The organism is Phyllobacterium sp. GQ127, assembly GCF_059758635.1.
The window spans coordinates 908,286-965,956 of the sequence record NZ_JCAXDZ010000001.1 but is presented as its reverse complement, the minus strand read 5'-3'; the positions used below and the strand labels follow the sequence as shown (position 1 = coordinate 965,956).

Here is a 57,671-nt window from a genome sequence, read left to right as displayed (position 1 = left end):
GAGAACTCATTATAGTTCTTGCCGAGTAGCGGCAGATCGAGCAGCCATTCGCCGGGGTAATCGACAATATCGACAGAAAGCTTGCCGCCGGAAAACATGCGTCCCCATGCGGATGCGGATTCATACTCGATTGTCAGGCGCAATTCGGAGATCGCCCGGGTTGAATCCGGCCAGATGCGGTCCTCGATCAATGCTTTCAGGTGGTCTTCATATTGAAATCGTGGAACGGCATCATCCGGTTGCTGCTCCAGATAGGCTTTGGCAATCCGGCCGGATTTCTGCGCTTCAAACAGCGGCAAGCGCCCGCCATGGATCAGATTGTGCACGAGCGCGGTGATGAAGACTGTTTTGCCTGCGCGGGAAAGCCCTGTCACGCCGATGCGGACGGAGGGGGAGGCTAAGGAAGTTGTGCGCTCGGTCAGCGTATCCAGCGCAATTCTTGCCTCGTCGGCCCAACTCGTCAGTCCTGTGGTGAATGTTCCCAATCGACAATCCTATTGCGGCGTTCTTCTGCGACCCATTTGGGGGCTGCTTGTGTCAAACTCAAGGTACGTTGTTTTGCAGGATTGTTGTGCGAACCACGCACAAAGTGTGTGCAATCCGAATCTCACAAATGCTCCGAGGGTGAAAAGAACTCTCGCAGCGTTCCTTTGCCAGGACGAATTTCCGCCAAGGGTTCCTCAAACTCGATCACCGCGAGACCGGCTGTGGGAAATCCGGAGACAAATGTCGGGTGCGTAGGGGGATCGCCACGACCAGACAGTGCCATGGCCACTTCCTCCATCATGGGGTTATGGCCCACCAGCATGACCGATTGGCTGCCCTCATGCTCCAGACCGGCCATACGAATGGCCATCAGATAGGTGTCTGGACCGCCGGAATATAGTTTTTCGAGTTCCTGTAATATAAAGGGTGGCTCCAACCCTACATATTCCAGCGTCTGGCGGGCGCGGATTGCAGTTGAACACAGCACGACATCCGGTTTCAGTTGTGCTCGCTTCATCTCAAGCCCGAGGATTTGGGCCGCTTCCGTGCCATCCTTGTCCAGCGTACGGTCAAAATCCTTCTGACTCGGTGTTGGCCAGACCGCCTTGGCATGACGGAGAAGGTAGACGAGACTCATTTACTTATCTCCGTTCTGGAACAGGCTGGAAAGGTGCCATGCTTCACTCTTTGACGCAAATATCCGCTTTGGATCATGCGGCAAATGCACCATTTCTCAAATAAGTGTGCAAAACCTGCCTGCGAATATTCTGTGCGAGGTGCAATTTTGCGAGGCAAAGCGCAACCGCAAGTAGAGCTCTGAGGGTGAGAAATGCCAAGTTTTGGCCTTGTTTCCCTGCTCTGACGTCGCGAAAATTCCATTTATCCGGCTTAAATGCCACTATTTTAAGCGATTTCGCCCTGCTTCTTTATTGATTTGCTATGTCTTTTTGTAGTTGTGCGCTCATCGGACACGACCTATATAGGCCTCCTCGCGTCTAAAAGGTGCAGGGTGATTCAATGATGAATAAACTTATCGATCTTGACTATAAGCCCACGGATGACGAGCCCTTCATGAGTGATCGGCAGAAATCCTACTTTCGTGAAAAACTGATTGACTGGAAGAACGACATTTTGCGGGAAGCCCGTGAAACGCTCGAAATCCTACAGCAGGAAAATGCAAATCTGCCGGACATTGCTGATCGTGCTTCTTCAGAAACAGACCGCTCCATCGAGCTTCGGGCTCGTGATCGTCAGCGCAAGCTGATTTCAAAGATTGATGCAGCCTTGCAGCGCATCGATGATGGAACATATGGCTTCTGCGAAGAAACAGGCGATCCCATCAGCCTCAAACGGCTTGATGCACGCCCAATCGCAACATTGTCCATCGAAGCTCAGGAACGTCACGAGCGACGCGAGAAAGTCTACCGCGACGATTGAGCTTAAGTTTTAAAAAAGAAGCCCGGGAAACCGGGCTTTTTTTATTTTTGCGGATTTATTTCTGCGTGGTTCGAACCACGCAGATGCTCTTATGCAATCGGACCGTACTCCTCTAACGATCCGGCCGCGACAGATCGCCGAGCAGGCGTTCCATCTCATCCTCGATATCGTCAGCCTTTTTCGGTTGCTCTTCCCTGTCGATCTCTTCACCGGGGGCGATATTGAGTTCGCTCGCCAATTCCGGATCGAAAGCGTCCGAAAAATCAGCGTCGCTTAGCGTTATCTCCGGCTCGGAAGTCTCCTCAGGCTCGATATTGTCGAGTGAAGGCTCACGGTAGACCGCTTCATTGCGTGCGGCAAACGGGAATGCCGCGGCTGTGCTGGCTCTTTGTTCGCCGGAAAACTGCCTGACGGGTTCCGGCGCATCGATTGGCGGCTCCGGTGCATCCACCACGGGCTCAGCCTTGCTTTCGCTGCCAAAAGACGGCGAAGCGGTGCGTTCCCAGCCATTGCTGGCGTCACGCACTGGCACTGTAATGGTGGGAGCCGCTTCTGCTGCAATTGCTGCTGCCGCAGCGACCGTCGGAGGCATATAGGGCAGTGGCCGTGCAGGCTCAGGCGTTGCTGTAATGGGCGGAATGGGTGCCATTGGCGGGATAGGAGGCAAAGGCGCCGTCGCTGGCTGCTGGCGCGGCTCAGGTGGCCTGACATCGCGAGGCGGCGTCGGCTGTGGCGCTGGCGTTGGCGTGCGCAGCGGTACTTGCGGCGCCTGTTGCAAGGGTGGTGCCGGCCGTGTCACTGGCGCGGTTGCCTGTGGTGCCGGAGAAACCGGCTCGGCGCGCGGCGGCTCAACGGGTTTGCGCTCTGTTTTTGGCTCAGGCTCGGGGGAAGTGGTTGCCGCAGGTTCGATACGCGAGGACTGTTTGGCAAATTGCCGGATGTTCTGCTCGATGACGATATCGCTGGGCCCACCGATGAGGATCAGATGCTCGACATCATCGCGCCGCACGAGCACAAGCCGCCGGCGGTTGTCGACAGCAGCGGCATCGGTCACCGAGAGCCGAACCTGCCGGTTGCGCCCACCCGCCACGAATGTGCCGCCTGTTACCCGCCGCAACACGGCAAACACAAGCAAGAGCAGCGCAATGACCAGGGCAAACAGAAGAATGAATCCCACAATGGGGGCGGCAGTATCGCCGACGATAGTGGCAAGCCATGCATTCATGACAAACTCTCCTCTATAATATTCCACCAAGCCCGAAAACTTGTTCCCCGACACGGGCTTCGCAGCATAATTTCGCGTGACACTACAGAGTGGACTTCACAGTCGCAACCCTGATGATTTTAAAACAGTTTTACCCTATAAGGCGTGGAATAAAGCTTATCCGATAAAGGATAGGGTTTAACGCCGGTGAAAGATATGATCCAACCGATTCGAGAAGTATGACACAAGCAGCAGGCCAAACGGCAGCATGCTGGTTGGGCGATGAAAAAGGGGCCTGAGACATATGTCTCAAGAAGCGAATAGTAGACATATGTCTCGAGAAACGAATAGCGATCTTTATCCGGAACCGATCATCGCCAACACGAAATCGAACAGGGCAGGCTTGCGCCTGATCCTGCTGGGTATCGTGCTGGTCGGGATTTCCGTCCTCTATTTCATCTATCGCGACCAGCTCGGCCAGCAATTCCTGCTTGGCCTGCTTGGTTTGCTTGCCATGACCGGCGTTTTCTACCTGTTTGGCTCGGCCATTAATGTCATTCAGTTTACGCCACGCGGCACGAGTGATGAGCTGACCCGCGCCTTTGTCGATACTTACCCGGAAGGTACGGTCGTCTGCGACCAGAAGGGGCGCATTGTTTATGCCAATCGTGCCTATGCCGAGATGACGGGCGTAACGAGTTCGGATGATGTGCGCCCGATCGAACATATTCTTTCCGGTGAGCCAGCTGCATCCGATCCGATTTACCGCCTTGCCAATGGCTTGCGTGATGGAATTTCCGGACAGGAAGAGATTCGCCTGTCGCGCCCGCTTGATCCATCGCGTGAACCGGTGCCGACCTGGTACCGCGTCAAGGCGCGCGCCGTTGCCGGCATTCCCGATCAGACCGCCCCTGTCTATGCCTGGCAGATTTCCGATATTTCCGCCGAGCGCGCCGAGCAGGAGCGCTATTTTCAAGATATTCAGGAGGCCATTGATCACCTCGATCATGCGCCCGCCGGTTTCTTTTCCGCCGATCCCGATGGCCGCATTATCTATATCAATGCGACGTTGGCCGAGTGGTTGGGCATTGATCTGACACGCTTCACACCCGGCTCCATGACCGTGCGCGAGATCGTAGCCGGCAATGGAATGGCGCTGATAAATGCAGTCAAGACGGAAGCGGGAACAAGCCGCAATACCGTTATCGATCTTGATCTGGAAAAGGCCAATGGCCAGAGTCTTGCCGTTCGCTTCTACCACCGGGTTCAGGCACAGCGCGACGGCAAGCGTGGTCCGACGCGCACAATAGTCCTTGATCGGGCCGAGGGCGAAGATACCTCGGCGGCGCTGCGTGCTGCGGAAGTAAGGTTCACGCGCTTTTTCAATTCCGCCTCTATGGCTATTGCCGCTGTCGATTCAACCGGCAAGATATTGCGCACCAATGCGCGTTTCCTTGGCCTTTTTGCTCCCGTGGTCGACCGGGATGATATTGACCGGCGCATCCCGCTGGAAACCGTTGTGCATGAACGTGACCGCGAGGCGTTTGATCGTGCATTGGCCTCAGCCTTTGCCGGAAAAGCAGAAATTTCTCCAGTCGATACGGTTATTCCGGGCAATGAGGACCGGCATTTGCGGTTCTACATCAGCCCCGTTTTCGATGCCGGTGGAGAGGATGGAGCTGAAGAGGCTGCCATTGTCTCCGTGGTTGAAACCACCGAGCAGAAGGCGCTTGAAGCCACCATGGCGCAAAGCCAGAAGATGCAGGCTGTCGGGCAGCTTGCAGGCGGCATTGCGCATGATTTCAACAATGTACTGACGGCAATCATCATGTCGTCCGATCTGCTTTTGACCAATCATCGCGCATCGGACCCGTCCTTTGCCGACATTATGAATATCAAGCAGAATGCAAACCGGGCGGCATCTCTGGTGCGACAGCTTCTGGCATTCTCGCGCCGCCAGACATTGCGTCCCGAAGTTCTCAACCTCACGGACGTCATTGCCGATGTGCGGATGCTCTTGACGCGTCTTGCCGGCACGCAGGTCAACCTCAAGATCGAGCATGGCCGCGATCTTTGGCAGGTCAAGGCCGATCTTGGCCAGTTTGAGCAGGTCGTGGTTAATCTGACCGTTAATGCGCGTGATGCCATGCCGGAAGGCGGCGATTTGATCATCCGCACTCGCAATATGGGTGAGGCGGAAACGGCCCGCCTTAATTACCGCGATGTCGTGCCCGGCGATTATGTGGTGGTCGAGGTTGTCGATAGCGGCACAGGCATGACGCCTGAAACCATTGCCAAGATCTTCGAGCCCTTCTTCACCACCAAGGAAGTGGGCAAGGGCACAGGCCTTGGCCTTTCCATGGTCTATGGCATCATCAAGCAGACTGGCGGCTCCATCCATGCCGAATCCGAGCTTGGCAAGGGATCAACATTCCGCATCCTGCTGCCACGCTTCGTGGAAGGTGCCGAGCCGCAAATATTGAATGCCGAAGGCGAAGTCATTCAGATCGAAGCGCCGAAGAAAGAAAAGAAGCCCGAAAAGGCAACCGACCTTTCCGGCACTGCAACCGTGCTTCTGGTTGAAGATGAAGACGCCGTGCGGATGGGCGGCCTGCGCGCGCTTCAATCCCGTGGCTACACGGTGCATGAAGCGTCAAGCGGCGTTGAGGCGCTGGAGGTCATGAAAGAGCTGGATGGGAAGGTCGACATTGTTGTGTCTGACGTTGTCATGCCGGAGATGGATGGTCCGACCTTGTTGCGTGAACTGCGCAAGGATTACGGAGATATCAAGTTCATCTTCGTTTCCGGCTATGCGGAAGATGCCTTTGCCAAGAACCTGCCGGAAGATGCGAAATTCGGCTTCCTGCCGAAACCGTTCTCGCTGAAGCAACTGGCAACAGCGGTCAAGGAAATGCTGGAGAGCGAATAGCGTTTATTGCGATCCGCTCTCCGGGTTCGTTTATTTCGTGAACAGACCAACGCCCGGTGCCAGCGGAAGCCCGACTTCAATCCAGAAAACTAGGAAGGCTGTCCAGGCAACCAGGAATCCGATGGATATGGGCAGCGTCATCGCGGCCAATGTCCCGATGCCAGCATCTTTCTGGTAGCGCTGCAGGAAGGCAAGGCAGACCGCAAAATACGGGCTCATGGGCGAAATTACGTTGGTAGCGGAATCCGATATTCTGAAAGCCGCTTGCACCAGCGCTGGTTCCAGCCCCACCAGCATCATCATCGGCACGAATATTGGTGCCATCAGCGACCATTGAGCAGAACCTGAGGTGATGAAAACGCTCATGACGGTCGCCAGCATGATGAAGGCAAGCACAAGGGGGGTACCGGCAAAACCGCTGGCATCAAGCACGTGCGAGCCGCTGATCGCGATCCATTCGCCAAGATTCGTCCATTTGAACCACGCAAGAAACTGCGAGATTGCGAAGAACAGCACTAATGTCGGCGCAAGGTCCTTCAACGCTTCTGACATCAGGGAAACCGCATCACGGGCATTCTTTATCTTGCCGACGGCTTTGCCGTATATCCAGCCGACAAGCAGGAAGAAGACGGCCAGCAGCGCGACAATGGCTTCAAGCAGCGGCGAGGGTACCAACCCCCCTGTCTCATTGCGCAGAGGCGAGGCGGCAGGCAAGGTAATGGCAACCACGACAATAACGAAAGCCAGTGCTGCCCAGCCTGCCAGCTTCAGGCCGCGCATCTCAGTTGCACCAATAGGTTCCAGATTGAGAACCACATCGCCGTGATATTTGCCAGCCAGCGGCTCGACAATCCGCTCAATGACGAATGTACCCACAAGCGAAAGCAGCAGGGCCGAACAGGCGATGAAGTAGTAATTGTCAAGCGGCGAGACATAGGCCTGCGGATTGATCGTATGAGCGGCGCTTGTCGTTATTCCTGAAAGTATCACGTCAACCGGCGTAATCAGCAAGCTTGCATCGTAGCCAGCGCCCACTGCAACATAGCCCGTTACAGCGCCGACGAGCGGGTTGCGCCCCACAGCCTGAAAGATCATCGCTGACAGCGGGATCAATACGATATAGGCAGCATCGGAAGCGACATGGCTACACATGCCGACGAGGAAAATGACGAATGTCGTCAACTGCCGGGGTGCTTTCATGACACTAATCTGCATCAGGCTGGCGATCAGTCCGGCACGGTCGGCAACGCCGATTGCCAGCATGATGACGAGGATCACGCCGAGCGGCGGGAACATGACATAGTTCTTGGCGATGGTGGTGAGGGCGAATACGAGGCCTTCACCGGAAATGAGGCTTTGTACGAAAACCTCCTTGCCTGTTTTGGGATTGATGCCGCTCGCACCACCCATAGCCATCAGCCAGGATACTATGGCGACAACAACGCAGAGAATGAGAAAGAGAATGAATGGATGGGGCAAGCGATTGCCGGCCCGTTCAATAATGCTGAGAAATCGCTGCATGCGAATATCCTTCAATCAGAATGGAAGAAATAAATCAGCGCGGCGCAAGGCGTCGGGCTGCTATGGCCGTAAACATTCCCGCCGCCACGGGAAGTATTTCATCGCGGTAGTCGTAAAGCGGGTGGTGCAGATAGGCGCCGTCCTCGCCATTGCCGACGAAGAAGAAGCAGCCGCGTATGCGTTCCAGATAGAATGCAAAGTCTTCCGCGCCCATGGTTGGAAGCGTATCGATCCTGCCAGCCTTATCAGCGCCTACGGTATCTATGGCGGTTGCAATCACAAATTCGGTCTCCTCCGCATTGTTCACAACAGCGGGGATACGCATTTGCTGGCTAATCATGGCTGTCGCATTATGCGCTTCGCAGATCTGCGCTACGACCAGCCGCAGTTCCTTGTCGATCACCGCATAGGCGGCGGGCGATCCGTCGCGTGTGTTGATGATCAGCGAGGCGCTGACGGGGATAATGTTGTGGCTGTTTCCACCGTGAAATTGTGTGACGGTGACCACGCCGGATTCGAGCGGCGATAGGCGACGTGAGATCACGCTTTGTAGGCCCTGTACCACAGCGGTTCCCACGAAGATCGGATCGACAGCAAGATCGGGTCGCGACGCGTGTCCGCCTTTGCCGGAAATTGATATTTCATAGAGCGAACTGCCGCCCATGGTTGGGCCGGATTTGGCAAAGACACGGCCAAGTTGATATCCCGGGCGGTTATGATAGCCATAAATGGCTTCCACGCCCGTCAATGCACCCGCTTCAATCATTCGGGCTGCCCCAAGCCCGCCTTCTTCAGCTGGCTGGAAAATGAGCTTTAGCTGGCCTGTAAACCGGTCAGCTGATTCCGCCAGTCCTTCGGCGGCCAGAAGCAGCGAGGCCGTGTGCCCGTCATGGCCGCAGGCATGCATCTTCCCATGGATTTTCGAGGCGTAGGGTAGTCCTGTTTCCTCGATGATGGGTAATGCGTCCATATCCGCGCGGAACGCGATTGTTGGGCCGGGACGACCAGTATCCAGAGTGGCGACAACACCCGTCTCGGCAAGGCCTGTAACAACATCATAACCCAACCTGCGAAGTCGGCTTGCCACCAGATCGGCAGTGCCATGCTCCTCATATTTCAGTTCAGGATTTGTATGAATGTAGTGCCGGGTTTCCGTTGCATATTTGATGGCTTCGATAGAAAACGCGTTCATCGAGACTCCCAATTTAATGTTCCACACACGGCCTGATTGACCTTTTTGACGTTGATATCAGCGTCACAAACATGCCACAATCGCTTTAATTCGTATAAACCATTGCCAAAATGGCAACGCAGGAACGCCATGCAAAGCACGTCACTTCGTTACTTTCTCGAGGTCGTAAAGTCGGGTTCAATTGCCGATGCATCCTACCGGCTTAATGTTGCAAGCTCTGCAATCAGCAGGCAAATTGCCAAGCTGGAGCGGGAATTGGGTGTCGAATTGTTCGAGAGACGGCCGCGCGGCATGGTTCCGAGCGCGGCGGGCGAGGTTCTGTCTGCTCATGCACGGCGAACCATGCTTGATGCTGAACGCGTCACCGCCGAGATCAAAGCATTGCAGGTGCCGGATCGGGGATTTGTGCGTCTGGCCAGCTATGAAGGCTTTGCCGTCGATATTCTTTCCGAAGCCATTGCCGAATTCCGCAAGCGCTTTCCCGGCGTAACCTTTCATCTGTGGGTTGGAAACTCGGTGGAAGTGGCGCAACTCATTCAAGACGGCGAGGCCGATATAGGTACGACCTTTAATCTGGCGCCGCCTCGCGGCGTAAAAATCGAGCAGGTTGTCCGCCGTCCGATGCACGCGTTGATTCCAAAACATCTCCCGCTTGCGAGCCTCGAATCCGTGACCATGACACAGACGCTGAACTATCCTGTTGCCTTGCCGGACAAGGGGCGAACACAGCGCCATCTGATCGATGCAGCTTTTGCCATGCAAGGGCTTGTCGTGGAGCCTGTCATGTCCACCAACTGCATTTCAGCCTTGCGACGCTTTTCTGACGCTGCCGACTGCATACACTTTACCAGTGCAATCCGTACGCCCGGGCGTACGGACATGGGGGACTTTATCGCTGTTCCAGTTGATGACGAGGTCATGACTGACAGCGTATTGCATATACTGACAATGGAAGATCGCACTTTGCCTGTCGCGGTCCGCGCTTTTCTCGACATGCTGTTGGATAATTTGCATCCCTCTGAGCGCGGAGAGACAGACAAGTTTGCCTGATGAGGGCGATTGAAAATTCTTGAATACTTATGGGCTTGCCCGCGAGCGGTGTTGAATGACGTGTTCGTTGTTGGGCTGGACGGCACCTTGCAGATTGGGTAGCTTGGGCCCATGGCGCTCAAACGGATGGACAATGTAGGAATCGTCGTCGAGGACCTCGAAGAGACGATCGAATTCTTTACGGAGCTTGGCCTTGAGTTTGAAGGTCGGGCCACGATCGAAGGAGAATGGGCAGGGCGTGTGACAGGGCTCGGCGATCAGCACGTCGAGATTGCCATGATGCGTACGCCTGACGGGCACAGCCGGCTCGAATTATCCCGCTTCCTCGCACCCGCTGTTGTCGCGGACCACCGCAATGCTCCGGTAAACGCCTTGGGCTACCTTCGCGCCATGTTCACCGTGGATGACATCGATGAGACGCTTGAACGGCTCTATAAACGCGGCGCGCAGCTCGTAGGTGAAGTCGTGCAATATAAAGAGATATACCGGCTCTGCTACATACGCGGTCCTGAAGGACTTCTCATCGGACTAGCGCAAGAACTCAACTGAGCGCGCCTTTAAAGACCTTAATGAAAGCCATGCGAGTATCCCGCACGGCTTCACGAATAGCTGTCATAACTCGCATTATCCGTGTCCATCAGGCGGCGGACGATTGAAAACCCTTGGGTCAGTTCCTCACGGGTTGCAGGCACTGTTATCCCAAGCCGCACGCGATGAAAGGTCTTTTCCGTACGGCCGGGCTTGAATTCATCCTCGTCATCAATCAGCACGCCTTCATTGAGGGCGGCATTCTTGAATGTCGCAGAAAGCCAGGGATCGGGAAGTTTTACCCAGAGGAATGTTGCAAGCGGCTGAGAGTTGAAATCCAATCCCGCAAATATGCTGCGCGCAATTGCTTCACGAGCTTGGATCTCTTCGCAAACCTTGTTGCGGATTATATCCGCTTCACCTGAATTGACCAATTGTGCGCCAAGTTCCGCCATAGTGAACGGCATTCCGCCGGTAAGCATTTTATGGGCGGTGTAAACGCGGGTCGCCAGGTTTGGCGGGCAGGCCACCCAGCCGCCGCGCACGCCAGCTGCGACCGATTTAGACAGACCGCCAATGTAAAATGTGCGCTCGGGCGCCAGACGCGCGATAGCTGTAAATTCACGCTTCATTACCGAACCATATAAATCATCTTCAATGATCCAGACATTATAGCGGCGGGCGATATCGGCAAATGCGTGGCGATAGTCCTCAGGCATGGTTGTCGCTGTGGGATTATGCAGTGACGGCATGAGGAAGACGAGTTTCGGATGTTGTTGCGCACAAAGCCGCTCAAAATCGTCTGGTGTCGCATATCCGGCCTGTGTGTGCATGATGATGCTGCGTCGCCCCATGAGATTGACGCTGCGCGCGGCAGAACAATAGGTCAGATCCTCAAAAGCGATTTTGTCACCGGGGGCAGTGACCGCTGCAATGATCGCAAGAATTGCCGAATGGGCACCAAGTGTTGGCACGATTGATGCGGGCTCTGGCGCCCAATCTGCGGTTGAGAGCCATTTGCTTCCAGCCTCAAGCCAGCCTTGGGGCAGGGTGCGGGAATAGCTGGTTACCTCGCGGGGGTATTGTCGTACAATGTTTTGCAGCAACCGTTCTATCGACTCAGATTGGCCGACATCAATGGCAGCGGTCGAGTCGAGGCGGATATTACCCGGCTCAATAATTGCGCCGCGCGTTCCGCCAAAGGGTGTGGACTGATTTGAACGCTCCACCAGTGGAACATCCTTGTGGCTGGTGACATAGGTGCCACGCCCGACTTCTCCCGTGACCAATCCTCGTTCGCGAATGAGATTATAAGCGCGGCCCACCGTGCCGATCGTCACGCCAATATCGAAGGCGAGATTGCGTTGCGGCGGCAGCTTGGTGCCGGGCGGAAGAACCCCTTGCGCTATGTCGGATTCAATCCGGTTTGCCAGCCGCATATAGAGCGGGCCGCGGCGTTGTTGGGGTTCAATGTCAGTTTCGAGGTTCGGAAGCCAATTTGTCATGGTGACAATGAATATATTGCGATTCAAACGGAGTCAATTCATTAGAGTATCGAACAATGTTCGAGTCAATTTCGACTTGAAAGGTGATAAAAATGAGTACAATTGACACAATTGATGCCTGTTGCAAGACAAACGAGTTCGTTGAGCCGCGCCATAGCCTATTCCATCGGGTTTCGGCAGCGCTCAACTGGTTCAGCTTGGCTATGATGAAGCGGAGAACCCGCATTCATCTCAGTGAACTGACTGATGATCAACTTCGGGATATCGGCATTTCAAAACGCGAAGCTCGCCGCGAAGTTGAACGGTCCTTTTGGGATTGAAGGCCGTGATGGTTGAGCGCTCGTCTTGTCCAATTCTTGGCTTGAATGAAAAAGAGGAATTGAACGATCGTTCAATTCCTCTTTTTTGTTATTTTCAGTATTTATGCCGTTTTTGCTAGCCAAAAGGCCTTTTTCCACCAGTCAAATTGAAATTCTTCCAGGATATTGCGCGAGATTTCTGAAATCTTGCTGAAGAATGGGCAAATTTTGCTGCATTTTTTCAATCGGAAGCTTCAATTTAGTTGTTGTTGGTTGAGCCAAACACCCGGTTAAAAATCGTATCGACATGTTTCGTATGATAGCCGAGGTCAAACTTCTCGCGAATGACTTCCTCCGGAAGAGAAGCTCGAACATCAGCATCGGCCAGCAGTTCTTCAAGGAAATCTGCGCCGTGTTCCCACACTTTCATCGCATTGCGTTGGACGAGGCGATAGGAGTCTTCACGCGAAACGCCGGCCTGCGTCAGTGCAAGCAATACGCGCTGAGAATGAATCAGGCCACGGAATTTATTCATGTTTTTCAACATGTTATCTGGATAGACCAGCAGCTTTTCGATCACGCCAACCATTCGCGCCAAGGCGAAATCAAGGGTGATGGTCGCATCTGGACCAATCATTCGTTCAACCGATGAGTGTGAAATATCGCGTTCATGCCAAAGCGCGACATTTTCCATTGCCGGAAGTGCGAAAGCGCGAACCATGCGGGCGAGGCCGGTCATGTTCTCGGTTAGAACCGGGTTCCGCTTGTGCGGCATGGCCGAAGAGCCTTTTTGTCCGGGTGAAAAATACTCTTCCGCTTCCAATACTTCCGTGCGTTGCAAATGGCGTATTTCGACCGACAAACGCTCAACCGAAGAAGCAATTACACCCAAGGTTGCAAAATACATGGCGTGACGGTCGCGCGGAATAACCTGCGTGGAAACTGGTTCTGCCTGCATTCCCAATGCTTTAGCCACGTGTTCTTCGACGCGTGGGTCGATATTGGCGAAAGTTCCGACAGCGCCGGAAATGGCGCAGGTTGCAATCTCCTCACGGGCAGCCACCAGTCTGTTGCGGCATCTTTCGAATTCCGCATAGGCCTGAGCCAGCTTTACGCCGAAGGTTGTCGGTTCGGCGTGAATGCCGTGGCTGCGACCGATCGTGACTGTATCCTTGTGCTCGAAAGCGCGAACTTTCAAGGCTGCCAATAGCCGATCCAGGTCATCCAGAAGGATATCGCTGGCACGCATGAGTTGCACATTGAAGCAGGTGTCGAGAACGTCAGATGAGGTCATTCCTTGGTGCACGAAACGCGCATCCGGTCCGACGATTTCGGACAAATGTGTAAGGAAAGCAATGACATCGTGCTTTGTCTCCCGCTCGATTTCATCGATGCGATCAATGTCGAATGTCGCCGCGCCGCCTTTTTCCCAGATCGTTTTTGCAGCTTCTTTCGGGATCACGCCCAGCTCGGCAAGTGCGTCGCAGGCGTGTGCCTCGATTTCAAACCAGATACGGAATTTTGTCTCGGGAGACCAGATTGCGACCATCTCGGGCCGCGAATAGCGCGGGATCATATGTTTTCCTGTCGGCGGGTGTGTCTTGGATTTCTGTGCGGTCTATCAGACCGGGGCGCATCACTCAATGCCAGTTTGCGGCTGGCATCGGTTGGTGTGGATTATCGCTGTTTCGTCACCGCCAGCCATCGGTAGTCAGGGCCCTCAAAACCAACGCCGCGAACCGAAATCATGACAGCGACAACGGGCTTGCCATTGTCTGGATAAAAGGTCTGGACAGCGCCGATACTATAGCCGAGAGGGCAATCGCGACTGGTGGGAATAGCTTGGTCTTCATGCAATAATTCGGGCTTGGCATCAGGCTTATCCTCAGCAAGCGTAAGCCGGAACCCTTTGATTTCACCCATTTTATTGCATGTTTCACTGGCGGGGGCAGGGATCTCCTGAAGTGTAATTGTCAGGCTGGCATCAAGTGCCGGAAAGACCGGCCTTGGGTTGACGATCACCTTGAATGGATCGGACGAAAGCTCTGTTACGGGATTGAATGCAACCGTATGACCAGCGTTTTTGCGTAGCTCGGTATCAGGCAAAGATGTCAGATTTTGACCGTCCTGTTCCGCCTTGCTGCGAGCCTTTTCGACGGACGAATTCTCGTCGTCCAGCCTTATGCGTACCGGCGTTTTTGCAAGAAATTTGTCAGTGGCTGTGTCGATATAGAACCGGTTTGCATATGGAAAGCCCGAGCCATCCTGTATGCCATATTCTTCAAAGGCGAAAATGCCGCCATCTTTGGAAAAACCAATAATATCAAGCTTTGCTGCATCGCCAGCCTGAGCCATGTTTGGCATCGCAACCATTACGGCCAACAGGCTCAATCTCGATAATTGGCGGTATGGCATTACGATCCCTTTTTAATCGAGCTCCGTATCAGGTCGATATTAGCTTTATAATGCGCTTCTGTCCCGCCTTTATAAACTGCTGAACCTGCAACAAGCGCATTGGCTCCGGCGGCGACCGCCAATGGCGCTGTTTCTGCCGTAATACCGCCATCGACTTCGATATCGATAGGCCGGCCGCCTATCATCGTTTTGATTTTCCTCAATTTATCCTGCATTTCAGCGATAAATTTCTGTCCGCCAAAGCCCGGATTGACAGTCATCACCAGGATTAGATCAACATTATCGAGAACATATTCGATTGCGGATTCGGGCGTAGCGGGGTTGATCGCAACGCCAGCTTTTTTCCCAAAGGTGCGAATGGCTTGTAAGGAACGATGCAAATGTGGTCCTGCTTCCGCGTGAACCGTAATGATATCTGAACCCGCCTTGGCAAAGGCTTCAATATATGGGTCGCATGGCGCGATCATCAAATGCGTGTCAAACACCGCATCGGTCAGAGGACGGATCGCTTTCACAACATCCGGGCCGAAGGTGATATTGGGCACGAAATGTCCGTCCATGACATCAATATGTATCCAGTCTGCACCAGCGTTCAGCACGGAGGTTATCTCTGAGCCAAGCTTGGAAAAATCCGATGCCAGAATGGACGGGGCGATAACGAGCGGACGGCTCATGGTAGTCTCCGGATAGGGAAATGGTTGGCGCGGACCTATCATGTGCAGCTTTACCGCACAAGCTTAGCTCAGAGAACGCCAGACAGGGTGGGGATCATTATCGGCCGGGGTGGCGGCATAGACACCGCGTGCCACAGCCCTCGCCATTGTGGAGGCAGCGGTTGCACAAAGTTCAATGAACTCCCCAATTTCCGGTGTCCTTCCGGCTGTTCCTGTGGCAAGCGCAAAGATCAGGTCGCCGTCGAAAGGCGTGTGGGAAGGCCATATAGCCCGGGAAAAGCCGTCATGGGCTGCGATTGCCAAACGTTTGGCCTGCGCCTTGGTAAGAATAAGGTCGGTAGCAATCACGCCGATAGTGGTATTGCCGCCGCGCTGTGCATCGCTGAACTTGGTTCGCACATCAGCAGCCTCGCCGGGTAGAGGGTGGGGCAGGCCAAGTCCGCCAAATTCATCAGCAATTTCAAAGGGAGAAGCCCAGAAGTGTCGCGTATTTCCGACGGTAACCATGCCAAGCGCATTGACAGCCACCAGAGCGCCGATTGTTGTTCCGTTGTCCAGAACCGCTGAGGCGGACCCCAATCCGCCTTTCAAGCCGGCCACTGTTGCGCCTGTTCCGGCACCAATCGTGCCAAGGGTAAAATTCCGCGATGCTGAGTGAACCGCGTCATATCCCATCTCACGATAGGGCGGGTATCGGCCCCAATTCTTGTCGCCGCCATTGAGCATATCGAAAAGGATTGCTCCAGGAACAATGGGAATCCTTTGAGTGCCGACTTCAAAACCCACTTCCATTTCGCGCAACGCCGCTTGAACACCCGATGCGGCATCAAGTCCGAAAGCCGAGCCGCCAGACAAAACAAGTGCGTTAATGGCTTCAACCGTATTATGCGGCTCCAGCAAATCCGTTTCACGCGTGCCAGGCGCTCCGCCAAGTATTTGGACTGCTGCTGTTGCCGGTGTGTCGCAAAGTATGACGGTGCAGCCGGACTTCACATGTTCGCTTGAAGCATTGCCAACCTTAAGGCCGCCAACATCGGTAATGAGATTGAGAGCTCCGGCCCGCAGTGCCATTAATTGGTCTCCGGAACAAATTGTTTTCCATCGTATTTTTGCAAGCGATAAGTGTCGGCAATACGTTCGCCCGCAGCATCGAACTGCACAGGCCCGAGCGCTGTTTCAAAAGTAGTTTTGCGGAGCAGCTCGTTGATTGAACCCGCCTGGGACTTTGCGGCTTGCAGCACGCCCAAAGCAACTTCTCCGGCGGCATAGGCAGCGATCGTATAGCCCTCTGGAACTTTGCCTGCGAGCTCAATGGCGTTCTTGGCGGCGCGCGCGCTCTCCAATGTTTGCGGTGCACGGGGCGCGATCATGAGCGTACCCACTGCAAGGTCATTTTCATGGCCTAAGGCGTTTAGCGCCTCACTTCCGATAATCGTCAAGGGGTAATCCAATATCGCGGCGCTACGACCAATTGCTGCGACATCATCACGTTCCCCACCAACGAACACCTGAGTGGCACCAGCGCGTTTGAGGCGTCCGACGAGGGCATTCTGGTTGTCGAGGCCCGGCCTGTACGTATCTGAAAATACCGGCTTTAGGCCTTTCTCTTCAAGCCGCGCACGAATACCGGAGGTTAGCTCACGCCCGAAGATTGTTCCGTCATCAATTATGGCAAAGGGCGTGGAACGCCAACGGTCAGAAAGTATGGCGCTGGTTTCGTTCACTTCATTCCGGTTTGAAGGAGCAAGCCTGAAAACAGGATAGCGTTGGTCGGTTCGTAGCTCCGTCAGCGTTTGCGAACGTATAGCTGGCGTGATGATTGCGATACCTTTTTGACCAAGAATGGGCAAAGCGGCCTCAAGCGCTTCTGTACATAGAAATCCCACGACAATCAGCACATCCGATTGAAGCAGTTGTTTCGCAGCCTCAGCGCCGCCCGTTGCCGTACAAGTGTCGTCAGCGGTTACTATTGATGCCCCTTGCCCGCTTTTGTCTGATGCGATTGCTATTGCAGCGCCGTCCACCAACTGATTGCCCAAGCGCGAAAACGTGCCCGAGATTGGCGCGACAACACCAATTTTGTCTTCGGCATATGCGGTAGTGCAGAAAACCAAGCCAAGGGCGAAGGTTGTCGCGCGGATCAGTAAAGTCATCGAAAAAGTGCCGTTTCCTCGTATCTGTAACCAATAGCCTGTTTTCGGTAACTGTTTCCTTCACTTAGTGCAATCCGGCCCTATATAAATGATACATCTTGCGGTAGTGATGCGAGGACAAATGGAAAAAGTACTGTGTTTATCGCCAAAGACCAGAAGATAGAGCCCCTCGCATTTCGCAATGCGATGAGCCATTTTGCTGAAGCCGTCCATATCCTGACCACTGATGGCCCAGCCGGGCGTCGCGGCGTAACAATATCGGCTGTCTGTTCGGTATCTGACGATCCTGCGACCATGCTCGTTTGCCTAAACCGCAAGCATGAGTTCAATCATCTCTTTATCGAAAATCAGGTCTTCGCCTTGAATACGCTGTCTTATAGGCAGCAAGCGCTGTCGGAAGCGTTTTCCGGCAAGGGTGATCTCTCACAGGCTGACAGATTCGCACTTGGAAACTGGCATACGGCGCAAACTGGCGCCCCCGTATTGGTAGATGCGCTTGCAAGTTTCGATTGTCGGATTATCGATACCCATGAAGTCGCCACCCACTACGTAATTTATGGCAAAGTGACCGCTATCAATATGGGCGATTATGAAAACTCGCTGGTCTACCTCAACCGTGGCTATCATCGCGTTGGAGAATAGGCCGTGGTTCTACAACAACCGCCAGATCCGCTAATCATTGCCGAACGCTGGATGCTGGAAGGCCGGGATGTTGCAATAGCCACGGTCATAGAGACATGGGGATCGTCACCGCGCCAGGCAGGAAGTCAGTTGGTTATTGATAATTCGGGGAATTTTGAAGGTTCCGTGTCCGGAGGATGCGTTGAAGCTGCCGTGATCGCAGAAGCTGCCGATGTGATCCGCCACGGTAAACCGGCTATGCTTGAATTTGGAGTTGCCGATGAAACCGCTTGGAAAGTGGGACTGTCGTGTGGTGGACGGATCAAAGTTTACGTTGAGCGCCTGGGCTAACTATGGATCCCTTTTGCCTGAAGAAACTCAATAAAGAGCGGCTTGAACGTCGCGCCGCAATTCTCTTGACTGACCTCACAGATGGGCGCGATCGGGTAGTAAAAGAAACGGACCCTGTAGCTGGTAAATTGGGCGAGGCCATCAGGAAAGCATTTTTGACAGGGCAATCTGGCGTTATCGAGATCGACGGCAGCTCTTTTTTTCTGAACGTCTATCTGCCGTCACCGCGCCTCGTTGTCATAGGTGCCGTTCATATCAGCGAAGCACTTGCTCCAATGGCAAAGGCCGCTGGTTACGAGATGGAGATCATCGACCCCCGATCCGCATTCGCGACACCAGAGCGCTTTCCAGATGTGGCGGTCTATGCCGACTGGCCGCATGACGTGCTGCTCGAACGCCCTCTTGATAGCTATTGCGCCATGGCGGTTTTATCACATGATCCAAAGATTGATGATCCGGCATTGGAAATGGCCCTGAAAGCCGGGTGTTTTTACATCGGAGCCCTTGGTAGCCGCACCACTCATGCAAAACGCATTGAACGATTGAAATCGCTGGGATTTAATGACGATCATATAAGCTCGATCAATGCCCCGATCGGTCTGGATATCGGTGCTGTTGGCCCGCAGGAGATTGCAGTTGCGATCATCGGGGGTGTAATCAAGGCGTTTCGCGCTCGCGACAATCTAGGCAAGGATGGAAATTGAACAAGCTCGGTTTTTTGGCGGCATTGATCATTATATTTTTTTGCGGCCCAGCGTCAGCAGCTCAAATCGCTCCATATAAGGATAGTTTATTTGCCTATCCGGAAATTTTGAAAACAGGTGACAACGGCGATTATGTCGTCATCAATTACAATGAAATGCGCGATATTAACGGGCGCGACCAAATCCCGGAGCGGCGTGTCAAGCAGACCTATCTGTCAATGCAGCCCAAACGTACGCAGAAGGATCTGACGGTTACCACAGATGCCGGTGCGATGAAGGTTATGACGGTTGGCAAAGCTACCGGCGGTGCCTCATTTATAGTGATTTATCTCCATGGTCAGGGCGGCAACCGTCAACAAGGGATGAACGACTACACTTTTGGGGGTAATTTCAATCGCCTCAAGAACCTGCTGAACGAGAATGACGGGCTGTATCTTTCTCCCGATTTTAGCGATTTCGGGGAAAAGGGCGCGAACGAAATTTCAAGTCTCATCAGCTATTTTAAAGCTCAATCACCCAGAGCGAAGCTGATCGTCGCCTGCGGTTCGATGGGAGGGCAGTTGTGTTGGCGTTTGGCAAACGACACTGCGGCTTCCAAAAACATATCTGGTTTGATCTTGCTCGGTTCGTTATGGGACGACGAGTTTTTTAGTTCTGCGGCTTTTAAACGCCGAATTCCCGTATTTTTCGGCCACGGGAGTCGTGATCCTGTGTTTTCGATCAGCAATCAAGAGGCATTCTATCGGAAAATTCGAGCGCAGGTGTCCGCGTATCCGGTGAAATTTCACAGATTTGAGAGTGGTAATCACGGGACACCTATTCGCATGACCGATTGGCGACTGGTGTTGAATTGGATGCTATCCATTCCCTCCTGAATGAATGTTGCAATAAAGTCCCATTGTGGCAGTTGTGCCACTCGACAATTGTTAAAAAGCGAATAGTTTCCGCCTTATACAACACCCTTCGAGACGACTTTTGCGGAGAGAGCAATGCGCCTGCCCAACAACATCCTATGCCGGATTGCCCCATTGGCGATTCTTATCCCTTTGGCAGCGTGTTCCACGACGAGCGAACCGAATATGCGGCCTACAATCATGCCGACCTTTGCCCCTGTTCGGCCACCTGTTGATGCAGCGCTGGCTGATCCATGCATATCTGCTGCGGCGTCGAAATATTTTCTAACGGAAAATCATATAACTGCTGTGGATGCTGAACCAATTGGCGGCGGCGTAAATCAGGTGCGCCTGAGGGCGGATATTCGCGATGCCATGTGTACCGTTACCGATAAAGGCAAGGTGCGTTCGATAGTCGATACCATGCCGAAAAGTGCAGATCAGGTTGCTGCTGAAGAAGCCGCAGCTGCGAAGAAAACTGCGGTCCAGGCAGCACCTGTGCAAAAGTCAAAGAAGAAGAGCTAACTCAGCATCATTTCAGAGAGGCGGGGCGGCGTCAGTCGCCCTGTCTTGTTCCTGATCTGGTCTTAGCGGGACCAGCACTTTCAGCTGGCCTGCATGTATCTTAATTTCCACGTCTTTGGGCAACGCTATCAGTTCTCCATCGATCGTTGCCTTGGCGCTTCTTCTCTTGTGCGGGAAGTGAAGTTGTACTTCTTTCGCCAATACTTCCTCGACATCTGCATTCCGGCGCCACGAGCCCGTAATAACCGACAAAGTCAGCTTCATAAGTGTCCCAGACGTGAGGCTGCCCGCGATATAGACTCCCAGCTCACCCTTATTTACGTCATCTGGAACGGGCAGCATGGTCTGACCGTATGGATTATTGGATACTGAAATCGCCGATACCGTTCTTTCGGTGGGAAATCCGTCGATGGTCATTCTAACGGAAAAGCGTGGTGGTTTGGCCATCGCTTTGAGAAAAGCGCGAAAACTCGCCAATCGCTTACCCCAACGGGAGTGATATGTGAGCGTATTGCGAAATTTGATCATCTGCGGTTGAAAACCGATGGATATCTGGTGCACGAAGCTTTCATCGTTGGCAGTAGAGATATCCACTGCTTCGATCTGCCCGCTCGCAAGACTTTCGAGAGCGGCATTGAGCTCCAATGGAATTTTTAATGCCCGTGCGAACAGGTTCATCGTGCCGGCAGGCAGCACTGCAAGTGGCACTTTTGCCTTCCAGGCGATGTCGGCCGCCGCGGAAATTGTGCCGTCACCGCCGCCAGCCATGAGTACATGTGCACCAGCCTCAGTTGCCACACGTTTCAAGGCTTTTACAACATCCTTCCCCGCAACGACTTCGCTTTGAAAACTGTGCCCGTGCTTTTCGAAAATGTCCTTTGCGGTCTGTGTAAACAGATCCATGTCCATCGTGCGGAATGTGCCGCCATCGCGGTTGAAAACGGCGTGAACTTTCATTACCGGCCCCTGGATTGAATTGAACTTAATTGAAAACTGGTTGGTTATATGAACTGACGCAATGGCTCAGCGGTGATTTGGTTCCCCGGATTTTCCATATGCGGGCTTTGAAAACCCAGTTTCAGCAATGCGTGCTTTATCTCCGGAGCGCTCATGAACAGCTTCCAAAGCAGGCCGCTCCGATGATTTTCTATCATGGCGATAATGGGCCCCTGATCGATTGCAAGATAAGTCCGTGCATACCATTCAGTAGCAGGCGAGAATGCGTCAACGAACCCGAACCGACCTGTCATCTTGCCGTTGGGCAAGCTGAGAAAATGGCGAAGTGCCTGCATGGATTCTCTGGGTGTGTAGGGCATGCTGCTTAAAGCAGCCGTCGGTGCGATCACCCCGAAATCGGATGCCGGTGAACTGGCTAGATACCCTTTTGGTCCGTGGCTCGATGTCAGCCCCCAGCAATTGGCGCCATAACCCTTATAACCATGTGGGTTATGGACACTATGCAGATAGTTGATCCGACTGTGATTTTGATTTTGCTCCCAATAATCCGCATATTGATCGGACAGTCCTCGCGGATCCAATCCACAAAATGAATAATGTGCAAAGAATAGAGGGCCGCCATAGTCGGCTCCTAGAGGTAATTTTACACCATAGTAGTCACGTCCGTTGAGAAATACTCCGTTGCGTGCAAATCCATCATGATAAGTATCGGATTGAATGCCGTATTCTTCAGAGCAGGCTGCCAGAACATAGGTGACCAGTGCTTCGTTCCATCCCTGAATTGGCACATTCCGGGCGAAGCGATATTTCGGACTATGATGCCAGTATAAAACGTTACGACCTGGTTTTACGTGGCTGTTCCACTGCACATCTCTCCAGATGCGATTAATACGCTCTCGTATCGCCAGATCTTCGGCGCTGGCAGAATTGAAATATTGCCTTACACAAACCAGCCCTTGAATGAGAAATGAAGTCTCAACAAGGTCGCTTCCATCATCCAGTCTTGAAAAGGGAACGGTAGAGCCATCGTTGCCATTGATGAAATGGGGAAAAACACCTCGATATCTTTGTGTGTGTTCCAATGCAGACAGCATGATATTAACGCGCTCGCGGGCTTGCTGGTGCGAAATCCAGTCGCGCTCCACAGCAACCAGAATCGCCATAAATGCAAAACCCGATCCGCCAATCGCTACGAGGTCATTGGCTGGATCAGCCGTTCGGCCAGATCTGTCCCGCGCCAAGCCGCTCTTCGGGTGTGAGCCGTGCCAAAAATAGGCGAAGCTTGCGTGCTGGACCTGTTCGAGCAGAATGTCGTCGTCAGCTTGGGCAATTTCTGCTGGATACGCCGGATCAAATTTCAGATGCATGAAAGACGCAAGTCCCCGCTGCGACGTGGCATTGGCTTGATGAACGTTTTCTGGTCTTGATAGCATGTAGTAGGAATGATCTAGTCCAGAAAGAGCCCAGCGATCAATAAGCGGTGAAAACAATCATGCACGATGAGTATATTTTTGAACCTGTCCCACAACCAGGACTGGAGATTTCCGGCACGGACAAACTTTTCCCTGTACATCGAATATATTGCGTTGGGCGCAATTATGCCGACCATGCAATCGAAATGGGTCATGATCCGAATCGTGACCCCCCTTTTTTCTTTCAGAAGAATCCAGACTCGCTCGTAAGACAGGGCCAGGATTTTCCTTATCCACCGGCGACGAGCGATGTTCATTTCGAAATGGAACTCGTGATTGCTATCGGGAAGGATGGGATCGACATTGCCAATGATGCAGCCCTTGATCACGTATTCGGCTATGCTGTTGGGCTGGATATGACGCGTCGTGACTTGCAAGGAGAAGCGAAAAAACTCGGTCGTCCATGGGAGGTCGGTAAAGCGTTCGAATCATCTGCACCATGTTCACCAATTGTACCAGCTTCAGTAATCGGCCACCCCGAAAAAGGCGCGATATGGCTCAACGTAAATGGGGTTGAACGTCAACGCGGTGATCTCAGTCAGATGATTTGGAAAGTGCCCGAAACTGTTGCTTATCTCTCGACATTGTTCAGCCTTAAAGCCGGAGATCTCATCTTTACAGGAACGCCGGCTGGCGTTGGAGCAATACAACGCGGGGATAAAATGGTCGGTGGAGTGGACGGGATTTCGGAAATTGAAGTGGGCGTTGTTTGATGCAATCTAAATTTTGCCAACAAAGATGATTGTTTTTGCTGCAAACAAGCTGGCTGTTTGGAAATATTTTTTTCGGTCGAAATGCCAGTAAGGGTTGTAGAAAAGCGTTTAAAATCGACCTGGAGTGAAGTATTTGCCGGCTAACTAAATTCGCAGGGGGATTTGATTGAAAATTCGTGTGTTGTCTTTGAAAATAAATGCTTTATCTAATAAGTGACGACACCCGAATTGGCTCGAAAGTTGGCGCTTGATGAACTACCAAATACTGTTTGGCTCATATCCCATCCCACGTTTTGCCGGGATAGCCAGCCATAATTTTGTTGTGATGTGCGATGAAACCGGCAGGCCGATTTTCGAGATAAATGGTGGTGCCTCCAATTCAGATGGCAGTTTTAATTATTGCGCCATTCGAGGGCCTTTGACGGCCGTCGTTACCGATTATGCTCATCGTGATCTGCGATACTTTCCAGAGTTCTATTTGCGGCCAACGTCGATAACGTCACTTCTTTTAGAAGGCAGTTATAGTTCGGTCGCAGCTCGCTGGCGCGCCGCAGTTGATCTAGCAGAGCGCATCCGCCAATCTGGCCTCCGTTATTCCTTTTGGCTCCAAAACAGCAATTCTGTGGCGAGCGCGGTAACCGAGGCGATGAAATTGACGCCGCCTTCAGCCGCCGTTGGTAGGGTAAAGGCTCCTGGAAGTTATCGGCGCCTCATACTTGATGCGGCGTAAAACAGAGCCCCGCCTAGAAGATGTTGAGCGCCATCCGTTTCAGCGCATCGTTTTTTTAAATTTTGGCGCAATCCCGCCATTATTGGATTGCTAGTGACGCTACCCCAATTTCATGGTGAACTTGGCAGTATTTAGAAACCGTTTTTAAGCCGGTACCTGCAATGACGCCAATTGTTGATAGTGAAAAGCAAATCCGCAAAATAGAAGCACGAACGGAATCCAGTAACCCCTGGAGCGTTAAAGCCCGGTCTGCTCTGTTTGCATTTCTCGGTATCGCCGTCGCCGGGATAAGCTTGCTCGTCCTCAGTCATTTATCGAGCGATATCTATCTTCATGACGTTCGCCAATCGCTACGCGAAATACCGAGAAATCTGGTTTTTCTGGCTTTTGCCTTCACTATTTTGAGCTTCGCAGCCGTTGCCATTTATGATGTCGTTGCTGTTGAGACAATTGCTCCGGGACGAATACCTTACCGAATTTCCGCGATGGCTGGAGGTGCTGGTTACGCTATCTCCAATGCACTTGGTTTCTCTCTGCTCACAGGTGGCGCATTACGCTACAGAATCTATGCTGCCGAGGGGATAGATACAGCCGATATTGGCCGGATCATTGGTACATCCTGGATGGCCATATGGTTTGCATTCATCATTCTTATTGCTGTTGCACTTGTTATTGATCCTTCGCGAATTCCATGGGTTGTTTCGTTCGGACCCATTGTGGACCAAATTATCGGGGCTGGGGTACTCGCTTGCGTAGCGTTGCTACTGTATTGGCTTTCTAGACGTGAGCGGACTCTGCGGTTGGGCAAAATGTCAGTCAAGCTCCCTTCGACGCAGGGAGCGCTGCTGCAGATCATTTCCGGTTTGGTTGACGTCGCTGCTGCTGCGGCAACGCTTTACGTCCTGCTTCCTGCCGGATCGGTTAGCAGTATTCCTGCCTTTGCTCTTGTCTATGTCGTCGCCGTAGCACTCGGCATTGTGAGCCATGCGCCGGGTGGAATTGGTGCTTTTGAGGCCACCATCATCGCTGGTCTCGGGCTTGGGCAAAATCCCGATGCAATTGCTGCACTGGTGGCTTACCGCGCCATCTACACCCTATTTCCCTTTTTGATTGCCGTTGCCGGCTTTGCCTTGTCTGAAATCCTGCGGAAACGGCACGTGCTCACTGCATCAACCCAGACTGCCGTGAGGATGTTTGAGCCGCTCATCCCTCCGTTGTCGGCAGGAATAGCCTTTCTAGGCGGGATTGTGCTTCTAATTTCGACGGTGATTCCCGGCACGCATTATCGGCTAGAAGCGCTGTCGGGTATTGTTCCGATGCCCTTTCTCGAAATGTCGCACTTGGGTGCGAGCTTTGTTGGGCTAGCTCTTCTGATCGTGGCAAGAGGATTGGCGCGTCGCCTTTGGCGCGCTTGGCTTGTTGCGCTCGGACTGTTCAGCGCGGGTGCTGTATTCGCTTTGATCAAAGGTCTTGCATGGGAAGAGGCGCTGCTGCTCACATTGATGGCGGGTATTCTGCTGCTCTTTCGTGAATCCTTCTATCGTAAGCCACTTGGCGAGAGTTTTGCCTTGTCGTGGGGATGGCTGGCCAGCGTTGGAACGACAGCCTTTGCTATCATCTGGTTGGGGTTCTTTGCCTATCGCCATGTTGAATATGCCAATGAGCTTTGGTGGGAATTTGCATGGGATGCTCAGGCATCGCGGTTTCTGCGCGCTCTGGTTCTGGTTTTAACTTGTCTTGCTGCCATAACAATCAACACGATCATAAATGGGGTAGGGCGTATCAAGCTACGTGCCCAGCCGATACCAGATGAAGTGCCCGCATTGGTTGCTCAATCGGCACGTGCATCAGATGCATTGGCTTTGCTCGGTGACAAGCGCTTTTTGATGGATGATGCCGGGCATGGTTTTGTCATGTATGCCCGTTCAGGCGGAAGCTTGGTTTCCATGGGTGAACCAGTTGGTACTGATGATAAAACTGTCTCTGATCTTGCTTGGGCTTTTCGCGGGCTGGCTGATCGGACGGGAACCAGAACGGTATTCTACGGCGTCGGACCAGAGCGCTTGCCACTATTTCTTGATATGGGATTAACTGCGTTAAAGCTCGGTGAGGTTGCACGGGTTGATCTCACCGAATTTTCGCTTGAGGGATCGAAGCGCCAACCGCTGCGTTATGCGGCGCGGCGTTTGGAGAAAGAGGGAGTGACTTTTGAAATACTCCCACGAGAGCGAACTAGTGAAGTCATGCAGGAGTTGCGTGCGATTTCGGATGCCTGGCTGGCCATGAAGTCCGGATCGGAGAAAAGATTCTCGCTGGGTTCGTTTGAAAATGCCTATCTTGCCCATTTCGACATCGCAATCTTGCGAAAAGAAGGAGCAATTGTTGCTTTCGCAAACCTTTGGCGCGGTGCAGGGCAAGGGGAAGTCGCTGTGGATCTCATGCGACATTTACCCGATGCCTCAAGTGTCGTTATGGATGGGTTGTTTGCGAATCTGCTGGTTGCCGCCAAAAATGAGGGATACCGTTGGTTTAACCTCGGGGCCGCGCCGCTTTCGGGGCTTTCCGATAGCCATCTCGCATCACGTTGGAATCGCATCGGTTCATTCATTTACCGGCGCGGAGCTGAGTTTTACCGATTTGATGGACTTCGGGCTTTCAAGGATAAATTCGGTCCAAAATGGACTCCATACTACCTAATCTGCCCCCCGGGGCTTGCAACACCCCGCTCGCTTATTGATGCGACCAATCTTGTGAGCGGAAGCCCCTTCGAGGTTTTCAAACGATGAAGTTTTTACGCAACCGCTACACATTGATCGTCGCGGCTCTTCTGGCTGTCAGTATTGTTTTGGTTGCCGGGTTGCACTTTGCACCACAGCTGGGTTTCCGCTCATCGGGCAGACCTGTGCTGGTTTCATCGGAACGTCTTACTGACGTGCCGCTTCTACAACCTTCGGGCAAACCAAAGGCACTGGCGATTCTTGTTTCGCAGAGGGGTGGTCTTGCCGCTGGTGATACGAAGTTGGCGCAGCTACTTCTCGATCGAGGTTTTCTTGTTCTTACGGTTGATCTGGAAAAATGGCGCAAGGTGCTCAACGAGGATACGGGCGATTGCACCTATTTCGTGTCGGACTTTGAGGGAATTGCCAAGGAGGCGCAGAGAATGATCGCTGTTGATGTTTACATGCATCCCGTGATTGTTGGGATAGGTGAGGGTGGTGTATTGGCCTATGCGTCGGTTGCAGATACGCCTGCGGCAACAATTGCCGGCGCAGTAATTGTTGATCCATCGCCTGCCCTCAATACGAAGCTGCCGTCGTGTGAAGGCGCAGATTATGAAGCAGTTGCAGGGCAGGGCTTCAGTTATTCTTACGATGCAGACCTGCCAAATCCGGCGACTATAATACGCGAGAAATCTGACACTGAGCCGAAAGGGCCGCCTAGCGCCGGATTCTTTTTAGCGCAGGAAAAAATAGGCTCGTCGATAGCAGAACGGCTGGAGTTGGCGGCGGACGCTGCCGTGGATATAGCGAAAGAAGATGCTTCCGCGGAAGCACTACCAGTGATCGATATTCCTTCAGCCAATGGCCCGGCAAAATATGTGGCTCTATTCTTTTCCGGTGACGGCGGATGGCGAGATATCGACAAATCGGTTGGCGATATAATTTCAAAAGAGTCCACCCATGTGGTTGGCATCGATTCACTGCGTTACTATTGGTCGCTTCGCAAGCCGGAAGGCATTGCGAAAGACATACAAAGAATGGTTGCCAAGGCCGATCCTAGCGGGAAATTACCTGTATTATTGCTGGGATATTCCTTCGGAGCCAATACGGTGCCTTTTGCGTGGCCCTATCTTCCCAAAGAGCTTCAAGACCGTATCAGCCTTGTCGGGTTAATCGGTACGGAAAAGACGACTCCTTTTCAGGTCTCTGTTGGCGCTTGGCTGGGATTGGGCGGCGACAATGAGGTTGCGCCAGCAATCACTAAAGTACCGACTGCCAAGGTGCTTTGCGTCTATGGATCAGAGGAAGACGACACGGCATGTACCGATCCGTCGCTAAGTGCCGTGGAAAAAATCGAGCTTCCGGGCGATCATCACTATGATGAGAAATACGAACTTCTTGCCGCAAAGCTGATGGAGGCAGTGGCAGCTCGTCAACTCAAATAGCGTTAGACGCTTTGAACAGTTTGTTGGCGTAGCGTTGGGCGATGACGGCGCAGGCCATCAATTGAATCTGATGGAATAGCATCAATGGCAGCATGATGCTGCCTATGCTCTGCCCTGCAAAAACTATCGTTGCGATGGGAACGCCGCTCGCCAAACTTTTCTTGGAGCCGCAAAAGGTAATCGCGATTTCATCTTCTCGCGAGAAACCGGCCCACCGGCTGCCAAACATCGTGGCGGTGAGCACAATCGCCAGCAAAATGATATCGATGGCGATGAGCATGACGAGATCACTGATCGAGATCGTCCGCCACAGGCCTTCAGTAACAGATTCGCTGAAAGCAAGATAAACGACCATCAGGATTGATCCTCGATCAATCGGCATCAAAATTGTTTTCTTGCTGCGAAGGAAGTTACCAATCCACGGCTGAAGTATCTGCCCCAGAATGAATGGTGCCAGCAGTTGAAGAAGTATCGACCGGAGTGCTTCCAGCGAAAAGTCTGCATGACCTTGGGCTGATAATAGTATGCCCGCGAGAACCGGTGTTAAAAACATGCCGAAGATATTTGATGCTGTTGCCGCGCAAATTGCTGCGGGTACATTGCCGCCGGCAATTGAAGTAAACGCAATCGACGACTGAACCGTAGATGGCAAGACGCAAAGGAAGAGGACACCTGCGTAGAAGGTCGGCGAAAGAACAGCCGGTACCAAGGCGCCAATTCCCAACCCAAGCAGAGGAAACAGCACAAAGGTTGACGCAAGAATGGTCAAATGCAGCTTCCAATGAAGAAAGCCGGCAATGACCACATCGCGAGAAAGACGCGCGCCGTGGAGAAAAAATAAAAGACCAATCGCAATCTTGGTGGCGTATCCGAAATATTCTGCGGTCGTTCCGCTGACCGGAGCAAAAGAAGCAATGATCACTGTGAGGACAAGCAGCACGGTGAAGGTATCAGGTAGGAAACGTGACATGATTTTTCCAAGACGAGACAGCCTAATACGCTGCATGAACCGCACCGCCCAGTGCCAATAACGTCGCAGCAAAACAAGCACCGTTTGCCACTTATCGGCCCGATCTATTGTAGGGAATAAATAGGAGTGTCGGCCTAATCGGCGATAAGCGTTGCCGTAGAAAAGTCACGCATCGCATCAGCAGCGAGCAGCGCGTCGCCTGGCAAAATCGTCTCACCTGTCAGGACGTTCTGAAACACTGCCGATGATATCGTTTCCGGCACATGGATGGTGGTGTCTCCCCAAGCGGGAATGGGCATGAACGGCTCCTGAAATTTCGAGACCGCCTCAAATGGCAAGCGGGGAACCGCGACAATACATGAACTGGATTCGTTGCGGCGCAAGAAGGCCAAAAGGTGGTCTGAATAGATACCGCCGATCTGTAGAGGAATGTAATCTCCCCGCAAAAACAATTCCGGATATTGCTGTCTTAGTCGAAGGTGAATTGTGATAATACGTTGCTTCAAAGCGCCCGAATGCCAATCCGCCAATAAATTGGTGAACGGAGATTGTTCGGCATAGTTTAGTTGCGCACTCAGTTTTTCAAAGCCAGCATCGTCAGGCGCACCTGTCTGAGAAAGCGAAAAATCCCAGGTTTCAGAACCAGTTTGTATGACCGGCATGCCAGGCGTTGTCATTTTAAGGACGGTTTGTGAAAGGCTGTTGACTGCTCCCGCAACCCAATACGGCCTCATTCTATCTGCGAACTCCATCAGAAATGTACGATCGAGGAAGACGCTGCCAATATAGTCGGCGACTGCCATTTCATAGGGGCGGTTGACCTCCGTCCAAAAGGCGTCCTTCCTCATTTCCCGGATAGCTCTGATTACAAAGCCTGTTAATTCATCTTGAACAGCCAAGAGCGACTTTTGATCATCGAGATGGAGTTGGGGAGGCCAAATTGCAGCCATGGTCTGATAAATCAGCCATTCTGTTTCTGGATGTGGAACCAGGGCCCCCTCAATCATCTTGACGTTTTGAGCGAAGCGTATTCGCCAGTCCGACACGCATTGTATCCAGTTCGCCGGAGATTCTGTGAGCGCCAAAAGACGCATGCGGGCATCTTCACCAAATTTAGTAGCGTAGGAAAAGCTGGTGGCATTCATGCCCAAAGGCATCATTGCAGCCTTTTGGGCCATGTGTGTGTGAAACGCCTCAACCGGTCGTTTCGCATCGGCAGAGAAGACCGTAATTTCATCGACCGAAATCGGGCCACGGTCATAACGATAGGATTCTTCGACCGCTTGAGCCATAACTGCAGCCGATAGCTGTTGGTAGCGAGTATCAAATTCGTCATATATTTTTGGCGGCAGGGTCGATCTTGTTATCCCTGCGGTTTGCAAAATCATTGTGTAGTGATCCTGTCGATCACTCGGGTAAGTTCGAAACACTGGTAGTTCCGTAATAGTTTCGGAAATTGCGCGCCTTATTTCAAGTTCATCAATGTCTCCGGGCGAGAACTGCAAAAGAAAACGCGCCAACGCGTTCAATTCCGGCGCGAGTTTCTTGTGAAGAATGGCGTGCTTCGCATCCCGGTAATGGTTCTCCCGAGACCGTTCAACTCCCGCTACTGTCGCATGGGCTTGTTCTAGAGTTGGAAGCCGTGCGTGATTCACCAGGACATTTGATGCGACGGCAATAAACTCATAGCCGGCCGTTCCATCCACATCCCACTCTTCTGACTGCACCTCTCCATTCAGAAAAATTTTGTCGGTGACAATGTAAGCATTGCTGCCGGTGGCGTGACGCAATTGTTTCAAATATCCAGCAGGATCTGCAAGACCATCTATTTGATTCACTCGAAATCCGCTTACTGCGCTTAGTTTGATTAGTTCCAATGCTGTTTTATGAAAGTCATTGAAAACATCGGGGTCCTCCACATTTGCCCCCACAGAATAAAGGGAGTCGTATGAGTGTCGGTAAGTTAAGTGTTTGCGGGCGTCAGCGATGGTCATTAAAATCCAATGCTGCTCTGTCAGAACTTTCTTTAAGGATGAGATGTCAACGGTTAGCCTGTTGAGGTGATCAGCCAGAGCAAGACGATTGGAAACGCTGCTCCGTCCGTATATTACCCGCAAGTTTTCATGAAACTGGTCGGGATGGGATGGCTGAGCTTTGGCTGCTGCTTCACGAAATTGGTTGGCCAGTTCGCTATCGAGTCCTTGCAAGACTGTCGCATAAGATGGCGGTGACAAGGGATATAGATTTTGCGCGTGTGATATTCCCAGCACATTCGCCGCAGTATCAAATACCAAGCTGATCGCACTATTATCGAGTTCTTCGACAAGTGGGCGCTCCAGCACCGGCAGGCTTAGCCGACTGCTCCAGTCGACGTCAAAATACTTGGCGTATTTGGCATCCTTACCCCACTCAAGCAGCGATCTCCACCACGGGTTTTCGTAAGAAGCAGGAATTTGATTAGGATTGATATCGATCAAAAGACTGATACCGGCGTTTTCCAATGCGCGGATAAGTCTTGCAAAGCCCTGTTCGCCGCCCGATTTCCGATCCAGCGTAGTTGGGTCAAAAGATCGACGCCCGTTTCCAGCATCGCTTGTATCGAAAACAGATGAAACGCTGACGCAGTCTATCCCCAGTCGTTTCAGATAAGGCACTCTCGACGCCAAATGATTGAAAGTAACACCATTCTTCAAAAGCAAGCGATAGGCTGATGTCGGTACGTCATTCCGTTTTGGCATTCTGATTCACTACTCCTGATCACGCTCAGTTAAGTTGTCAGGTGGATGGGCGAGTGTTTTGTGAACTGATGTATGAGCTGAGGTCGTTCAGTTTTGCCGAGAAGCGCATCAAGGTATTCGCGCTGCCACCATTGAGCATCATGCTCTGTGACGCGTTTTAAAAGCTTGCGGTGCCGCAATTGCCGTTCGGCGAGTGGCATAGTCGCAGCTTTTTGAATAGCTTGTGCCACGTCATTGATATCGTAGGGATTTACGATCAGAGCTTCGCTCAACTCCTCGGCGGCTCCAGCAAACTTGGACAGTATGAGAATCCCGGGATCTGCATCGTCCTGCGCAGCGACATATTCTTTCGCGACAAGGTTCATTCCATCGCGGAGTGGCGTAATCAAGCCTATCAAACTTGATTTGAACAGTGGGGCAAGTTTAGAGCGCGCAATGCTGCGGTTGATATATTGGATCGGCGCCCAGTTGAAATCGGCAAACTTGCCGTTGACTGCGCCAGCGAGTTGTTCAAGTTCTGATTTTATGTCGCCGTAAGCTGTTACGTCTTCACGTGAAGGAGACGCAATTTGTAGGTATTCAGCATGCCCCTGGTACTCAGGATAAAGGTCAAGAAACTTTCGAAATGCTTTTATGCGATGTGGCAAGCCCTTGGAGTAATCGAGACGGTCAGCAGATATGATCTGGAACCGTTTTAACATTTTCCGGCGGATGCGTTCGAGTTCCACCGTGTCATCCGGTTTGCTGGATGTCTGGGCAAATTGCTTCACATCGATCCCGATTGGAAAATGCCCGATATGAATTGTACGACCGTCAACCCGCACTAATTCCGGCGAAATTATATCTGCGTCGGAATGTTCTTTAAGATAACGATGAAAATTCTGAACGTCGTTTACCGTTTGAAACCCTATGAGATCATATTGGAGTAGACATGATCGCAGCCATTCATGTCTTGGAACGGCCGAAAATACGTCAATGGAAGGAAAGGGGATGTGCAGGAAAAAGCCGATCTTATTGCCACAACCTTTCTGGCGCAGTTTCGCTGCCATAGGGATCATGTGATAATCATGAACCCAGATCACATCATCCTGCTTAAGCTGGGGGGCAAGCGTGGCCGCAAAACGCTCATTGACTGAAGCGTAGCAATCAGCAAACTCGGTGCGATAGTCCATTAAATCCAGCCGATAGTGAAAGGCTGGCCAAAGCACCTTGTTTGAAAATCCGAGATAATATTTCTCGTGCTCTTCTGGGGTAAGGGATGTCGTCAGCGTTGTTACGTTGTCGTACTTTTCCTGTTTTGGGGCTGAAATATCTTCCGAAATACGTCCATCCCAACCCATCCACAGGCCGTCTTGGCTTTTCAAAGCATCGACAATTCCGACTGTTAATCCCCCTGCCTGTGATTTTTTAGTGAGGTTCGCCGTTCGGTTTGAAACAACAACCAACCGTCCCATAGATTAAGTCCCTTGCATTCGAGTTGAATAAACCCAATCCGCTCGGGCGCAGATGGTTCCCATTTTTTTCGAATTAGTAATGAACCATTTGTGTCGCGTGGAGTTTAAACAGCACCACCCTAGCTCCACCAACACGGCGAAATTTATAGATGAAATCTGATTCAACGGGAGTACTTCCAAAAGATCTCCATAACTGGGCCTTGTTTCTGGATGTTGACGGAACACTGATCGATCTTGCCTCCACGCCCACGGGCGTAAAGATACCGCAAGAATTGCCGGGACAATTATTATCGCTTTTCACGCAGCTGGATGGAGCCATGGCTCTGGTAACCGGGCGCTCGATTGAATCTGTCGACGCCATGTTTGCCCCTTTTCAATTTCCTGTTGCAGGGATGCACGGCTCGGAAGTTCGGGATGGGTCAGGAAATCTCGGTAGAAAGCTGATTAATCGCTTGGCGCTTGATCAAGCACGCCAGGAGCTGGAAAAGCTGACGGCGCGTTGGCCGCAAACCATTATTGAAGACAAGGGCTTGGCTATCGCCATGCACTATCGTTTGGTTCCCGAGGCTGAAAGGGCGGTGCAGGCCACGATGTCCACGGTTCATTCCAGACTTGGCGAGGGATGGAAACTCCAGAACGGGAAAATGGTTGTGGAACTGCTGCCGTCGGGTACTGATAAAGGATCTGCAGTAGCAGATTTTATGACAATGGCTCCCTTTAAGGGTAGAAAGCCGCTGGCTATTGGTGATGATCTTACGGATGAGGCCATGTTCCGTTTTGTTAACGGATCAAACGGTCTTTCCGTCAGAGTTGGTCAGCCACTTTTTCAAAGTGATGCGCAATATAAGGTCAACTCCCCCAACGAGGTGAGGGGATGGATTGCAGCTCTGACGGGAGCCCCAAAACAAACGGAAAAATCGCCTGAGTTGTTTCCACTTTCTACTCAGGACTGACGCGCCAGATCGTATTTCCCACATCATCAGCGACAAGGAGCGCACCGTTCCTGGCTATCGCTACGCCAACTGGTCGACCCAATGCTTCGTCGTTGCCGCTTATGAATCCCGTAAGAATATCCTTTGGCGGGCCATTGGGTTTGCCATTGGCAAACGGCACATAAATCACTTTGTAGCCGCTTCTGGGTTTGCGGTTCCACGATCCATGTTGGCCGATAAATGCACCATTTTGATATTCCGCCCCTAGGAGCGATCCCGTATTGAACGTCAATCCGAGCGAAGCAGTATGCGGGCCGAGCGCATAATCCGGTTTGATAGCCTTCGCGACCAATTCCGGGTTTTGCAGCTTTACTCTCACGTCAACATTTTGACCGTAATAGCTGTAGGGCCAGCCATAAAATCCACCGTCTTTGACAGATGTCATGTAGTCCGGGACAAGATCGCTACCGATTTCGTCACGTTCATTGACTGCGACCCAAAGCTCGCCGCTGTCAGGATTCCAGGAAATGCCGTTGGGATTGCGCAGTCCAGATGCAAAGACACGCTGTTGGCCGGTTGCTAGATCAATTTCGAGAACGCCCGCCCGGTTCTTCTCTGCATCCATGCCGTTTTCACCAATATTGCTGTTGGATCCGACTGTTACATACAGTTTCTTGCCATCGACACTCGCAATCAGATCTTTAGTCCAATGGCGATTGATTGGGCCCGCGGGCAAATCAACAATCTGTTCCGGTGGGGCTGTAGATTCGGTATCGCCATCCAGATAGGGCACTGCGACGATACTGTCGGTGTTCGCAATATAGAGTTTCCCATCTGCAAGTGTCATACCGAAGGGAGAACGCAGACCTTGCAGAAATGTCTTGCGTATCTCCGCAACACCGTCATTGTCGGCGTCGCGTAACAGCGTGATCCTGTCTGCGCTTTTAACCATTGCACCAGCTTGACCCATCACCATGCCTTCCAGCCAGTTTCGAATATTGAAACCTTGATTTTCCTTCGTGGGCGCATTGCTTTCGGCAACGAGAACATCGCCATTAGGTAGAACATGAATCATGCGTGGATGATCAAGGTCTTTGGCAAAAGCATTGACTTTCAAACCTGGCGCGGCTTTTGGCGTGACGCCTTCCGGCCATTTGCTGGCTTTCGCAACGTTTACAGTTGGTATGGGCTTGGGATTGGGTGCAGGAAGTGTGGGGATGGGACCATAGCCTTGTTCAATCGCGATGGTTGCTGATTCTTGTGAATAGACATAGACGGCTGCAGCGCCAAGTCCGGCAAGCACAACGAAGACCAACACGATTTTAGCAAGGGTTTTCATCAATTTATCCTCTCATAGGCGTTAAATCATAATGCCTGTAAAGGGTGAGTGTTCCAATAACTCCGTCCAGCTGAAACAGCATCAGCTACGGAACCTCATTGTTATGTCGACGTTAAGTTTCGGACAGGAGAAAACAAATGACTGAAACCACATTGCTTACAGACCACCAAGCCATTCGCGATTGGGCCGGTACCCGTTCAGGAGTACCTGCCATACGTGACCCAGCTGCCCTTATCGGCATTACCGAACCGGTTTTGATGATAAAATTCGGACAAGAGGCGTACGTGGACAATGACGATAGCGGCGCCGACCGTCCGGACGAATTGGGACGCCCCCGCCTTGTGGAATGGGATGAATGGTTTGATCTGTTTGACAAAAACCAATTAGCCCTTGTGGTATCGACAGAGATTGAAGGGCAACCGGACGAATTTCATGAGTTTGTTCGCAAATAAGCCGGTCAGAATTTTACACGTAAAAACAAATCCTGCCGTGGGTTGATCCCTGCGGGTTGGGCCTGTAAATAGAAGCATTGGATTTTGGATCGTCTGACTTTGTTTTACGCTTTCTAGCGCTTCGACAAGCTCCTTCTTCAAAACTCGATTATTAGGAGGCACCTTTAGTTGGGTGCCAGTTGTTGTTGCTAGACGGAGGTCCATCATGGCCACAGGCACAGTTAAATGGTTCGATTCAACAAAAGGTTTTGGTTTCATTCAGCCGGATGACGGCGGCACCGACGCTTTTGTTCACATCTCTGCAGTTGAACGCGCCGGCATGCGTAATATCGTTGAAGGTCAAAAGATCAGCTACGAGCTAGTTCGCGACAAGAAGTCTGGCAAGATGTCAGCTGATCAGCTCGCAGCTGTATAATAATAATGGCCACGGTGTTCGCTGCCAGCGACTTCCGTGGTAGGATTAAAGGAAAGGCTGGGCATGTGTCCGGCCTTTTTCCATCTACTGGCAATTGAAAAGCCGATTGCTTGCAACGACAGGACTACTTTCTATTGAAAAATCTTAAAGAATTGAACGAACGCCGCGCCGCGGCGATAGAAGCAAAAAAGCTTCTGCTGAAGAAATTTGAGTCAGCACCAAAGGCCGATGACCCTCAGGTGGTTGCCAAGCGGGCTGAACGTGAAGCTATCGTTGCCGCCCGTGAAGCAAGAAAAGCTGATCGTGATCGTTTGGCCAAGCTTGAAGAAGAGCGCAAGCTCGCGGAGACTCAAGCTCTTGCGGATGCTGCAGCGGCGGAAGCCGAAGCACTTGCTGCCGAAGCAAAGAATCGCATCGCCAGAGTTGTTCTGGATGAAGCCGAACGTAAGGCGGAACGTGACCGCCGTTATGCCGCTCGCAAAGCCAAACAGCGCTAACTGTCAGCCTTTCTGTCCCGTTTATTGTGCCCCACAGCTTTAAACCGTGGGGTACTTTTGGTTATGTTTCTTCGAACATAACGCTGGCTATCTGTTGACCACCGATATATTCATAAGAATATTACGGTGGAGCAGAGAGTTTGATGAGTGTTCAATGGCGTGACTGGTTGAAATATTTTACAGCCATATTGGCAGCTATTTCATTGGCAATATCTTTTCAGATCAAACAAGCCCAAGCGGTTGAGAAGGTTACGATTTTTGCAGCCGCAAGTCTTAAGAATGCACTTGATGAGGTCACGTCAGCATGGAAGGCTGAAACTGGCAAGGAAGTGACAACTTCTTATGCTGCGAGTTCAGCATTGGCCAAACAAATCGAATCCGGTGCTCCGGCAGATATTTTCATCTCAGCAGATTTGGATTGGATGGATTATCTTACGGCAAAGAAGCTTATTAATGAAGCCACACACAAGAACCTTCTTGGCAATAGTATCGTTCTCGTAACATCAAAAGACAATGTTGAGCGGGTAGACATCAAAAAGGGTTTGGATCTGGCAGGGCTTCTCGGTGATGGCCGTTTGGCGATGGGCGCGATTGATTCGGTACCGGCAGGCAAATATGGCAAGGCTGCCTTGGAAACGTTAGGCATATGGTCGTCAGTGGAAAGTAAGATCGCTGGTGCAGAGAATGTTCGTGCTGCGTTGCTTCTCGTTTCTCGTGGCGAAGCACCATACGGGATCGTCTACAAAACTGATGCTGTAACTGACAAAGAAGTGGCGATTGCCGGTACCTTTCCGGACGATAGCCATAGGCCAATCGTCTACCCGATTGCGATGCTGGCTGACAGTAAGAATACTGATGCTGTGTCACTGCTTGACTATATAAAATCAGATAAAGCTGTGCCGCTGTTCGAAAAACATGGTTTTACCACACTCAAATAGGCGCGTACTTCCGGCAAGGGACCGCCACAAACACAGCGAGCTTTCGATTTGAATTGGTTCTCGTTAAGCGCAGAAGAATGGACGGCTGTTCATCTCAGTGTGCGTATTGCATCTGTTGCTACGATTGCCAGTCTACCTTTTGGCATAGCGGTCGGCGTGTTGTTGGCCAGAGGGCGTTTTTGGGGAAAGTCACTTTTGAATGGCTTGGTACATCTGCCATTGATTTTACCACCTGTTGTCACCGGCTTTCTCCTACTGATCCTCTTTGGGAGGCGCGGACCAATCGGGGCATTTCTTGCCGAGAATCTCGGGATTGTTCTGTCATTTCGATGGACTGGTGCCGCCTTGGCCTGCGCTGTGATGGGTTTTCCCTTATTGGTTCGTAGCATCCGCCTTTCGGTTGAAGCAGTAGACAGGGGATTGGAGGATGCTGCCTCAACATTGGGCGCTAGCCCGGGCTGGGTTTTTATGACCGTGACTTTGCCTCTGATCTTGCCGGGCATTATTGCTGGCATGATACTTTCATTTGCAAAAGCAATGGGAGAGTTTGGAGCAACGATCACCTTTGTTTCCAATATTCCAGGTGAAACGCAAACTTTGTCAGCGGCGATCTATACCTTCACGCAGGTGCCGGGCGGAGATGCTGGCGCATTCAAACTGACTATTATCTCCGTGATCATTTCTATGGCCGCTTTAATGGCTTCAGAATTCATGACCTATCTCTTCGCTCGCAAAGTCACATCACCATGAAGTTGGTTTTCGAGGCGCGATGGAAGCTCGGTGCATTTCAGTTGGATGCGGCATTTACGTCCGAAGGCGGCGTAACTGCGCTGTTTGGTCCTTCAGGATCGGGTAAAACCTCCATCATTCGCATGTTAACCGGGCTGGCTCACCCTGATGAGGGGCGTGTGATTTTTGATGGCGATGTTATTGTCGATACCACCCGAGGCATATCTATTCCGAAGCACAAACGCCGTTTTGGTGTTGTTTTCCAAGACAACCGGTTGTTCCCCCATTTGTCGGTTCGTCAAAATCTTAACTACGGTCGATGGTTCGTTTCAAAGCCTAAGAACGATGATAGTTTCGCCTCCATCGTTGATTTGCTGGGACTAAATTTCTTGCTCGACCGGCGGCCGATAAATCTTTCAGGCGGCGAAAAACAGCGGGTGGCAATTGGCCGTGCGTTACTTTCTTCGCCTCGTCTGCTCTTGATGGATGAGCCGCTTGCTGCATTGGACGAGACGCGGAAATTGGAAATATTGCCATATCTCGAAGCGCTGCGTGATCAGATGAACATTCCGATCATCTACGTTAGCCATTCAGTGACGGAGGTAGCGCGATTGGCCGATAAAGTTGTCGTACTGGACAATGGCAGCGTTGCGATGGCTGGGCCGGTTGCTGATGTGCTAAATCAACCGTCCGTTTCCTTGATACAAAACCGGAAAGACAGAGGAACGCTGATCGAAGGGAAAGTCATCCAGTACGATATAAAGCACAGACTGATGACAATCGAGTTCAATTCCAATCATTTCTTTGTTCCCGGGCCTGAGATTTCGATCGGCAAGACCGTCCGCATGTATATTCTTGCAAAGGATGTCATGCTTTCCACCGTTTATCCGGAAGGCGTGAGCGCTCTTAACATCCTGCGAGGAGAGGTTGCGATAATCCTTTCCAATTCAGATGGCACAGTGGATGTGCATATTGAATGCGAGGGAACGGCTCTGGTTTCGCGAATTACCTCGCTTTCGAGCGACCGGCTAAAGCTCACAGATGGAATGACGGTTTATGCCATTATTAAAACGGTCGCCTTGGAATCACGAGGACCATAAGAGATTCAGGGTCTGTGCCTAAAAGGATAGTCCTTCCAGAGCTTGCGCGATGCGGTTGTACTCAGACTTTTCGATCGGCAATATGGGGCGTGGCGGATTGGAATGTGTTAGTCCCATTATGTTGGCGATAGCATACATGACGCGAATGCTGGAAAGCTCTTTAAATAAATCCCACAATGGTTGCAAAAGTTGGTCTAACCGTTGAACTTCGCCATCTTTTCCGGCCTGAGCGGCACGTGTTAGTGCAAGACATGGAATAGGCAACAGACCTCCAGCCACACTGTACCAAGCATGTCCGCCAGCCATCAAGGCATTCGCCGCATTCCAATCGCCACTAAACCCAATGGCAAACCCCGAGGGAAGTGCCTTGCTGAGCGGCTGGATTATGGAAGGCATTTCAGAAGCTGGTGCTGCCGGATTTTTAAGCGCAACTATGTTGTCAATTTTTGACAGCCGCTCAATGAGTGGAACGCCAAACGTAAAATGTGTTGTGGTCGGATTGTTGTAAATGCAAAGGGGAAGGCGGGTAGCACCAGCCACTGCAGTATAATGCTGGAAGACTTCTTCATCGTTCAGCGGCGTATATGAAACTGGTGCAAGAAGCAGTCCTGAAGCGCCGGTCTGCTCGGCATGCTTTGCAAATTGCTCTGCTTCGTCGGTACGCATGGCACCAACTCCGACGACAATTGGCACAGTCGAGTTGCCAGCTTTCACAGCGATCTCGACTGCACGTTGCCGTTCCGCCGGGTCAAGATACATATATGTGCCAGTGCTTCCCAGAAGGCCGATAGAATCCACGCGGGCATCTGCAAGGTTGCTGATGATCTTTGAAAGATCCCCCTCATCTACGCGGCCGTACGGATCACAAGGAGTAATGGGAAAGGCCGATAATCCATGGAAGATCGAAGAGTTCATGCTGCTATCCTAGCTTTCCGCGCTGGCGCTTAACGGTGCTCCGGGAAGATAAAGCAATATCTCCCGGATTTCGTAAACGGCTGTCGGATTGGCGCGGCGCAACTCGCGTGCGGTTTCTACGGCAGCAGTAAGTGACGGGCAATCAACAATATATAGACCAAGCAATTGCTCTTTGGTTTCGGCAAAAGGACCATCGATTACTATTTCGGCGTCCTTACCGCGCAGCGTTACTGCACGGCCTGTGGGACCAAGACGTGCGGCTGGCCCGAGAGTTTTTTCACGAACGAGACGTTCATTAATCTCCAAGAGCTCGGTCATAAGGGCCGTGTCTTCCTCTTTGGTCCAGGAAGAGACGACTTCCTCTTCGTGATAGGCCAGAATTGCATAAAACATGGATGATGATCCTCTTTAACTCATAGCCGGGGATTCTATTCAAGTCAGTTGGCTCTGCAACTGAGTTCAGAGCAAAAGCTCAATTTTCCTTGAGCAAAAGAAGAAAATGTTCTCCATGACAGTTATCCCGGTCGGGAAAACTGCATAATGGCAATAGAATGGCTTCCCCGTGCCAGTGCTTGGTCATGAGCTGCCACCATCAAATTATGGGCTTACCGCCAGTGACGGCAATCGTTGCTCCAGAAACATAACTCGACAGCGGATCGCTTTCCGGTCAATTTTCCCGAGCCTTTGTACGAATTTTCACCGTGGTCCGGAATAGGATTCATCCCTTTACTTAATCTGGGCATTGATTGTTTGGGTGTAAAGTATCGACCAGCATCGACACACGCCGCGCCAGGCTTTTTCGCCATGCATTGCTTCCGACTGATACAATAGAAGGTGTGGCATTGCGTCGTCTGAAATTGCACCGGCAGAATGTTTTCCCTTCTGCTCCTTTGCACCGCCACTCTGACGTCCATTCGTTTGATGCCCACGATTTGAAACCTGCGTGGTGTAGCCATTGTCTTCGCGCCTCGGACGCTAGGCCATGGTCTCCCTTCCAAGACGAAAAACCCGTTAACCCGCCCATTGTTCCAGATGCCATGCCTATGCATTCGCAATTGTGGTGACGCCCAGAGGCAGTTCTTGATTGGCTATTCCGACGGGGCGAACGTAATTAGTCCCACGGCAATGATTGCCAGCATTATTCCGGCAAGTTGAGTTGTTGGCAGTTTCTCGCCGAAATAAACTATTGCAATTGCGTTGATGGCCACCAGTTGCAGCAATGCCGAAAGGGTGAAGGCCGAGGCCATTCCAAACTCACGCACCAGCCGAAGCATAATCAGATTGCCGATAGTATATAAAATCAGCGTTATAGCCAGCTTCGGGAATGTGGGCGATATTGCCCAGTGTTTGGCTCCGACAGCCGCAAGTAGAAAAACCAGTGTCGACGCCGCAAGCTGCAGCATGCCTGAGATTGTCATAACATCTCCATTGAAGAAGAGCGGGCGCTCGAAATAACACCGCTTGATCGGGTTCAACAATAGCATTTGTAGTTTTTGGCCGCACCATCCGCGCGATAGATCGCCGCCATCGTGAAAGTTCCGGCTTAACCTAGTCAGTTATCGCAATTATAATGCACCATAAAAATTCATTCGTTTGACTTATTATTTGCTACGATGTAAATTACAGATATGGAAAATATAACCAAGCAGAGGAAACGTCAGTCCGCTCGCGGAGAAATTGCCCGCGAAAAGCTCATCGTCGTCGCGCTCGACCTGTTTGGCCGATATGGCTTCGAGGGCACGAGTACGCGGATGTTGCGTGATGCAGCAGGTGTGAATCTACAGGCCATCCTTTATTATTTCGGGAGCAAAGAAGGGCTCTATATAGCCACGGCGGAATATCTTGGCGGAGAGATCAATTCCCACGTTTCAGGCTTGCGAACCAAGGTGAGAGGACGACTGCAAGAATTGGCGGCAGCCGGGCAAAGTCTGTCACGCGAAGAAGCAAAAGCTTTCCTGACAGAGATACTCCAAAAGATGGCAACTCTGTTTGTAAGCAAGGAATCCGAGCCGTGGGCACGGTTTTTGATACGAGAACAGATGGAGCCGACAGAGGCATTCAACAGAGTATATACCGCAGTCATGAAGCCTATGCTTGAGGCAGGCATCCAACTCATTAGCGTCTTGCTTGACGAAGATCCTTTATCCGAACATGTCCGCTTACGAATGATTTCTCTTTTCGGCAGTGTTCTTGTGTACCGCACAGCCCACGCCTCTGCGATGCTGCAGCTCGAGTGGAGCAGTATTGGTGCAAGCGAAGTTAAAACTATACAGAATTTAGCGGAGGAACTTGTTGCTGCCATACAGCCCGTCAAGGTGCGATCATGAAGCGGCTGATCATTATATTGATCTTTGTTGTTGTGGTTGCCGCAGGCTTGGCGTGGTGGTTTGAGCTTCCACGCAAAATGGGCTGGGTTGAATCGGAAGCGACGCAACTCACGCTTTACGGCAATGTAGATATCCGTCAGGTGCCACTTGGTTTCAGGGTCAATGGCCGCATGGAAAGACTGATGTTTGACGAGGGTGATACCGTTGCAGCTGGCGCAGTTATCGCGAGCCTGGATACAGCGCCCTATCAACAGTCTGTTGATGCCGCAAAGGCAGAAGTGTCTGCGCTGCGTGCGACACTTGAAAAGGCAATAGCAGGGCCACGCCAAACTGAGATAGTGCAAGCAGAAGCCGCGCTGAATGAGCGGCTTGCCGATCTTGAAAATGTAACTCTCTCCTATGAGCGTGCCCTCCGCCTCCGCCCGAATGGAACCATTTCCCAGTCCGGTTTGGATGAGGCAATTGCAGCAAAATCGATAGCGAATGCACGGACTGCTTCGGCGCGGGCAGCTTTGGCGCTTCTTAAAGAAGGAACACGTAAAGAGGACATTGAAGCAGCGAAAGCCAATCTTGCAGCTGCAGAAGCGAAACTTTCCAGCGCCGTGACTTCGCTGGATGATGCTCAAATGCATGCGCCTAATGATGGGATAATTCTTTCCCGCGTTCGTGAGGCAGGTTCCATCGTCGCGCCAGGTGATCCTGTGGTCGTATTGTCGCTGCTGAAACCCGTCTGGGTTCGCAGTTATATTTCTGAGGTTGATCTAGGCCGCATACATCCTGGCATGGTCGTCGATGTGTACACGGATACGAAACCCGGCAAACCCGCTAAAGGGAAGATCGGCTTTATATCGCCAGTGGCTGAGTTCACGCCCAAATCAGTGGAGACGCCGGACCTACGCACAGATCTCGTTTATCGGTTACGCATCATTGTTGATGAGGCAACCCAAGATTTGCGACAGGGAATGCCTGTCACCCTTCGAGTGCCAATGGAACCAGGCCGTGAGCTATGACCGACGGGATTCCATCCACCGATGATGATGCCCGATCCGAATTTGTTCGTCTCGCAGATGTCAGCAAGAGCTTTGGTCAAGCTGCGCGAGCGTTGAAAGATGTGTCCGGCATCATAAGCGGAGGCAGGATTACAGGACTGGTTGGTCCAGACGGTGCTGGTAAAACTACGCTGATACGTCTGATTACCGGACTTATGCAGCCGGACGGAGGCTCGATCAATGTTCTGGGATTCGACACCAAACTGCATGCACCAAGCATTCAGGCTCTAATCGGTTATATGCCTCAACGTTTCGGACTTTATGAAGACCTCACGGTTCAGGAAAATCTCAATCTCTATGCTGATTTGCGTAGTCTCCCGCTGGGCGAGCGTCCGGCAGCATTTGATGAGCTTTTGACGTTCACTGATCTAAAGCGATTTACCGGGCGGCTCGCTGGTCAGCTTTCGGGCGGAATGAAACAGAAGCTTGGGCTTGCCTGCGCTCTCTTGAAAAAACCCAGACTCTTGCTCTTGGATGAACCAGGTGTTGGCGTCGATCCGATTTCCCGCCGCGACCTGTGGAAGATGGTAAAGGACCTGACCAAGGACGGCATAGGGGTCCTCTGGTCAACTGCTTATCTTGATGAGGCTGAAGCCTGCGATAAGGTGTTGCTTCTCAATAAGGGCGAACTGCTATTTTCCGGACCGCCCGCGGATTTGACAAATCGGGTTAAAGATCGGGTTTTCAAGTTCACTGGCATATCCGGCAGTCGCCGTCAGGCACTCTCGAAAATCCTGGAACAGCAAGGCGTGGTTGATGGTGTCATTCAAGGCTACGCAGTGCGCATTGTTACCAGCGCGGAAGCGAAACGAAGTGAGTTGACGAAAATCGCGGGAAACACAGCCAAGATACGTGCCACAGAGCCACGTTTCGAAGACGCTTTTGTTGATATGCTTGGAGGTGGCCCCGGGGGGCGTTCCAAGCTTGCTGAAGCGGCCACACGGCTCGATGATCAGAATGGAAAGCCCGTCATAGAGGCCCATGGATTGACGAAGAATTTTGGTGATTTCACCGCAGCGAAGGACATTACATTTGACATTCCACGAGGTCAGATTTTTGGGCTTCTTGGGCCAAATGGTGCGGGAAAATCCACCACGTTCAAGATGCTGTGCGGGCTTCTAAAACCTACGCAGGGTGAGGGCAGGGTAGCCGGGTTTGATTTGCGGCGGGATGGTGCCGAGGCGCGCAATCGTCTAGGGTATATGGCGCAGAAATTTTCGCTTTATGGTGATTTGAGCGTCGGACAGAATCTGGATTTCTTCGCCGGCGTCTATGGTTTGAGCGGGTCACGTAAACGCGAGCGCATAAGCTTGATGAATGAGATATTTTCATTTGCCGCTCGCGATAACCTGCCGGCAAAGGATTTGCCTCTTGGCCTAAAACAACGCCTTGCACTCGCCTGTGCCGTTATGCACGAACCAGAAGCGCTTTTTCTAGATGAGCCGACATCCGGCGTAGACCCCATAACACGACGTGAGTTTTGGACACACATTAACGGCCTTGTCGAGAAAGGCGTGACGGTGCTTGTCACCACACATTTCATGGATGAAGCCGAGTATTGTGATCGTATTTCTCTTATCTATCGTGGTCGTTCGATTGCTCTGGGTTCGCCCGATGAACTCAAGGCAGGGGTCGCGACTAAGACGCAGCCGGATCCCACCATGGAGGATGCGTTTATCGCCTTGGTGGAGGCCTCCGAGCGGGAGGCAGCGGCATGACCTCCGTATCGCTAAGTAAAACGACGGAACCAGCGCGCGTCCGGCGATTCTTTGCGCTTGTCCGCAAAGAGACCTTCCAGCTTTTGAGGGATCCAAGTAGTATTCTCATCGCCTTTGTTTTACCCGTCGTTCTATTGTTTCTGTTTGGATATGGCGTTTCGCTCGACACGGGCCAAACCCGCATTGGCCTTGTTATTGAAGAGCAGACACCACTGGCAGGCGATCTTGCTGCCAGCTTCCGGGGATCGCGCTATTTCGATGTTGAAACAGGTCGGGATCGAAGGGAGTTTGATGCAAAACTGATAAGCGGCGAAATTCGAGGAATCGTCATTATTCCTGCCGGCTTTACCTCCGACTTCGCGGCAGGAATGAACCCGCAGATTCAAGTGATTGTTGATGGATCTGATACCAATACCGCCGGTTTCGTTCAGAATTATGCGCAAGGCGTCATTGCAGGGTGGGTGGCTATCCGGTCGGCAGATATGGGAGTTCAAAAAGATGGCAGCGCCTCAGCGATCAGCGTAGAGCAGCGCTTCTGGTTTAATCCGGAACTGACGAGCCGCTTTTTCCTTGTTCCAGGATCAATCGCCATCGTCATGACGCTCGTCGGAACCCTGCTGACGTCATTGGTCATCGCCCGGGAATGGGAACGCGGAACCATGGAAGCAATTATGGCAACGCCGGTGACATCTGCGGAACTGCTGATGGGAAAAATCCTGCCCTATTTCGTGCTTGGAATATTGTCGATGACCCTTTGCGTTATAATCGCGGTATTCCTGTTCGGCGTGCCCTTCCGAGGATCAATCTTTGCATTGTATCTGCTCTCAGCGGCATTTCTTGTGCCAGCTCTTGGTCAGGGATTGCTTATATCAGCTGCAACAAAAAACCAATTCCTGGCATCGCAGCTTGCTTTGATCTCGGCCTTTCTTCCGGCATTTCTCCTTTCGGGTTTCCTGTTTGAAATTAATTCTATGCCGGTGGTCATACAATGGATCACTTTCGTCGTACCCGCCCGTTATTTGATACCAAGCTTGCAGACACTTTTTCTGGCCGGGGACATATGGCCGATGTTTTTGAAGGCAATGGCTATCATGCTGTTTATCGGCAGCGTCTTCTTTGTTCTGGCCGCCCGTAGTACACGAAAACGGATCGATTAATATGTGGTGGACGCGGCTGAAAGCATTGATCATCAAGGAACTTCTCGCGGTGCTCCGCGATCCAAAGAGTCGGATGATCTTGATTGTGCCGCCTATCGTCCAGCTCTTGGTGTTCTCTTATGCGGCTACCCTTGAAGTCCGGAATGTAGACGTCCTGATTCTAAACCGCGACAGTGGTTATTGGAGCGAAGAGCTGATAACGCGGATTGAAGGCTCGCCAACCTTCCGCACTGTATCGCATACGCAGGATCAATCGCGTATTCACGATGCAATCAGCAATCAGACAGTTATAGCTGCATTGGAGATCGGTCCAAGCTTCTCCCGCGACATTGAAGCGGGTTTGCCGGCAATAGTTCAGATCATTTTAGACGGGCGTAAGTCCAACGCTTCACAGATAGTAGCGGGCTATCTAAGCCAGATTGCCGGAAGACTTTCCCTGGAAACCCCATCGGGGATGAAAACGCAGAGCGCGATGATAAACGTAATGCCGCGCAATTGGTTTAATCCCAATTTGGATTTCCAATGGTTCATGGTGCCAAACTTGATTGCAAGTATTGCAATGCTGATTGGTCTAATTGTTACTGCCCTATCAATAGCCAGAGAACGGGAGCTCGGCACATTCGATCAACTGATTGTTTCCCCATTGCGGACGCATGAGATTGTCATCGGCAAGTTGATACCTCCAATGTTAATCGGCGTTTTTCACATGACAGTCTATTTGCTGGCCGCGATATTTTTGTTCCAGATTCCGTTTCGGGGATCGCTGATTTATCTCTACGGCAGTGGCATTATTTATCTTGCAGCGATCGTCGGGATCGGATTGTTCATCTCAGCTTTGTCGAAAACACAGCAACAAGCTATTCTCGGAGCATTCCTTTTTATCGTCCCGGCTATTCTTCTTTCAGGCTTTGCAACGCCGATCGAAAATATGCCCCAGTGGCTGCAGCCGATTACCATCATAAATCCACTTCGATATTTTCTGGTGATAATCAAAGGGCTTTTTCTGAAGGATATCGGGTCTCTGGAAGTACTGCACCAGACAATCCCACTCGCATTGATAGCTGGCGTGACTTTGTCAGCGGCGGCGTGGCTATTCAGGCGCCGCCTGGAGTAGTTAAGAGGATGATGTGCTGAACTCTTTGAAGACTTTTAGCACATCACAGCCTCACAATAGCAGACGATCAGCTTGTTTTCCGTTTCGTTGAGAATTCCAAGGGGAAAAGAAGTTCTGACGAAGCGTCTCGAGGTAGATATCCCAAACATAATTATCAATCATTGGAACGCTAATCCTTGCGCTTGATTATTATTGTATGAGATTAAATAATCGTTATCCAGTTAAGTTCATGGGGGAGAGTTTTGAGCGATTGGACTCTGTAATTAATCCACAAATCGATGCTGTGATAGCTTGGGTCGATGGATCTGACACAAAGCATTTCGCCAAGATGCAAGAACATCTGGACGGCCGTATGCTCGGAAAGGCGACGCGATATGCCAACAATGGCGAAATCTATTATTGCATCGCGTCAATTCTCAAATTTGCCCCCTTTATCCGGCGGATTTGGATAGTCTCGGATAATCAGAAACCACAATTTATCGATGAATTTGCGAAGGCTGGCCTGTGCGAACAGGACTTTATCCAGATTATTGATCACACGGTACTGTTTGCAGGCTTTGAAGAAGTGTTGCCAACGTTCAACGCCAGAACGATAGAAGCAATGTTTTGGCGCATCCCCGAACTCAGTGAGCACTACATCTATCTGAATGACGATTTCTTCATGAACAGAAGTCTGACGCCGGATTTTTTCTTTCGGAATGGGATGCCTGTGATTTTTGGAAAGTGGGCTCCACCACAGCGCTGGCGTCTCAAAACCTTTTTCCGCAATGCCTTGAGAGTTCAGAAGGCTGTTCAACCGAATAAGCGGCCAACATACAGGCTCGCTCATGAACTCGGCGCTCGCATTGCCGGTTTCACGAAAAAGTTTTTGCTGGTCGATCACCTTCCGCATCCCATGCGCAAATCAACCCAGCAAGCGTATTATCAAAGCCAACCAGAGATACTTTACAAACAAATCAAGTTTCGTACGCGGAATATAGAGCAATATTCTCCGGTCGCGCTCATCAACCATTTGGAAATCGCCGCTCGCAACGCCTATATTCACAAGCCCGTTGATATCGCCTACGTGACACCACACGCTCTTCTTTTTATTTACCGCTTTGCCCAGCAAGTCCGCAGTCATCACAGAGTATTTGGCTGTATTCAAAGTCTTGATGGTTTTTCCGGGCCTGCAGTACGTCTCATTCGAAAAGTAATGAGACAAAAACTCGGTCAATTCCTGCCCGAAACAATTACATTTAACGATTGAGAACGCGTCACTTATAGCCCTCATATTCCAGATGGAGACGGCCCAATCTTGCGTTTAGCCTACACCGGCAGCGGAATCTTTCACCGTCGCAGTTGTCTCGATCGCCCACGACATAGCGATCATCGAAGTTGGGCTGGATTTCCCGCTCTCATCGAAGGCGGGCCCTTGCAATTCCCTGTGACTACCAGACGGTTCGGCGCACTGCATTCTTCGATCATCATGTTGGCCCATGGCTGACCTTTCTCGTGGGCCATTTGCACGCGAATGATCTTCCCTGGCGTCGCATTGTCTTCCCAGCGACCGAACCAGAGAGCAGTTTGTTCGGGCTTGGTTAAGCTCGACCAAACGTCAGTTACATCAGCGAGAAACCTGCGCACGAGGATCAAATTATCGCCACTGACGTGGCCGGTTGGTATCGGGTTCATGAGATCACCTTCTAAAACAAGCCGGTTCTTTCTCGAGCACCCTCGGCTGTTCAAGCGCGAAAGCGCACTGTCTGGTAAAGCCTCTGTCTATCGTGACCAAAAAACCGATGCTCAGGAGTAAGAGTTTAATGCCGGTGAAAAGTTCAATAGCAATCAGGCTGACCTATTTGAACGACGGTCCACGGGATATTTGGAGGTAAATTTACTGTTTGCACAAACGAAACCCCACTGAATTTCGGCGAAACAAAAAAACTCGTTGTATGGGTATTTTCCTGGCCACTGTATGAAAGTTTATATGTCGTGGAACAGTTGTATGATCGGTTCTCTGGATTGGTTGCGACAATCCAAAAACCCTTATCATTTGAATCCCACCTGAATATTGGCAATGACCAAGCAATTGATGGTGTAGAGATAAACAGCAATGCGCTGACCGCAAGCCACGTTCTTATGGGGAAATCTTGAGAGTGATGGGACATCAATTAAAGCTCCGCGTACATCGACGTTAACATCGAATGCCGCCCAATAGCGGTCACAGATTCTTTCAGTTGTCGGAGTGGAGCAACGCCAGAGCTGCACATTGGTGCCATTCCAACAAGGAGTTGCGGGTCGAACCCAGCCCGAAGCAGTAACTTGAGGCAGATGAAGGTTTATGGCACAGAAGTGCAATGGGTGAACTGTTTCATGTTGGGCAATGTCCGGGTTGCCGCCAAGGCTGGCTGATATTACAGCGTAATCTCAGTAGCGGTGACATTTATGCGCACTGCGAAGAGTGCGAAACGGGCTTCATCACTCCAGACGATCTCTTGTGGCCCTTAAATGGTTTTCTCACTGTTCTCGAAGAATATGACTACGAAACTGAGAACCCCGATAAAGAAGAAATATCGAGAACGGTCTGGGCAAACTTCATTGTAAAGAAAGTTCCCGTTGAGTAACGACGCCGAAACTTCCCGCTATAGAACGCTATTTTTGGGTTCCCCAAGTTGGGAAACCCATTTTCTTCGGAAATATTTCGACAGTTAGCTGCAGCCGCTTGTGCTTCCGCACGTGTCACACTTGAGGCATGTTCCGTTGCGCACCATCGTAAAATTGGAGCATTCGGAGCAGCTATCACCGGTATAACCTTGCATCATCGATTTGATGCGGCGATCGGAAATAACTTTCTTCGCTGCTGCCTTAGCTTCTTCGGCCGCTGCTTCCGCATCGGTGTCCTCAAACAATGCAGTTGACGGGCTTTGCTCCGGTTTAGACTGCTCTTCGTAATCCCGTTTGAAGCCAGTGGATTCCTGCGTTGTGGCAGCAATGACAGGTTTTGTTGCAAGCGCCGTTGCGGAGCGGCTGGCAAGGGTCATGACATTTGATGACGCAGCTGCCTTTGGCGCGCTAACCACGCCTGTCCCTCCTGCGTTGCTAAAACCCTTTGGATCAGCCTTGCCGGGCGAAACAACTGTAAGGGACGCGCCGCGTGTCAAGCCTTTGGAGACTGGTTCGGCTTTACCTTCGGAAATGCCGCGTCCAAGCGAAGTGTTTGAAAAGTCAGACTGATCAACATGCGCAAGGTCATGGCGATCAAGATAGGAGACAGCCAATTCACGGAAGAGATAATCAAGGATCGATGTTGCATTTTTGATTGCATCATTGCCCTGAACCATGCCAGCCGGTTCAAACTTCGTGAAGGTAAATGCCTCAACATATTCTTCAAGCGGCACGCCATACTGCAGGCCAAGCGAGATCGCGATGGCAAAATTGTTCATCATTGCCCGGAAGGCAGCGCCTTCCTTGTGCATGTCGATGAAGATTTCGCCCAAGCGCCCATCATCGAATTCGCCGGTGCGCAGATAGACCTTATGGCCACCAACAACTGCCTTTTGAGTATATCCCTTGCGGCGGTTCGGCAATTTCTCACGATCATGAACATATTTCTCGACAATACGCTCTACGATCTTTTCAGTGATCTGTACTGCGCGAGCGGCAGCCGGGGCTTCAACATAGGCTTCGATCGCATCATCCGCATCTTCGTCCTCATCGGCGAGAAGGGAGGCGTTGAGTGGCTGAGAAAGCTTGGAACCATCGCGGTAAAGCGCGTTTGCCTTGAGAGCCAGTTTCCACGAAAGCATGTAAGCGGATTTGCAATCCTCGACAGTGGCTTCATTGGCCATGTTGATGGTCTTGGAGATTGCACCGGAAATAAAAGGCTGCGCGGCGGCCATCATGCGAATGTGGCTATCTACTGAGAGATAGCGTTTGCCGATCTTGCCGCATGGGTTGGCGCAATCAAATACTGGATAATGCTCTTCCTTGAGGAATGGAGCGCCTTCCAAGGTCATGGCACCGCAAATGTGCACATTGGCGGCTTCAATTTCTTTCTTCGAGAAGCCAAGAGCTGGCAAAATCTCGAAGGACACGTCGTTGAGCTGCTCATCGGTGAAGCCGAGAACATTCTTGGCAAAATCTTCACCAATGGTCCATTTGTTCACTGCGAATTTGATATCAAAGGCAGATTTCAATGCGGTATTGAGCGTTGCGATGATCTCGTCCGTGAAGCCTTTGGCCTTCAGCGAGCCGGGATTGATCGCCGGAGCTTGATTGAGATTGCCGTGCCCGACAGCATATGCTTCGATCTCAGCAATCTGACTCTCCGAATAACCGAGAGTGCGCAATGCTTCCGGAACGGCGCGATTGATGATCTTGAAATAACCGCCGCCAGCAAGTTTCTTGAACTTCACGAGTGCAAAATCTGGCTCAATACCAGTTGTATCGCAATCCATGACCAAGCCGATTGTGCCAGTTGGGGCGATGACCGTGGCTTGCGCATTACGGAAACCGTGCTTCTCACCGAGCTCGAGTGCTTTATCCCAAGCTGACTTTGCGTGCGTAATGAGGTCTTGATCCGGGCAGTGATCGGCGATCAATGCGACAGGGTTTACAGCAAGGCCTTCATAACGCTGCTTTTCACCATGGGCTGCGCGTCTGTGATTGCGGATTACACGCAACATGTTCGCTGCATTCGGCGCATAACCGGCAAAAGCGCCGAGTTCTTTCGCCATTTCAGCGGAGGTAGCATAAGAGACACCCGTCATGATGGCGGTGAGGGCGCCGCCAATGGCGCGGCCTTCGTCGCTGTCATAAGGAATGCCGGAGGTCATTAGAAGTCCGCCAATATTGGCATAGCCGAGACCGAGCGTGCGATATTCATAAGATAGTTTAGCAATTTCCTTTGAAGGGAACTGCGCCATCATGACGGATATTTCTAGTACGATTGTCCAGAGGCGCGCGGTGTGCTCGTAGCCAGTAATATCGAACTTTCCATCTTTTCCGCGATATGTCAGCAAATTGATTGAAGCGAGATTACACGCTGTATCATCAAGGAACATATATTCCGAGCATGGATTGGATGCACGGATCGGACCGGCGGCGGGGCAGGTGTGCCAGTCGTTCATTGTTGTGTTGAAATGCAGACCAGGATCAGCCGAGGCCCAAGCCGCGTAGCCAATCTTTTCCCATAGGTCACGCGCCTTCAGGGTCTTCATGACCTTGCCATCCTTGCGGGCCGTCAAATTCCAGTCGCCATCATTTTCTACGGCGCGCAGGAATTCGTCCTTCAGAGAAACGGAGTTGTTTGAGTTCTGGCCAGCCACAGTCAGATAGGCTTCAGAATCCCAATCTGTATCATAGGTTTTGAAGTCGATATCCGTGTAACCCTGCTTGGCAAACTGGATAACGCGCTGAATGTAATTTTCTGGAACCTGGTTCTTCTTCGCGGCCTTGATTTCACGCTTTAAAGCGGGGTTTTTCAAGGGCTCATAGCAATCCCCATTGTCAGCTTCGCAGTTGACGCAAGCTTTCATGATTGCAGTAAGATGCTGCTTGACGATTTTGGACCCTGTGACGAGAGCAGCAACTTTTTGCTCTTCTTTCACTTTCCAATCAATATAATCCTCAATATCGGGATGATCGACGTCTACGACGACCATTTTGGCAGCGCGACGCGTTGTGCCGCCTGATTTAATCGCACCAGCAGCACGGTCGCCAATTTTCAGAAACGACATAAGGCCGGAGGAGCGACCGCCACCGGAAAGCTTCTCGCCTTCGCCGCGAAGGTAAGAGAAGTTTGAACCTGTGCCTGAACCATATTTAAAGAGACGGGCTTCACGAACCCAAAGATCCATGATGCCGCCTTCGTTGACAAGGTCATCAGCAACAGACTGAATGAAGCAGGCGTGAGGCTGCGGATGTTCATAGGATGATTTTGATTTCGTCAGTTTGCCAGTCTCGGGATCAACGTAATAATGTCCCTGACCCGGGCCATCAATACCGTAAGCCCAGTGCAGGCCGGTATTGAACCATTGCGGCGAATTCGGCGCAACGCGTTGTGTTGCCAGCATATAGGCAAGTTCATCGCGGAAGGCGAGGGCGTCCGCTTCGCTATCGAAATACTTACCCTTCCAGCCCCAATAGGTCCAAGTACCCGCCAGGCGATCGAAAACCTGGCGCGCATCCATCTCAGAACCATAGCGCTCATCGGCTGGCAGAGCGGCCAATGCCTCTTCATCAGCCACAGAACGCCACAACCAGGATGGTACAGAGTTCTCTTCAACTTTCTTGAGCTTGGCAGGCACCCCGGCTTTGCGGAAATATTTTTGAGCCAGAATATCGGCTGCCACTTGACTGAACTGGGCCGGAACATCGATGTTCTCGAGGCGGAACACAACCGATCCGTTCGGGTTCTTGATTTCGCTTGTCGCCACGCGAAACTCTAGATCCGCGTAAGCAGACTGGTTCTCTTTTGTAAAACGCCGTTCGATCCGCATCTGTTTGGTCCTTGTCTCTCTATATATAGTGTTCAACCGGCGCCATGTGAAGCGTTGAGCCTGCCCTGAGCGCAATCCCATTGTCCCTGGTCAAATGCTTGAAACCAGTTCTGCGTCCCGATCCGTCTTCAATGTGCGCTACCGCTACATTTTCGAACCGGATGGTTCTCTTGAACGTCTGTCGTTCGATTCTTACCTTATTTCCGCATCACACTATCTGGTGAAAATTCTGCCTGCAAACGCTAAATATAGTATTAACAAGAGAATAATTCAAATTTTGAATGCTCTCTCATTTGCCTGCAGTGCACAAATTCACCGAACGTGTTTTCGTAAGAAAACAGCGTCTAAGACTTTGCTCAAACTGGAAAAAAACCGGTTACCGACACTCCGGTCACGCTACTAACGCAACGGTCTCCTATAAAAAGTGACTCGATGGTTTGCGTCAAGAAATAGTTTCTGACAAATTTATGACCGCAACATCTTGTGTGTCACATATGTGGATAACGGGGAGAACTGATTAGCCGCATTGATAAAACGGTACAACTCCACGTCGACAAAAACTGTGGAGTTTAGAGTGGGCGGTCTGTTGTCAGCGAGGAATCCGGTAGGGATCGAAGCTCATCAGAAGAGCTTTAAGTTCGGGCTCTTCAACGCGTGACGCAGATTCTTCAAGGCTGACCCATTCGAGCCGTCGTTCACCACGTTCAGGCCATTTCTTTTCCTGGCGGATAAATTCCAGCGGAAAAACATCCACAATGAAATCACCAATCTCACCATCACACATATCGTCCTTTTCGTAACGATATGTGCCCACTGAGAATGGGCTGATGCTGCCCCTGACTCCTGCTTCTTCATATGCTTCCGCTTCTGCAGAGCATGCAAAAGTTTTACCGACCTGTGGCCAGCCTTTCGGCAAGACCCACCGGCCAGTGCCACGGCTGGTGATCAGAAGAACTTCGGGAACGTCTTTCTTTAATCTATAAACAAGCGCAGCAACCTGCCGAACCCGGCCATCAGGCATCTCGGTCCGTTTCGCAGTCACCAATTCGTCTTTGTAGACTATATTCAAGGTTCCACTCATTCTTTCTTGTTATCAGCAAGATTGAACCGATTCGTGCAAATCGCAACTGATCATCGGCTACACTTCTTTGCTTAAACGCGACTTGTGACATTTTTTTGAACAGCAGTGCAAAAAGATCACAACTATGAGCAGAGCCTCTTGTTCCTTCGTTTTGCTTATTTTTATCGGTAGGATTATCGGTGATCTACCGATCCATCACCCCTTATGGCCTTTGGTTATAGGTTCCTGATATGTCAGGCCCATGTCCCAAGGAAAATAAATCCATGTATCCTGAGAGACTTCGGTCACAAAGGTATCAATGAGTGGTCGACCTTTGGGTTTTGCATAAACAGTAGCAAAATGTGCCTTTGGCATCATGGCGCGAACAATAGCGGCCGTTTTCCCAGTGTCGGTCAGGTCGTCGATCACAAGGATTCCCTCACCGCCATTTTCCAGAAGGCGAGCATCCACATCTTTGAGAACTTTGAGTTCTCCTTGCTCATCGTAATCATGATAGGAGGCAATGCAGACAGTCTCGATCATGCGTATGCCGAGTTCGCGGCAAATAATTGCAGCTGGAACGAGGCCGCCTCTGGTGATTGCGACCATAGCTCGCCATTCACGCTGCATACCAGCAACACGCCATGCCAATGCACGGGCATCGCGATGGAATTGATCCCAGGATACCGGAAAGGCTTTGTCGGGCAGGGACATTGGATGCACTCCATAGATCAAGCGAGGAAGCGGGAAACCGCAAGGAATGCAACTCGCAATAGCGGGAAATGCTGGCTCATGGCAAGCAGCTTGCATTGGTTACCCACGTTTAGTGCAATTAACCTGGCACTTATGACAGTTTAGCGCGACATCAGCGTCAAGCACGGCATATCATTCATCATCGACGTGGTTACCCCACCAAACACCCATTCCTTCAGGCGCGACTGGCTGTAAGCGCCCATAACAAATAGATTTGCCCCATTATCTGCAATTCTGCGCCTAAGGATCTTGTCGGTCGGTTCGCCATTGGAATCAATGGTTGACGGATTTACGTTCACACCATGACGACGAAGCGCATCAGAAAGTGGCGTGCCGGGTATATCTACATTCGGGTCGGTAGACTTTCTTGGATCAACCCAAAGAATGTCAACGCTTTCCGCTTTGATCAGCAATGGCAGGGAATCAAATGCGGCGCGAGAAGCTTCGCGCTTGCCGTTGAATGCAACGACCACACGGTCAATCTTTTCGGGCAGTTGTGTCTTGTACGGCACGAAAAGCACAGGACGCCCGCTTTCCATGACTAAGGGGTCAGTGACGTCATTGACGCTATCAGGGTCACTAGGGTCAGGCTGACCCGCAATTATTATATCTGCGCGCAGGGCGCTTTGAGTAACGCCCGCTGATGGACTGCTGCTCTCCGAGCGCACGATACGAAATTCATGCGAAATCGTTGTTTTCGCCATTTCTGCGTTGAACGCTGCGGTTATTGCCGCTGCATTTTCTTTATGCCGCTGCTCATGTGCCTCAAACAATGTCGTGTCAGCAAAGCCTGTGGGATCAGCATAAACGATGGGTGAGGGGATTGTATAAAGGCCAATAATATGGGTCCGCTCGCTCGACGAGGCGATCAATCTGGCAGCGCCGATAACCCGTTTTGCTTCCCGTTCACTGCGAATAAAAGCGATGATGGTGCGAAATGCCATTTTGGCCTCCATTGTCTTTGTGCCATCGAAACATGGCTGACTACAGTATACAGCCAGAACGAGC

General features: G+C 51.5%; 53 protein-coding genes (1 of these 53 only partly in view). 28 read left to right on the top strand and 25 right to left on the bottom strand.

Annotation, left to right across the window (positions count from 1 at the left end; genetic code table 11):
• On the bottom strand, window positions 1-485 hold the beginning of the coding sequence (locus AC6CHM_RS05010) for a YcjX family GTP-binding protein (protein ID WP_498172245.1). 991 nt of this gene lie to the left of the window's left edge; the window shows 485 of its 1,476 coding nt (coding positions 1-485); its start codon is at window positions 483-485; its stop codon lies beyond the left edge, outside the window.
• A gap of 122 nt (window positions 486-607) precedes the next feature.
• A complete protein-coding gene (locus tag AC6CHM_RS05005; protein ID WP_115052772.1) occupies window positions 608-1,123 on the bottom strand; it encodes a SixA phosphatase family protein in 516 nt (171 codons plus the stop codon).
• Between the two features lie 383 nt (window positions 1,124-1,506).
• On the opposite strand from AC6CHM_RS05005, the gene dksA reads away from it, so the two are divergent.
• The gene (dksA, locus tag AC6CHM_RS05000) at window positions 1,507-1,923 is read left to right on the top strand and encodes an RNA polymerase-binding protein DksA (protein ID WP_040854267.1); all 417 of its coding nucleotides are present in this window, start codon (window positions 1,507-1,509) and stop codon (window positions 1,921-1,923) included.
• A gap of 112 nt (window positions 1,924-2,035) precedes the next feature.
• On the opposite strand, the gene AC6CHM_RS04995 is transcribed toward dksA, so the two are convergent.
• Window positions 2,036-3,148 (bottom strand): flagellar biosynthetic protein FliO, encoded by a 1,113-nt coding sequence (locus AC6CHM_RS04995; protein ID WP_498172243.1) that lies wholly within the window; start codon window positions 3,146-3,148, stop codon window positions 2,036-2,038.
• 310 nt (window positions 3,149-3,458) lie between these two features.
• Here AC6CHM_RS04995 and cckA point away from each other — a divergent pair, with 310 nt between their 5' ends.
• Window positions 3,459-6,056 carry a cell cycle histidine kinase CckA gene (gene cckA / locus AC6CHM_RS04990; protein ID WP_498172241.1) on the top strand — a complete coding sequence of 866 codons (2,598 nt, stop codon included), beginning with the start codon at window positions 3,459-3,461 and terminating at the stop codon, window positions 6,054-6,056.
• A 30-nt stretch (window positions 6,057-6,086) separates the two neighbouring features.
• On the opposite strand, the gene AC6CHM_RS04985 is transcribed toward cckA, so the two are convergent.
• Window positions 6,087-7,577, bottom strand: a complete 1,491-nt coding sequence (locus AC6CHM_RS04985; RefSeq protein ID WP_307285641.1) for an AbgT family transporter — start codon at window positions 7,575-7,577, stop codon at window positions 6,087-6,089.
• A 34-nt stretch (window positions 7,578-7,611) separates the two neighbouring features.
• Window positions 7,612-8,769 carry a M20 metallopeptidase family protein gene (locus tag AC6CHM_RS04980; protein WP_498172240.1) on the bottom strand — a complete coding sequence of 386 codons (1,158 nt, stop codon included), beginning with the start codon at window positions 8,767-8,769 and terminating at the stop codon, window positions 7,612-7,614.
• 129 nt (window positions 8,770-8,898) lie between these two features.
• Between AC6CHM_RS04980 and AC6CHM_RS04975 the strand changes: the two genes are divergently transcribed.
• Window positions 8,899-9,819 carry a LysR family transcriptional regulator gene (locus AC6CHM_RS04975; protein WP_115052776.1) on the top strand — a complete coding sequence of 307 codons (921 nt, stop codon included), beginning with the start codon at window positions 8,899-8,901 and terminating at the stop codon, window positions 9,817-9,819.
• Window positions 9,820-9,930: 111 nt separating this feature from the next.
• On the top strand, window positions 9,931-10,368 hold the full coding sequence (locus AC6CHM_RS04970; RefSeq protein ID WP_115052777.1) for a VOC family protein: 438 nt from the start codon (window positions 9,931-9,933) through the stop codon (window positions 10,366-10,368).
• Between the two features lie 50 nt (window positions 10,369-10,418).
• On the opposite strand, the gene AC6CHM_RS04965 is transcribed toward AC6CHM_RS04970, so the two are convergent.
• Window positions 10,419-11,852, bottom strand: a complete 1,434-nt coding sequence (locus AC6CHM_RS04965) for an aminotransferase-like domain-containing protein (protein ID WP_498172238.1) — start codon at window positions 11,850-11,852, stop codon at window positions 10,419-10,421.
• 92 nt (window positions 11,853-11,944) lie between these two features.
• Between AC6CHM_RS04965 and AC6CHM_RS04960 the strand changes: the two genes are divergently transcribed.
• A complete protein-coding gene (locus AC6CHM_RS04960) occupies window positions 11,945-12,172 on the top strand; it encodes a DUF1127 domain-containing protein (RefSeq protein WP_307285629.1) in 228 nt (75 codons plus the stop codon).
• A 238-nt stretch (window positions 12,173-12,410) separates the two neighbouring features.
• Here the strand turns inward: AC6CHM_RS04960 and purB are convergent, their stop codons facing one another.
• The 5 genes from purB to AC6CHM_RS04935 form a co-directional block, all read right to left on the bottom strand.
• Window positions 12,411-13,727 (bottom strand): adenylosuccinate lyase, encoded by a 1,317-nt coding sequence (gene purB, locus AC6CHM_RS04955; RefSeq protein WP_115052779.1) that lies wholly within the window; start codon window positions 13,725-13,727, stop codon window positions 12,411-12,413.
• A gap of 101 nt (window positions 13,728-13,828) precedes the next feature.
• Complete coding sequence (locus AC6CHM_RS04950; RefSeq protein WP_498172661.1) at window positions 13,829-14,524, bottom strand: DUF2259 domain-containing protein; 696 nt, start codon at window positions 14,522-14,524, stop codon at window positions 13,829-13,831.
• Between the two features lie 41 nt (window positions 14,525-14,565).
• Window positions 14,566-15,240, bottom strand: coding sequence for a ribulose-phosphate 3-epimerase (rpe, locus tag AC6CHM_RS04945; protein ID WP_307285621.1), 675 nt, complete (start codon window positions 15,238-15,240; stop codon window positions 14,566-14,568).
• Window positions 15,241-15,303: 63 nt separating this feature from the next.
• Window positions 15,304-16,311, bottom strand: a complete 1,008-nt coding sequence (locus AC6CHM_RS04940; protein ID WP_498172235.1) for a P1 family peptidase — start codon at window positions 16,309-16,311, stop codon at window positions 15,304-15,306.
• The gene (locus AC6CHM_RS04935; protein ID WP_337354642.1) at window positions 16,311-17,393 is read right to left on the bottom strand and encodes a branched-chain amino acid ABC transporter substrate-binding protein; all 1,083 of its coding nucleotides are present in this window, start codon (window positions 17,391-17,393) and stop codon (window positions 16,311-16,313) included. Before AC6CHM_RS04935 ends, AC6CHM_RS04940 begins: the two co-directional genes overlap by 1 nt.
• 186 nt (window positions 17,394-17,579) lie before the next feature.
• Between AC6CHM_RS04935 and AC6CHM_RS04930 the strand changes: the two genes are divergently transcribed.
• The 5 genes from AC6CHM_RS04930 to AC6CHM_RS04910 all read left to right on the top strand — a co-directional run bounded on the left by AC6CHM_RS04930 (window position 17,580) and on the right by AC6CHM_RS04910 (window position 20,487).
• Window positions 17,580-18,035: a flavin reductase gene (locus tag AC6CHM_RS04930; protein ID WP_307286584.1), complete on the top strand. Its 456-nt coding sequence runs from the start codon at window positions 17,580-17,582 to the stop codon at window positions 18,033-18,035.
• 51 nt (window positions 18,036-18,086) lie between these two features.
• Entirely contained in the window at window positions 18,087-18,365 is a 279-nt protein-coding gene (locus AC6CHM_RS04925; protein ID WP_115053277.1) for an XdhC family protein, read from the top strand.
• A 2-nt stretch (window positions 18,366-18,367) separates the two neighbouring features.
• On the top strand, window positions 18,368-19,069 hold the full coding sequence (locus tag AC6CHM_RS04920; protein WP_337354643.1) for an XdhC family protein: 702 nt from the start codon (window positions 18,368-18,370) through the stop codon (window positions 19,067-19,069).
• On the top strand, window positions 19,066-19,944 hold the full coding sequence (locus tag AC6CHM_RS04915) for an alpha/beta hydrolase (RefSeq protein WP_498172234.1): 879 nt from the start codon (window positions 19,066-19,068) through the stop codon (window positions 19,942-19,944). Before AC6CHM_RS04920 ends, AC6CHM_RS04915 begins: the two co-directional genes overlap by 4 nt.
• Window positions 19,945-20,058: 114 nt before the next feature.
• Window positions 20,059-20,487 (top strand): hypothetical protein, encoded by a 429-nt coding sequence (locus AC6CHM_RS04910; RefSeq protein ID WP_115052787.1) that lies wholly within the window; start codon window positions 20,059-20,061, stop codon window positions 20,485-20,487.
• Window positions 20,488-20,499: 12 nt separating this feature from the next.
• Here AC6CHM_RS04910 and AC6CHM_RS04905 read toward each other — a convergent pair whose 3' ends face one another.
• Window positions 20,500-21,444, bottom strand: coding sequence for a diacylglycerol/lipid kinase family protein (locus AC6CHM_RS04905; RefSeq protein WP_336439917.1), 945 nt, complete (start codon window positions 21,442-21,444; stop codon window positions 20,500-20,502).
• Between the two features lie 44 nt (window positions 21,445-21,488).
• Window positions 21,489-22,607 carry a glucoamylase family protein gene (locus AC6CHM_RS04900; protein ID WP_498172233.1) on the bottom strand — a complete coding sequence of 373 codons (1,119 nt, stop codon included), beginning with the start codon at window positions 22,605-22,607 and terminating at the stop codon, window positions 21,489-21,491.
• Between the two features lie 329 nt (window positions 22,608-22,936).
• Here AC6CHM_RS04900 and AC6CHM_RS04895 point away from each other — a divergent pair, with 329 nt between their 5' ends.
• From AC6CHM_RS04895 to AC6CHM_RS04880, 4 genes are all read left to right on the top strand, one after another.
• The gene (locus tag AC6CHM_RS04895) at window positions 22,937-23,629 is read left to right on the top strand and encodes a fumarylacetoacetate hydrolase family protein (protein WP_498172232.1); all 693 of its coding nucleotides are present in this window, start codon (window positions 22,937-22,939) and stop codon (window positions 23,627-23,629) included.
• Between the two features lie 250 nt (window positions 23,630-23,879).
• On the top strand, window positions 23,880-24,359 hold the full coding sequence (locus AC6CHM_RS04890; protein WP_115052791.1) for a hypothetical protein: 480 nt from the start codon (window positions 23,880-23,882) through the stop codon (window positions 24,357-24,359).
• Window positions 24,360-24,550: 191 nt separating this feature from the next.
• A complete protein-coding gene (gene mprF / locus AC6CHM_RS04885) occupies window positions 24,551-27,145 on the top strand; it encodes a bifunctional lysylphosphatidylglycerol flippase/synthetase MprF (protein ID WP_498172660.1) in 2,595 nt (864 codons plus the stop codon).
• Complete coding sequence (locus AC6CHM_RS04880) at window positions 27,142-28,524, top strand: virulence factor family protein (protein WP_307285596.1); 1,383 nt, start codon at window positions 27,142-27,144, stop codon at window positions 28,522-28,524. The genes mprF and AC6CHM_RS04880 overlap by 4 nt, the downstream gene beginning before the upstream one ends.
• Here AC6CHM_RS04880 and AC6CHM_RS04875 read toward each other — a convergent pair.
• The 3 genes from AC6CHM_RS04875 to AC6CHM_RS04865 form a co-directional block, all read right to left on the bottom strand.
• Window positions 28,517-29,494, bottom strand: coding sequence for a bile acid:sodium symporter family protein (locus tag AC6CHM_RS04875; RefSeq protein WP_336439921.1), 978 nt, complete (start codon window positions 29,492-29,494; stop codon window positions 28,517-28,519). The genes AC6CHM_RS04880 and AC6CHM_RS04875 overlap by 8 nt on opposite strands.
• A gap of 134 nt (window positions 29,495-29,628) precedes the next feature.
• Window positions 29,629-32,232, bottom strand: coding sequence for a malto-oligosyltrehalose synthase (gene treY, locus AC6CHM_RS04870; protein ID WP_498172231.1), 2,604 nt, complete (start codon window positions 32,230-32,232; stop codon window positions 29,629-29,631).
• 29 nt (window positions 32,233-32,261) lie between these two features.
• The gene (locus tag AC6CHM_RS04865; protein ID WP_307285589.1) at window positions 32,262-33,686 is read right to left on the bottom strand and encodes an alpha,alpha-trehalose-phosphate synthase (UDP-forming); all 1,425 of its coding nucleotides are present in this window, start codon (window positions 33,684-33,686) and stop codon (window positions 32,262-32,264) included.
• A gap of 149 nt (window positions 33,687-33,835) precedes the next feature.
• Between AC6CHM_RS04865 and otsB the strand changes: the two genes are divergently transcribed.
• Window positions 33,836-34,639, top strand: coding sequence for a trehalose-phosphatase (gene otsB / locus AC6CHM_RS04860; protein ID WP_336439924.1), 804 nt, complete (start codon window positions 33,836-33,838; stop codon window positions 34,637-34,639).
• On the opposite strand, the gene AC6CHM_RS04855 is transcribed toward otsB, so the two are convergent.
• Entirely contained in the window at window positions 34,626-35,957 is a 1,332-nt protein-coding gene (locus tag AC6CHM_RS04855; protein ID WP_498172229.1) for a PQQ-dependent sugar dehydrogenase, read from the bottom strand. The genes otsB and AC6CHM_RS04855 overlap by 14 nt on opposite strands.
• A gap of 137 nt (window positions 35,958-36,094) precedes the next feature.
• Here AC6CHM_RS04855 and AC6CHM_RS04850 point away from each other — a divergent pair, with 137 nt between their 5' ends.
• The 6 genes from AC6CHM_RS04850 (at window position 36,095) to modC (ending at window position 40,088) form a co-directional block, all read left to right on the top strand.
• Window positions 36,095-36,409, top strand: a complete 315-nt coding sequence (locus AC6CHM_RS04850; RefSeq protein ID WP_498172227.1) for a hypothetical protein — start codon at window positions 36,095-36,097, stop codon at window positions 36,407-36,409.
• A gap of 205 nt (window positions 36,410-36,614) precedes the next feature.
• Window positions 36,615-36,824 carry a cold-shock protein gene (locus tag AC6CHM_RS04845; RefSeq protein ID WP_115052800.1) on the top strand — a complete coding sequence of 70 codons (210 nt, stop codon included), beginning with the start codon at window positions 36,615-36,617 and terminating at the stop codon, window positions 36,822-36,824.
• Between the two features lie 134 nt (window positions 36,825-36,958).
• Entirely contained in the window at window positions 36,959-37,321 is a 363-nt protein-coding gene (locus AC6CHM_RS04840) for a DUF6481 family protein (protein ID WP_498172226.1), read from the top strand.
• Between the two features lie 143 nt (window positions 37,322-37,464).
• Entirely contained in the window at window positions 37,465-38,259 is a 795-nt protein-coding gene (gene modA / locus AC6CHM_RS04835) for a molybdate ABC transporter substrate-binding protein (RefSeq protein WP_498172658.1), read from the top strand.
• Between the two features lie 48 nt (window positions 38,260-38,307).
• Window positions 38,308-39,009 carry a molybdate ABC transporter permease subunit gene (modB, locus tag AC6CHM_RS04830; protein ID WP_307285569.1) on the top strand — a complete coding sequence of 234 codons (702 nt, stop codon included), beginning with the start codon at window positions 38,308-38,310 and terminating at the stop codon, window positions 39,007-39,009.
• Complete coding sequence (gene modC / locus AC6CHM_RS04825) at window positions 39,006-40,088, top strand: molybdenum ABC transporter ATP-binding protein (RefSeq protein WP_498172224.1); 1,083 nt, start codon at window positions 39,006-39,008, stop codon at window positions 40,086-40,088. The genes modB and modC overlap by 4 nt, the downstream gene beginning before the upstream one ends.
• 18 nt (window positions 40,089-40,106) lie before the next feature.
• On the opposite strand, the gene AC6CHM_RS04820 is transcribed toward modC, so the two are convergent.
• The 3 genes from AC6CHM_RS04820 to AC6CHM_RS04810 form a co-directional block, all read right to left on the bottom strand.
• The gene (locus AC6CHM_RS04820) at window positions 40,107-41,003 is read right to left on the bottom strand and encodes a dihydrodipicolinate synthase family protein (RefSeq protein ID WP_498172223.1); all 897 of its coding nucleotides are present in this window, start codon (window positions 41,001-41,003) and stop codon (window positions 40,107-40,109) included.
• A 9-nt stretch (window positions 41,004-41,012) separates the two neighbouring features.
• The gene (locus AC6CHM_RS04815) at window positions 41,013-41,396 is read right to left on the bottom strand and encodes a YciI family protein (RefSeq protein WP_498172222.1); all 384 of its coding nucleotides are present in this window, start codon (window positions 41,394-41,396) and stop codon (window positions 41,013-41,015) included.
• A 695-nt stretch (window positions 41,397-42,091) separates the two neighbouring features.
• Window positions 42,092-42,421 (bottom strand): hypothetical protein, encoded by a 330-nt coding sequence (locus AC6CHM_RS04810; RefSeq protein WP_115053278.1) that lies wholly within the window; start codon window positions 42,419-42,421, stop codon window positions 42,092-42,094.
• A 219-nt stretch (window positions 42,422-42,640) separates the two neighbouring features.
• Here AC6CHM_RS04810 and AC6CHM_RS04805 point away from each other — a divergent pair, with 219 nt between their 5' ends.
• The 6 genes from AC6CHM_RS04805 to AC6CHM_RS04780 all read left to right on the top strand — a co-directional run bounded on the left by AC6CHM_RS04805 (window position 42,641) and on the right by AC6CHM_RS04780 (window position 49,617).
• Complete coding sequence (locus tag AC6CHM_RS04805; protein ID WP_498172656.1) at window positions 42,641-43,330, top strand: CerR family C-terminal domain-containing protein; 690 nt, start codon at window positions 42,641-42,643, stop codon at window positions 43,328-43,330.
• Window positions 43,327-44,340, top strand: a complete 1,014-nt coding sequence (gene hlyD / locus AC6CHM_RS04800; RefSeq protein ID WP_498172221.1) for a secretion protein HlyD — start codon at window positions 43,327-43,329, stop codon at window positions 44,338-44,340. The genes AC6CHM_RS04805 and hlyD overlap by 4 nt, the downstream gene beginning before the upstream one ends.
• Complete coding sequence (locus AC6CHM_RS04795) at window positions 44,337-46,097, top strand: ATP-binding cassette domain-containing protein (protein WP_498172219.1); 1,761 nt, start codon at window positions 44,337-44,339, stop codon at window positions 46,095-46,097. Before hlyD ends, AC6CHM_RS04795 begins: the two co-directional genes overlap by 4 nt.
• Complete coding sequence (locus AC6CHM_RS04790) at window positions 46,094-47,254, top strand: ABC transporter permease (RefSeq protein ID WP_336439933.1); 1,161 nt, start codon at window positions 46,094-46,096, stop codon at window positions 47,252-47,254. Before AC6CHM_RS04795 ends, AC6CHM_RS04790 begins: the two co-directional genes overlap by 4 nt.
• Window position 47,255: 1 nt before the next feature.
• The gene (locus AC6CHM_RS04785) at window positions 47,256-48,368 is read left to right on the top strand and encodes an ABC transporter permease (RefSeq protein WP_498172217.1); all 1,113 of its coding nucleotides are present in this window, start codon (window positions 47,256-47,258) and stop codon (window positions 48,366-48,368) included.
• Window positions 48,369-48,564: 196 nt separating this feature from the next.
• Window positions 48,565-49,617: a stealth family protein gene (locus AC6CHM_RS04780; protein ID WP_498172216.1), complete on the top strand. Its 1,053-nt coding sequence runs from the start codon at window positions 48,565-48,567 to the stop codon at window positions 49,615-49,617.
• Between the two features lie 119 nt (window positions 49,618-49,736).
• Here AC6CHM_RS04780 and AC6CHM_RS04775 read toward each other — a convergent pair whose 3' ends face one another.
• Entirely contained in the window at window positions 49,737-50,042 is a 306-nt protein-coding gene (locus AC6CHM_RS04775) for an SRPBCC domain-containing protein (protein WP_498172214.1), read from the bottom strand.
• A 665-nt stretch (window positions 50,043-50,707) separates the two neighbouring features.
• Here AC6CHM_RS04775 and AC6CHM_RS04770 point away from each other — a divergent pair.
• On the top strand, window positions 50,708-50,974 hold the full coding sequence (locus AC6CHM_RS04770) for a hypothetical protein (protein WP_307285537.1): 267 nt from the start codon (window positions 50,708-50,710) through the stop codon (window positions 50,972-50,974).
• Window positions 50,975-51,058: 84 nt separating this feature from the next.
• Here the strand turns inward: AC6CHM_RS04770 and AC6CHM_RS04765 are convergent, their stop codons facing one another.
• The 4 genes from AC6CHM_RS04765 to AC6CHM_RS04750 form a co-directional block, all read right to left on the bottom strand.
• Window positions 51,059-54,850 (bottom strand): vitamin B12-dependent ribonucleotide reductase, encoded by a 3,792-nt coding sequence (locus tag AC6CHM_RS04765; protein ID WP_498172213.1) that lies wholly within the window; start codon window positions 54,848-54,850, stop codon window positions 51,059-51,061.
• A gap of 589 nt (window positions 54,851-55,439) precedes the next feature.
• Window positions 55,440-55,871, bottom strand: a complete 432-nt coding sequence (locus AC6CHM_RS04760) for an NUDIX hydrolase (protein WP_498172654.1) — start codon at window positions 55,869-55,871, stop codon at window positions 55,440-55,442.
• Between the two features lie 255 nt (window positions 55,872-56,126).
• On the bottom strand, window positions 56,127-56,624 hold the full coding sequence (gene gpt, locus AC6CHM_RS04755; protein ID WP_115052815.1) for a xanthine phosphoribosyltransferase: 498 nt from the start codon (window positions 56,622-56,624) through the stop codon (window positions 56,127-56,129).
• A gap of 140 nt (window positions 56,625-56,764) precedes the next feature.
• Entirely contained in the window at window positions 56,765-57,607 is an 843-nt protein-coding gene (locus AC6CHM_RS04750; RefSeq protein WP_162802476.1) for a universal stress protein, read from the bottom strand.
• Between the last annotated feature and the right edge of the window lie 64 nt (window positions 57,608-57,671).

Coding starts and splice junctions, on each gene's coding strand:
- treY (WP_498172231.1), bottom strand. CDS start 32,232: ATGCCAAAACGGAATGACGTACCGACATCAGCCTATCGCTTGCTTTTG.
- AC6CHM_RS04925 (WP_115053277.1), top strand. CDS start 18,087: ATGCTGGAAGGCCGGGATGTTGCAATAGCCACGGTCATAGAGACATGG.
- modA (WP_498172658.1), top strand. CDS start 37,465: ATGAGTGTTCAATGGCGTGACTGGTTGAAATATTTTACAGCCATATTG.
- AC6CHM_RS04905 (WP_336439917.1), bottom strand. CDS start 21,444: ATGAAAGTTCACGCCGTTTTCAACCGCGATGGCGGCACATTCCGCACG.
- AC6CHM_RS04880 (WP_307285596.1), top strand. CDS start 27,142: ATGAAGTTTTTACGCAACCGCTACACATTGATCGTCGCGGCTCTTCTG.
- AC6CHM_RS04975 (WP_115052776.1), top strand. CDS start 8,899: ATGCAAAGCACGTCACTTCGTTACTTTCTCGAGGTCGTAAAGTCGGGT.
- modC (WP_498172224.1), top strand. CDS start 39,006: ATGAAGTTGGTTTTCGAGGCGCGATGGAAGCTCGGTGCATTTCAGTTG.
- AC6CHM_RS04810 (WP_115053278.1), bottom strand. CDS start 42,421: ATGACAATCTCAGGCATGCTGCAGCTTGCGGCGTCGACACTGGTTTTT.
- AC6CHM_RS04940 (WP_498172235.1), bottom strand. CDS start 16,311: ATGGCACTGCGGGCCGGAGCTCTCAATCTCATTACCGATGTTGGCGGC.
- AC6CHM_RS04780 (WP_498172216.1), top strand. CDS start 48,565: ATGAGATTAAATAATCGTTATCCAGTTAAGTTCATGGGGGAGAGTTTT.
- AC6CHM_RS04815 (WP_498172222.1), bottom strand. CDS start 41,396: ATGTTTTATGCAATTCTGGCCTATCACGAAGAGGAAGTCGTCTCTTCC.
- AC6CHM_RS04980 (WP_498172240.1), bottom strand. CDS start 8,769: ATGAACGCGTTTTCTATCGAAGCCATCAAATATGCAACGGAAACCCGG.
- AC6CHM_RS04855 (WP_498172229.1), bottom strand. CDS start 35,957: ATGAAAACCCTTGCTAAAATCGTGTTGGTCTTCGTTGTGCTTGCCGGA.
- AC6CHM_RS04770 (WP_307285537.1), top strand. CDS start 50,708: ATGGGTGAACTGTTTCATGTTGGGCAATGTCCGGGTTGCCGCCAAGGC.
- AC6CHM_RS04950 (WP_498172661.1), bottom strand. CDS start 14,524: ATGGTTGCGATGCCAAACATGGCTCAGGCTGGCGATGCAGCAAAGCTT.
- AC6CHM_RS04790 (WP_336439933.1), top strand. CDS start 46,094: ATGACCTCCGTATCGCTAAGTAAAACGACGGAACCAGCGCGCGTCCGG.
- AC6CHM_RS04935 (WP_337354642.1), bottom strand. CDS start 17,393: ATGACTTTACTGATCCGCGCGACAACCTTCGCCCTTGGCTTGGTTTTC.
- AC6CHM_RS04970 (WP_115052777.1), top strand. CDS start 9,931: ATGGCGCTCAAACGGATGGACAATGTAGGAATCGTCGTCGAGGACCTC.
- AC6CHM_RS04765 (WP_498172213.1), bottom strand. CDS start 54,850: ATGCGGATCGAACGGCGTTTTACAAAAGAGAACCAGTCTGCTTACGCG.
- rpe (WP_307285621.1), bottom strand. CDS start 15,240: ATGAGCCGTCCGCTCGTTATCGCCCCGTCCATTCTGGCATCGGATTTT.
- AC6CHM_RS04850 (WP_498172227.1), top strand. CDS start 36,095: ATGACTGAAACCACATTGCTTACAGACCACCAAGCCATTCGCGATTGG.
- otsB (WP_336439924.1), top strand. CDS start 33,836: ATGAAATCTGATTCAACGGGAGTACTTCCAAAAGATCTCCATAACTGG.
- AC6CHM_RS05005 (WP_115052772.1), bottom strand. CDS start 1,123: ATGAGTCTCGTCTACCTTCTCCGTCATGCCAAGGCGGTCTGGCCAACA.
- AC6CHM_RS04845 (WP_115052800.1), top strand. CDS start 36,615: ATGGCCACAGGCACAGTTAAATGGTTCGATTCAACAAAAGGTTTTGGT.
- AC6CHM_RS04865 (WP_307285589.1), bottom strand. CDS start 33,686: ATGGGACGGTTGGTTGTTGTTTCAAACCGAACGGCGAACCTCACTAAA.
- AC6CHM_RS04930 (WP_307286584.1), top strand. CDS start 17,580: ATGAGCCATTTTGCTGAAGCCGTCCATATCCTGACCACTGATGGCCCA.
- dksA (WP_040854267.1), top strand. CDS start 1,507: ATGAATAAACTTATCGATCTTGACTATAAGCCCACGGATGACGAGCCC.
- AC6CHM_RS04820 (WP_498172223.1), bottom strand. CDS start 41,003: ATGAACTCTTCGATCTTCCATGGATTATCGGCCTTTCCCATTACTCCT.
- AC6CHM_RS04960 (WP_307285629.1), top strand. CDS start 11,945: ATGAGTACAATTGACACAATTGATGCCTGTTGCAAGACAAACGAGTTC.
- AC6CHM_RS04910 (WP_115052787.1), top strand. CDS start 20,059: ATGCGCCTGCCCAACAACATCCTATGCCGGATTGCCCCATTGGCGATT.
- AC6CHM_RS04920 (WP_337354643.1), top strand. CDS start 18,368: ATGGATCCCTTTTGCCTGAAGAAACTCAATAAAGAGCGGCTTGAACGT.
- AC6CHM_RS04750 (WP_162802476.1), bottom strand. CDS start 57,607: ATGGCATTTCGCACCATCATCGCTTTTATTCGCAGTGAACGGGAAGCA.
- gpt (WP_115052815.1), bottom strand. CDS start 56,624: ATGTCCCTGCCCGACAAAGCCTTTCCGGTATCCTGGGATCAATTCCAT.
- AC6CHM_RS04775 (WP_498172214.1), bottom strand. CDS start 50,042: ATGAACCCGATACCAACCGGCCACGTCAGTGGCGATAATTTGATCCTC.
- cckA (WP_498172241.1), top strand. CDS start 3,459: ATGTCTCGAGAAACGAATAGCGATCTTTATCCGGAACCGATCATCGCC.
- AC6CHM_RS04985 (WP_307285641.1), bottom strand. CDS start 7,577: ATGCAGCGATTTCTCAGCATTATTGAACGGGCCGGCAATCGCTTGCCC.
- purB (WP_115052779.1), bottom strand. CDS start 13,727: ATGATCCCGCGCTATTCGCGGCCCGAGATGGTCGCAATCTGGTCTCCC.
- AC6CHM_RS04875 (WP_336439921.1), bottom strand. CDS start 29,494: ATGTCACGTTTCCTACCTGATACCTTCACCGTGCTGCTTGTCCTCACA.
- AC6CHM_RS04965 (WP_498172238.1), bottom strand. CDS start 11,852: ATGACAAATTGGCTTCCGAACCTCGAAACTGACATTGAACCCCAACAA.
- AC6CHM_RS04900 (WP_498172233.1), bottom strand. CDS start 22,607: ATGGCGATTCTGGTTGCTGTGGAGCGCGACTGGATTTCGCACCAGCAA.
- AC6CHM_RS04890 (WP_115052791.1), top strand. CDS start 23,880: ATGAACTACCAAATACTGTTTGGCTCATATCCCATCCCACGTTTTGCC.
- AC6CHM_RS04995 (WP_498172243.1), bottom strand. CDS start 3,148: ATGAATGCATGGCTTGCCACTATCGTCGGCGATACTGCCGCCCCCATT.
- AC6CHM_RS04760 (WP_498172654.1), bottom strand. CDS start 55,871: ATGCCTGATGGCCGGGTTCGGCAGGTTGCTGCGCTTGTTTATAGATTA.
- AC6CHM_RS04785 (WP_498172217.1), top strand. CDS start 47,256: ATGTGGTGGACGCGGCTGAAAGCATTGATCATCAAGGAACTTCTCGCG.
- AC6CHM_RS04895 (WP_498172232.1), top strand. CDS start 22,937: ATGCACGATGAGTATATTTTTGAACCTGTCCCACAACCAGGACTGGAG.
- AC6CHM_RS04795 (WP_498172219.1), top strand. CDS start 44,337: ATGACCGACGGGATTCCATCCACCGATGATGATGCCCGATCCGAATTT.
- hlyD (WP_498172221.1), top strand. CDS start 43,327: ATGAAGCGGCTGATCATTATATTGATCTTTGTTGTTGTGGTTGCCGCA.